The organism is Pseudoxanthomonas japonensis (assembly GCF_010093445.1).
GTDB lineage: Bacteria > Pseudomonadota > Gammaproteobacteria > Xanthomonadales > Xanthomonadaceae > Pseudoxanthomonas_A > Pseudoxanthomonas_A japonensis.
On sequence record NZ_PDWW01000012.1, the window covers coordinates 57,672 to 106,720 of the forward strand.

Sequence of the window (49,049 nt, forward strand, 5' to 3'; positions counted from 1 at the left end):
TCAAGAATGCCCCCCGCGGCGAGCGGCACCATGCCTCCATAGAGGCGATCCATCCGCACGTCCACAAACAAAAAGCGCCCGCTTTCCTTTCACAAGCAAAGAAGCGCTCATCAACAGCCGAATGGCTGGTCAAGCAAGGCCCCGCGGCGAGATCCATCCGCACGTCCAGAAACGAAAACGCCCGGACCAGGCCGGGCGTTTCCAGGAAGCCGAGAACGACGCGATTACTGCAACAGCGAGCGCAGCATCCACGCGTACTTCTCGTGCGTCTGCAGACGCTGCGTCAGCAGGTCCTCCGTCGGCGCATCGTCCGCATCATCCGCGATGTCCAGCACCTTGCGGGCCGTCCGGCAGACCGCCTCGTTGCCGATCACCAGCTGGCGTACCATTTCCCGCCAGTCGGCGCTGTCGGTCAGGCCCGGCTCCTCGGGGATCGAGGTCAGGCTGACGAACTCGCGGTACGAGCCGGGTGCATTGAAGCCCAGCGCGCGGATGCGCTCGGCGATCTCGTCCAGCGCCGTCCACTGCTCCGTGTACTGCGTCTCGAACATCGTATGCAGCGAATTGAACATCGCGCCGGTGATGTTCCAGTGGAAGTTGTGGGTCTTCAGGTAGAGCGTGTAGCTGTCGGCCAGGAAGCGCGACAGGCCGTCGGCGATCTTCTTGCGTTCGCCGCTGCTGATCCCGATATCGATGTTGGGTGCCGACGGGGCGGCCGCGAGCGGCGCGGCCACGGAGGCGGGCTTGGTCTTGGCGGGCTTGGTCTTCGGCTTGGCCATGCGGATGCTCCTGTAGGTGGGTTGAGACGGCACAATGGACACACTAGAACATGTGGCGTGAGCAAAAAGTTTCAAGCGCGTGCTGAAGATGAGTACTCCCCGTAACCCTTCCCCCCGTCCCGACCGCGCCGCCCTCGACCAGGGCCGGCAGTCGCTCGACCGCGCGCTAAGCCGCGACCGCGGCCGCCTGCACGGGCTGTGGTCGCGCTGGCAGGGCAAGCCGGCCGATGCCGGTGCGCGCCAGGCCTTCGAACAGGCATTGACCGCCTCTATCGCCACCCGCGAACGGCGTCTGGCGACCGTGCCGGTGGTGACGCTGGACGAGGCGCTGCCGATCGCCCGGGAGGGCGAGCGCATCGTCGAGCTGATCCGGAACCACCAGGTCGTCGTGATCGCCGGCGAGACCGGCTCCGGCAAGACCACCCAGCTGCCCAAGCTGTGCCTGGCCGCCGGCCGCGGCGTGGCCGGCATGATCGGCTGCACGCAGCCACGCCGCATCGCCGCGCGCGCGGTCGCACGCCGCGTGGCCGACGAACTGAAGACCGAACTCGGCCGCGGCGTCGGCTTCCAGGTGCGCTTCAACGACCAGGTCGGCGAAGACACCCACATCAAGTTCATGACCGACGGCATCCTGCTGGCGGAGATCGCCAGCGACCGCTGGCTGTCGGCCTACGACACGATCGTCGTCGACGAGGCGCACGAACGCAGCCTCAACATCGACTTCCTGCTCGGCTACCTGAAGCAGCTGCTGCGCAAGCGCCGCGACCTGAAGGTCATCGTCACTTCGGCCACCATCGACACCGCGCGTTTCGCCAGACACTTCGACGACGCGCCGGTGATCAGCGTGGAAGGCCGCACCTACCCGGTCGAGGTGCGCTACCGCGCGCCCGAAAGCGAGAGAGACGGCGAGGGCGAGCAGGAAGGCGACCGCACCGTCAACGACGCCATCGTGGCGGCGGTGGACGAGATCACCCGGCTGGACGCGCGCGGCGACGTGCTGATCTTCCTGCCCGGCGAGCGCGAGATCCGCGACGCGCACCAGTCGCTGGAGCGCCGCAAGTACCGCAACACCGAGGTATTGCCGCTGTATGCGCGGCTGTCCAACCAGGACCAGGACCGGGTGTTCAACCCCGGCCCGAACCGGCGCATCGTGCTGGCCACCAACGTGGCCGAGACCTCGCTGACGGTGCCGCGCATCCGCTACGTGGTCGATCCCGGGTTCGCGCGCGTCAAGCGCTACAGCCCGCGCAGCAAGCTCGACCGTCTGCACATCGAACCGGTGTCGCAGGCCAGCGCCAACCAGCGCAAGGGCCGCTGCGGACGCATCGCCGAAGGCATCTGCTACCGGCTGTACTCGGAAGCGGATTTCCAGGCGCGCGCGGAATTCACCGATCCCGAGATCCGCCGTTCCAGCCTGGCCGGCGTGATCCTGCGCATGCTGCAACTGGGCCTGGGCCGGATCGAAGACTTCCCGTTCCTGGAAGCGCCGGACGAGCGGGCCGTCGCCGACGGCTGGCAGCAGCTGACCGAGCTCGGCGCCATCGACGGCGAGCGCCGCATGACCGCGATCGGCCGGCAGATGGCACGCCTGCCGGTGGACGTGAAGCTGGCGCGGATGCTGGTGGCCGCGCAGGCGGCGGGCTGCCTGCGGCCGATGCTGGTGATCGCCTCGTTCCTCGGTATCCAGGATCCGCGCGAACGCCCGGCCGACGCGCGCGGCGCGGCGGACACCGCGCATGCGCAGTTCGCCGACGCCCGCTCCGAGTTCGTCGGCGTGCTGCGGCTGTGGGATGCCTACCGCCAGGCGCATGAGGACCTGACCCAGTCGAAGCTGCGCGACTGGTGCGGCCGCCATTTCCTTGGCTTCCTGCGCATGCGCGAATGGCGCGAGCTGCATCGCCAACTGCGCCTGCTGTGCGAGGAACTGGGCTGGAAGGAAGAAGCCAGCGAAGCGTCGCTGGCGCCGCTGCTCGCCGGCAGCAGCGCACCGCCGGCCGCGCGCGAGGACAGCGCCGCGGCGGTGAAGGCCACGCGTGGCCAGCTGCATCGCGCCGCACGCCTGGCGCGCGAAGGCAAGGCCGAGCCCGCGCCGGCACCGGTGGCCGTGCGTGCGCAGCAGGACCAGGCGCCTGCCGGTGGTGGCTTCAGTGAGCGCGTGCGCGCCAGCGCCTACCAGACGCTGCATCGCGCGCTGGTGGCCGGCCTGCCCACGCAGATCGGCCATCGCACCGACAAGGGCGACTACCAGGCGCCGCGCCAGCGCCGCTTCCTGCCATTCCCGGGGTCGCCGCTGTCCAAGCGGCCGCCGCCGTGGCTGCTGGCGGCCAACCTGCTGGACACGCAGAAGGTGTGGGGCATGACCCTGGCCACGATCGAGCCGGACTGGGTGATCGCCGAACTGCCGCACCTGCTGCTGCGCAAACATTTCGATCCGCACTGGTCGCGCGCGCAGGGCCAGGTGCTGGCGTCGGAGCAGATCAGCCTGTTCGGGCTGGTGCTGGCGCCGAAGAAGCCGGTGCACTACGGCCGCATCGCCCCGGGCGAAGCGCACGACCTGTTCGTGCGCCAGGGCCTGGTGACCGGCGAGATCAACACGCGCGCGTCCTTCGTCGCCGACAACCTGAAGACGCTGGAGCAGGCGCGCGAAGAAGAAGCCAAGCTGCGCCGCGCCGGCCTGGTCGCCGACGAGGACTGGCAGGCACGCTGGTACCTGGACCGCATCCCGTCCGAGATTCATTCCGCCGCCAGCCTGGATACGTGGTGGAAGGCGCTTCCGCCGGACAAGCGTCGTGCGCTGCACTGGTCGCTGGCCGACCTGTTGCCGGGCGAAGGCAGCGAGGAAGACCGCTATCCGAAGTACTTCGCGCTCGGCGATGCGCGGTTGCCGCTGCACTACCGGTTCGAGCCGGGTTCGGTTGACGATGGCGTGACGCTGGAGGTGCCGCTGCACCTGCTCAACGCGCTGGATCCCGCACGCCTGTCGTGGTTGGCGCCGGGGTTCGTCGCCGACAAGGCGGCCGGGCTGATCCGCAGCCTGCCCAAGGCGATGCGGCGCAACTATGTGCCGGCACCGGATTTCGGTCGCGCGTTCTTCGAAGCGTTCGCGAAACCGACCGCCGACGACATCCGGGGCGAACTGGCGCGGTTCCTGTCGCGTGCGACCGGCGTGGCGGTCAGCGCGCTCGACTTCGACGACGCGGCGCTGGAGCCGCACCTGCGCATGAACCTGCGGCTGCGCGAGGATCCGCGCGGTGGCGGCGAAGGAAAAGTGCTGGCCGAGTCACGCGATCTCGATGCACTGCGTGCGCGCTTCGGTGCGAAGGCGGGACAGGCGTTCGCGGCGCGTGCCGGTCGCGAGATGGCGGCGACGGGATTGCGCGAGTTCCCTGCGCAGCCGATCCCGCGCGAGGTGCCCGGCGAGGCCGGCGTGCCGGCCTATCCGGCGTTGCGCGACGAGGGCGAGACGGTGGCATTGCAGGTATTCGCCGACCGTGCCGAAGCCGATGCCGCGCATCCGCGCGGCGTGCGCCGCCTGCTGGAGATCGCGCTGGCCGACAAGGTGAAGCAAGCACGCAAGCAGCTGCCCGTGTCGCCGAAGACTGGCCTGCTGTATGCGGCGATCGAATCGCAGGAGCGCCTGCGGGGCGACATCGTCGATGCGGCGATGAATGCCGTGCTGGCGGGCGGGCTGGACGCGATCCGCGACCGTGCCGCATTCGAGCACCGGCGCGACGACGCCGGCAAGCGCCTGTTCGGCGAAGCGATGGAGCGGCTGAAACTCGCCGAGGCGATCCTGTCCGCGGTGGCGGAGCTGAAGCCGCAACTCGACGCACCGCTGATGGGCTGGGCGCGCGGCAACCTCGACGACCTTCGCGCGCAACTGGCGGCGCTGGTGCATCCCGGCTTCCTGCGCGACACGCCCGCCGACGCGCTGGCGCAGTTGCCGCGCTACCTGAAGGCGATGACGCTGCGCGCCGAGCGCGCCAAGCGCGATCCGGCGAAGGACCAGGCGCGCATGCTGGAACTCAAGCCGTTCGCCGACGCACTGGCGCAGGCGAACGAGGACGGCATCGCGCAGGCGGCGGACTGGCAGGCGCTGCGCTGGGACCTGGAGGAACTGCGGGTATCGGTGTTCGCGCAGGAACTGGGCGCGAAGAGCGGCGTGTCGCCGAAGAAACTCGCGCAGCGCCTGCAGGCGCTGCGCGGGTGAGGCGGCTTACTTGATGCGACGGACCTTGGCGGGCGTGTTGTAGCCGTCGATGCGCAGGAACCAGTTGTTGAACAAGCCCGGCTTGATGGTGACGGCAGGGTTCGTCTTGCGCACGCCGTTGAGGCTTGCAGCCTCGATCTGTTCCCAGACCTGGCCGTTGGCAAGCGTATAGCGGTTGCCCTTGGAGAAGCCCTTGAATTCGCCGGCCAGCGTGCTCTTGATGGGCTCATCCGAGCCGAAATCGAAGAACCCGCGGTTCTCCTGCTCGACCTGCTTTCGCGTGTCATCCTTGGCTTGCGTGATGGCGGTCTGCGTTTCCTGGCGCACTTGTTCCACTGCGCGCGCGGTCTCCGCGCCGACCTTGCGGGTGAGCCAGCCACTCAGAGCGGCGAGTTCAGCATCGCTGAGCTTGTCGAGGCCGGCGGCCTTGAACTCGTCGGCGGTCATCGACTCGCGCAGGTTGGCGAAGCGCGCGTCGTTGGCGTTGTCCTGTGCGAAGGCGAGCACCGGTGCGGTCGCCAATGCGATGGATAGAAACAAGCGGCTCATCTTCATGGGTGTTCCTATGGTCGGCTGGCCGGTAGTGTAGTCATTCCTGCGGCCCTTGGTCGCACGTCCACATTGCCATGAATCCCCCCGTTCACGACATCGCCACCCTGCTGCAGCGGCCCGCCCTTGGGGTGGTGCCGGACCCTGCGCGGCGAGCGCTGACCGAAGCCGCGACGGCAACGGACGCGCGGATCGGCATGCCCGATGCGGCCGAGGTGCTGGCCGATACGCTGGACACGCTGGTGACGCTGGGTGCGGACGCCGACGTCATCCTGGCCGCCCTCCTGCATGGGCTGCCGGCGCTTCAACCCGCCCTGGGACGCATCATGGCAGGCAAGCAGGTGCCCGGACTGGCGGATCTGCTGGAGGGCCAGGTCGCGGCCGCGCAGGTCTGGGCGCTGCACGCGGAGCAGGCGCGCAGCGGCAACACGGAAGGCCTGCGCCGGCTGCTGCTGGCGATCGTGCGCGACCTGCGCGTGGTCACCATCCTGCTGGCCCGACAGCTCGCGCGCATGCGCGCCGCGGGCGCCTTGCCGGAATCGGAGCGCCAGGCGTTGGCGCGCCTCACCCGCGACATCCATGCGCCGCTGGCCAACCGGCTGGGCATCTGGCAGCTGAAATGGGAACTGGAAGACCTCGCGTTCCGCTACCTGCAGCCGCAGGTGTACAAGCAGATCGCCACGCAACTCGATGAAAAGCGCCTCGGTCGCGAGCGCTACATCGGCGAGGTCATCGACGCGCTGCGGGCGGCACTGGCCGAGAACGGGATCCACGCGGACGTCAGTGGTCGGCCGAAGCACATCTACAGCATCTGGCGGAAGATGCAGCGCAAGCAGGTCGGCTTCGACGAGCTGTACGACCTGCGTGCGGTGCGTATCGCGGTGGACGACGTCGCCGCGTGCTATGCCGCGCTGGGCATCGTGCACGCACTGTGGGTGCCGATCCCCAGCGAGTTCGACGACTACATCGCTCGCCCGAAGGCCAACGACTACCGCTCGCTGCATACGGCCGTGGTCGGCCCGGAAGGTCGCACGGTGGAGGTGCAGATCCGCACGCACGAGATGCACGCGCAGGCCGAACTGGGCGTGGCGGCGCACTGGAAATACAAGGAAGGCAAGGGCGGCGGCGATGCCTTCGATCGCAAGATCGCGTGGATGCGCCGGCTGCTGGATGGCGCGGGCGACGGCTCCGTGGGCGAAGGCAGCCTGGCGGGTGAACTCGATGCGGAACTGGTCGAGGATCGCATCTATGCGCTGACGCCAAAGGGCGAGGTGGTCGACCTGCCGCGCGGCGGCACCGTGCTCGACTTCGCGTACCACGTGCACACGATGGTCGGGCACCGCACGCGCGGCGCCAAGGTCAACGGCCGCATCGTGCCGCTCAACCACGTGCTGCGCAGCGGCGACCGCGTCGAGATCATGACGTCGAAAGAGCCGGAGCCGCGTCGCGACTGGTTGCTGCAGGCCAACGGCTTCCTCGCCAGCGGGCGCTCGCGCGACAAGGTGCGGGCGTGGTTCCACAAGCTCGACCGCGCGCGCAACTTGCAGGCCGGGCGCGAGCTGCTGGACAAGGAACTGAAGCGGCTCGGACTGCACCACGCCGACCTGACGGGCGCGGCGAAGAAGTTCCATGCCGACAGCGTCGAGGAGCTGTACATCCAGGTCGCGCTGGGCGATGTCGGCCCGCACCAGGTCGGGCGTGCGCTGCACGAAGAGCAACGTGCGGCGGCCGAGCCGGATGCGGTGTCGCTGCCGGTACTGCGGCCACCGCGCAGGGTCGCCAAGCCTGGCAAGTCGAAGTTCACCGTGCAGGGCGTGGGCAACCTGCTGGTGCAGCTGGCCAAGTGCTGCCAGCCGGTGCCCGGCGAACCCATCGCCGGTTACCTGACGCGGGTGCGTGGCGTGACCGTGCATCGCGCGGACTGCGCGGCGTTCGCGCGCCTGGCGGCCACCAGCCCGCAACGCGTGCTGCCGGTGGAATGGGGGCAGGCCGGCGGCGGCTATGAAGTCGACGTGCAGGTCACCGCGCTCGACCGCAAGTGGCTGCTCAAGGACATCACCACGCTGATCGCGCAGGAAGAAGCCAACGTGCTGGACATCAACAGCCAGAGCAACCGCACCAGTGGCCGCGTGCACCTGCGCCTGCGGCTGAAGGTGGCCGACTTCGGCCAGCTCTCCACGCTGCTGGGCAAGCTCGATGCATTGCCCGGGGTCGAAGACGCGCGACGTTCAGGCTGAGTGGGTATGCTGCGGGCGTGACCCGCGAAGACCACCAGGGCGCCGGACGGGGCCGACGCATCGAACCGCGCATCGACTGGACGCGCGGCGCGGCGGGCGATCCCGCGGCGCCCCGCGTGGCGGCGGTCCCTGCCTGGCGCGATCGCCGGCATTGGCGCTGGGTCGCCGGTCTCGCCATCCTCTTCATCGTGCTCGTCATCGCGTTCCGCCAGCCGCTGGCAGACGTGCTGTGGCCGCAGACCCGTATCCAGTCGCTGCTCGACCAGGCGGACCAGGCGCTGCGTGCCGGCCATCTGGATGCGACCGATGGCAGCGGCGCGCGCCAGCTCTACGAAGCCGCGCAGGCGCTGGACAACGACCGCACCGAGGCTGCCGACGGCCTTGGCCGCGTCGCGCAGGCCGCGTTGCGTGCGGCGGACGTCGCGCTCGGACAGGGCCGTTTCGACGAGGCCCGCGCGCACCTCGCGCTCGCCCGCGACCTGCAGGTGCCGCGACCGCAGGCGGATGCGCTGGCGCTGCGTTTGCGCACGCGCGAAGCCGAGCATGCCGGTGTCGATGGCCTGCTCGCCGCCGCGGCGCGCGCGCAGGCGGACGAGCGCCTGTGGGGCGGCGACGACACGGCCCTGCCGCTGTACCAGCGCGTGCTGGCGCTGCAGCCGACGCGCATCGAGGCGCTGGAGGGCAGGGAAGACGCGCTGTCCGACCTGCTGCAGGAGGCCGGATCGCATCTCCGCCGCGGCGAGATCGGCGAAGCCGCCGCCAGGATCACCTCGGCGCGCACGTTCGACGCCGGCCATGTCGACCTGCCGCAGGCGGAAGCGGCGCTGGCCGCGGCCGTCGACGCGCGACGTCGCGCCGGTGCGCGCGATCTGGCGCGCGGCAGGCTGGCGTCCGCACGCGCGGCCTACGAAGCGGTCCTGTCTGCCGCGCCCGACGACGGCGGTGCGCGGCAGGGCCTGGAGCAGATCGGCATCGCACACGCGCGGCAGGCGGAGCGCGAGGCGGGCGATTTCGATTTCGTGCAGGCACGACACGAGTTGGGCCTCGCCCGCGAACTGGCGCCGCAGTCGGGTCGTCTGGCGCAGGCGGAGCAGGCCGTCGCGCGGGCACGCGAGGTACAGCAACGTCAGGGCGCGACCGCGTCCCTCGGTGCGCGTGAACGCGAGCGCCGCGTCGTCGCGCTGCTCGCGCGGATGGCGCAGGCCGAGGCGCAGGGCCAATGGCTGACGCCGCCCGGCGAAAGCGCCTACGACACCTTGCGCGCGGCGCAGGCGCTCTCGCCTGACAGCCCAGCGGTGAAGCAGGCCGCGACCCGCCTGCTGCCCGCCGTCCGCAACTGCTACGAGGAAGAACTGCGCGCCAATCGCATCCGTCGCGCGCAGGCCTGCCAGCAAGCCTGGCAGACCCTGCAGCCGCGCGATCCAGCGCTGGTGGACGCACGACGGAGGCTGGCGGAAAAATGGATCGCCGTCGGCACAGAGCGGCTCGGGGCGGGCGACTTGGCGTTCGCGACCGAGGCACGGGACCAGGCACATGCGCTCGATGCGCAGGCCGGCGGCTTCGCAGAGTTCGAGCAGCGCGTGCAATCCGCGACGACCGGTCGCAGCCCCTAGGCCTTCCGTACCAGAGACCGCGCCAGCGCATCGATCGTGGCGGCCGACGCGCGCCAGTGCCAGGGTGCGACCGACGCCGGCCCGAGATCCAGTCCGTCCGCGAAACGGCCGGCCCGCTTGTCCGCGATCAGGCTGCGCACGCGCTCCGCGATGGGGCCTTCGCGGTTCTCGCATGACCAGCCACGGCGGAGGCCGGCGACGAACGTCGCGATCGCATCGTCCGCGTCGCCCAGATGGAGGATCGGACGGCAGGCGCCGAGGTACTCGTAGATCTTGCCCGGTACCTGGCTGGGGTCGGCGTTGCCGATGTTGACCAGCACGTCCGCGCGCCGCTGCAGGTCTAGCGCCTGCGCATGCGGAAGAAAGCCGAGGACCCGCACCTGGTCCGGCAGCTCGCGGGCGAACTCGATCACGCTCGCCGGCAGGGCGACCGACGCGATGTTGAGCCGGGCTTCGGGCAGCTCACGCAGCGCTTCCAGCAACGCGTCCGGCCGGCGGAAGCGGTAGAAGCTGCCCGTGTACAGCAGCTCAAGCCGATACGGCGCGAACAGGCCATCATCGCCCGGCGGCACGGGATGATCGCCCGCATGGCCTTGGGTCACCACGGTGACGCCGGCATCACGGTGATGGCGTTCGGCCAGCAGGGCGGCGGCGGCCGGTGTCGTGACCAGGATGTGGTCCGCCGTCTCGGCCACCTTCCGTTCAAGCATCCACGCGCGCCTCCGCCAGCGGGCCGGAGTGTAGGGTGCGAGCACGGGATCGCCGAGATCGGCGATCCACGGCAGTCCGCGCCGCTTCGCACGCAGCCCCAACTGCAGCGATGTCGCCGGTTCGTGCGAGCTGATGACCAGGTCGGGAGGATCCGTCTCGAGCATCCGGTCGAGCCGGCGACGCGCCCAAGGCAGCCATTCCCCGCGTACGTCGGGGAAGATAACCCTTGCCGCCGCGCCCTGCAGCAGATCGGACAGGGCCTGCTTCCAGCCCTGCCGACTGGCCGAATTGGTTGGCGCGAGGGCGGGCACGCCGCCAATATCCGCAACGTCCGCGCGGTCGCGCCGAAGTCCGCGGCGATGGCGTCGTTCGCGGAGCGTCGCCAGGCAGCCGCGGACCGGTCCCGCGAACGTGCGGGTCACGACGATGTCCGCGGGCAGCGCCGGCAATCCCGTCGATGTGCCACCCAGGTTGATCGTGAGCACGCTGATGCGATGGCCGCGCTCTGCCAGGTAGCGGGCCAGGTAGGTCCAGCGCAGCGACTGCGGCGACGGGCTGGGCGGAAACTCGTAGGCGATCAGCAGGATGTGCATTCAGGTGTCGCGACCGTGGCAACGGATATCGAGCGAGGCTTCGATCCCCGGGATCGCTGAGGCGATCGAGAAATGGCGCCGCACGTTCTCGCGGCCTTGTTGCGACAGCGATACCCACAGCGCACCCTCGTCCAGCAATCGCTGCACGGCGTCCGCGAAGCCGTCGGCATCGCCGGCGACCAGTACGTCGTGGCCGTGCCGCAGATGCATGCCCTCGACGGCGCTCGGGGACGCGACGGTGGGGAGGCCAAAGGCCATGTAATGGTTGATCTTGCCTTTCACGCCAGCTCCGAACCTGAGCGGAGCAAGACCGACATGGCAAGTCTCGAAGAGTGCTTGGACGTCGTCGAGTTGGCCGTGGAAGACGACGTTGTGCGGAACGACCAAGTCGTGTGCAGCCGCCTCCAGGCCGCGTCCCACCAGGTGAAGTTCGCATTCCGGCCGGCGACGCAGGATCAGCGGAAGGATGTCGGTCAGCAGCCAGCGCACGCCGTCCAGGTTGGGCGGATGCTGGGCGCCTCCCACGAAGACCAGTCTTGCACCGGTTGGCCTGCTCGGTGCGGTCGCAGGAAGCAGGTGGATGTTGGAGACGATTTCGACGCGCGCATCCGGCGCGATGTCGCGGAGCAGGTCGCGCTCCGCCTCGCTGACCACCCAGGTTACGTCGGCGTCCCGGATGGCACGCAACTCATGGCGACGGGTAGCGCGTGCGGCGGACCGCAACAGGCGGCGCGAGCGGAGGTTCGCTTCACCGAGTTCCCTGACGTGATGGAGGTCGACGGTGTCGACGATCTTCAGCGCGCGCGGATGGGCGCGGCGCAGGAACGGAAGCCACGACCATGCCAGGTGGTAGCGGCTGACGATGACGGCGTCGTAATGCATGCCTTCGCGTGCGAACCATGATTCGGGCCGCTGCGCGCCGATGTCTGGGCAGTGCACGCCGATATCCTGCAAGCGTTGTTGTCCCGTGGTGTTGCCGATGCGGGACAGAGGCAGCACGTCGATGCGGTGCCCCATCGCCACCAGCAGCCGCAGCAGATTGAACATCCTCAGCGAACCCGAATCGCGCGAGGGCTCGGGCAGTTGCTCGTCCACCCATAGCACGGACAAGGGTCGATCCGTTTGCGGCACGTCGAGCATGTCGGCGTGCGCGACGGCCGCCGGTGGGATGGCCGCAGCGGGGACAGCGGCCGCGGCGCGTGAAAGAAGCGCCTTCCATCCCCTGGCGTGCAGCAGGACCCTGGCGCGATGCAGGCGGGACAACGCGTTGTCGAGCTGGTAACGGAGCAGGGGCGGCACGGGTCTCAGTCTGAATCGATGGATGTCGGCCGGCCGGCCATCCCTGGGGGACTGCGCTAGACTCGCCCGACTTCCCATTGTCGCATCCCCTGTGGCCCGCAACGACTACGACGACGAAGCACTGGACGAAGACGACATCGACGACGGCGACGGCCCCGGCTGGCGGCAGCGCCTGCTGACGTGGGGCCTGGCCGCGGTGGGCCTGGGCCTGGGGTTCCTGATCCCCTACACGATGTACCTGAACCATCAGGTCACCGAGCGTTTCGGCGAGTTGCGCTGGCAGATCCCAACCCGCGTCTATGCGCGGCCGTTGCAGGTCGCGCCGGGGCTGGCGATGGACGCGCAGACGCTGAAGACCGAACTCGATGCGGCGGCCTACCGCGACGATGGTGCCGGCGAGCGCCCCGGGACCTACGCGCGCGACGGCGGTCGCTTCACCATTTCCAGCCGCGGCTTCATCGACGTGGACGGGCGCGTGGCGCCGCGCCGGCTGCAGGTCAGCCTGTCCGACGGCCGCGTCGCCGCGGTGCGCGACCTTGGCCGCAAGCAGAACCTCAAGGCGGCGCGGCTGGATCCGGCGCGCATCGCCACGCTGTACGGGCAGAAGCAGGAAGAGCGCCGGCTGGTGCGGCTGGAGGAAGTGCCGGAACTGCTGGTGACCGGCCTGCAGGCGGTCGAGGACCGCGACTTCAAGGACCACCACGGCATCGACCTGTCGGGCATGGTGCGCGCGGCATGGCTGCTGGTGCGTTCCGGTGGCGATACGAAGCAGGGCGCCAGCACGCTGACCCAGCAGCTGGCGCGCAGCGGCCTGCTGGGGATCGGCAAGGAACAGACGCCGACACGCAAGTTCAACGAGATCCTTTATGCGCTGATCCTGGAAGCGCGCTACGACAAGCGCACCATCCTCGAGGCGTATTTCAACCAGGTCGATCTGGGCCAGCGTGGCAGCCAGGCGATCCATGGCGTCGCCGCCGGTGCGGAATTCTGGTTCGGCCGCGACCTGGACAGCCTGACCACCGAACAGGTCGCGCTGCTGATCGGACTGGTCAAGGGTCCGTCCTGGTACAACCCGCGACGCAATCCGGAGCGCGCCACCGAACGGCGCGACTATGTGCTCTCCAAGCTGCACGAAACAGGCCTCATCGATGATGCCGAATACGCGCGCGCGCGCGCCGCACCGCTGGGCGTGACCAAGACGCCGGGCATGGCCGCGGCCAATCGCTTCCCCGCCTACGTGGATCTGGTCCGCCGCCAGCTGGCGCGCGACTATCCCGAGAGCGCCCTGCAGGGCGCGGGCCTGAGCGTGCTGACCGGCATGTCGCCGTCGGCGCAGGCGTATGCGGAAGCGTCGGTGACGCGCACGATCAAGGCGCTGGAGAACAAGCGCCGTCCGCCGCTGCAGGCCGGCATGGTGGTGACCGACGTGCACGACGGCGACGTGCTGGCCGTGGTCGGTAGCCGCAACGTGGCGGAAGTCGGCTTCAACCGCGCCGTCGAGGCCCAGCGGCCGGTCGGTTCGCTGCTAAAGCCCTTCGTCTACCTGCTCGCACTGGCCCAGCCGGACCAGTATTCGCTCGCAACCTGGGTCGACGACTCCCCGGTGACCGTGCAGTTGGGCAAGAACCGGCGCTGGACGCCGGACAACGCCGACCGCCGCAGCCACGGCACCGTGCGGCTGGTCGATGCGCTGGCGCGTTCGTACAACCAGGCCACCGTGCGCGTGGGCATGAAGGTCGAACCGGACCGCCTGGCGCAGCTCATCCGCGTGCTGGCCGGCATCCAGGCCGAACCCAACCCGGCCTTGATCCTGGGTTCCACGGACCAGAGCCCGTACGCGATGGCGCAGCTGTACCAGTTCCTCGCCTCCGGCGGCGAGATCCAGCCGCTGCACGCGGTGCGCGGCGTGCTCGATCCCGACGGCAAGCTGCTCAAGCGCTACGACAAGACGCCGGCGCCCGCGCAGGAAGGCGATTCCATCGCCGCCAACCTCATCACGGTGGCCTTGCAGCAGGTCGTGTCGAACGGCACCGGCCGCCAGCTGATCGGCGATGGCCTGGGCAGGTTGCAGTCGGCCGGCAAGACCGGCACCAGCAACGACAGCCGCGACAGCTGGTATGCGGGCTATACCGGCGACCACCTCGCGGTGGTGTGGATGGGCAACGACCAGAACGAGCAGACCGGCCTGTACGGTGGCACCGGTGCCATGCGCGTGTGGTCGGGCCTGTTCGCGCGGTTGCCCAGTGCACCGCTGAAGGTGTCGGGCAAGGGCCTGGACTGGCAGTGGGTAGTCGGGTCCAACAGTACCGACGCCAGCTGTCCGGAAGCCCGGCAGCTGCCGTTCGTCTCCGGCTTCGCGCCGGCCTACGCGCCGTGCGTCATCGAGCAGGTGCCGGTCGAAGGCGAAGAGCAGGACGGTGGCGGCTGGCGCAGCTGGTTCGGCCTGGACCGCAAGAAGGAAGAACCCGCACCGCCTCCCCAGGACCCGCCCGCGCAACAACCATGAAGATGAAGTACGCCTTCCCCCTCCTGCTGATCCTGCTGGCCGGTTGCGTCTCCGCACCGGTGCCCGAGGCACCGGTCGTACGCGATCCGGTGACGCCGGACCAGCGTGTCGCCGCGATCCATGCCGCCGCGGGCGCCGACGACCGCGAGCTCGCCGTGCAGCCGTTGCGCGATCCACAGGTCGAGGACCTGCGTGAGACGGCGCAGCAGGCACGCGCGTCGCGCGATGTCGCCAGGGCGGCGGACGCATTGAACCAGGCCTTGCTGCTGGTGCCGGACGATCCTGCCGTGCTGCAGGAACGGGCCGAAGTGGCGATGCTGCAGGGCGACTACGCACGCGCCGACACGCTGGCGCAGCGCGCCTTCCAGCTGGGTTCGCAGGTGGGTCCGCTGTGCCGCCAGCACTGGGAAACCGTGCGCCAGGTGCGCCAGCACGAACTCGCGGTGCATCAACCGTTGCCCGCACGCCACACGCCGGAGGATGCCGCCGCCCATGCCGCGCGCGCTGCGGCCCTGCAAGCGGCGATCGCCGAGGCGGAGAGCAAGCGCGATGCGTGCACCGTGCCGGTGATCGAGCGGATGTGAGGCGCATGCCGCGTCCGTGACGCGGTACCCTTGCCGCTGCACGCCGCCCTCCGTTTTCCCGATGTCCCAGCTAGCCCAGGCCAGCCGCGACGCCCTCAGCGAGGGCGGTGCGCTGGCGGAACGACTCGATGCCTTCGCGCCCCGCGATGCACAGCAGCGCCTGACGGCGGCGATCGCCGACGCCTTCGATGCGCGCGACGTGCTGCTCGCCGAGGCCGGCACGGGCACCGGCAAGACCTTCGCCTATCTGGTGCCTGCGCTGCTGTCGGGGCTGAAGACCATCGTCTCCACCGGCACGCGCGCGCTGCAGGACCAGCTCTACCACCGCGACCTGCCGCGCGTGCGCGATGCGCTCGGCGTGGCCGGACTGAAGTCCGCGCTGCTGAAGGGGCGCAGCAATTACCTGTGCCGCTACCGCCTGAACCAGGCCAAGGGCGACCCGCAGGCGCTGCGCACCACGTTCACCAGTCGCGAGCAGGTCGACCAATTCCAGCGCATCGTCGCCTGGGGCGGACGCACCAAATTCGGCGACATGGCGGAGCTGGCCGCGTTGCCGGACGACTCGCCGCTGCTGCCGCTGGTCACGTCCACCATCGACAACTGCCTGGGCAGCGAGTGCCCGTTCTGGGAAGACTGCTTCGTGGTGCAGGCACGCCAGCGCGCGCAGTCCGCGGACATCGTGGTGGTCAACCACCACCTGCTCCTCGCCGACCTGGCGCTGAAGCAGGAAGGCTTCGGCGAGATCCTGCCGGGCGCGCAGGCGTTCGTCATCGACGAAGCGCACCAGCTGCCCGAACTGGCCGCGAACTTCTTCGGTGAAGGCTTCGGCATGCGCCCGTTGCAGGAACTGGCGCGCGACTGCCTGACCGAGTCGAAGGACGCGGCCGGCGCGCTGTCGGCGCTGCAGCCGCCCGTGCGCGCGCTGGAGCAGGCACTGCGCGAACTGCGCGCGGCGATGGAAGGGTTGCCCGCACGGGGCACGCGCGAGCGCCTGCTCGCCAAGCCCGGCGTCGCGGCCGGCTTCGATGCGCTCGCTGGTGCGCTGGATGAGCTCACCGCCGCGCTCGCGCCGCTGGTCGAGGCCTCGCTGGGACTGGAAGCGTGCGCGGCACGCGCGAAGGAGTTCGCCACCCGGCTGACGCGCTGGTACGCGGCGCCGACCACGGATGCCTTCGACGATGACGCCGCGCCAGCCGACGACGCCAGCGACGTCCTCTGGTACGAACTGACGCCGCGCGCGTTCCGCTGCCAGCGCACGCCGCTCGATGTTTCCGGCCCGTTGCGCCAGCACCGCGAGCAGTCGCGCGCGGCGTGGGTGTTCACCTCGGCCACGCTGGCGGTCGGTGGGCGCTTCGACCACCTCGCCGTGCGGCTGGGCCTGGACGATCCGCCGACGCTGTTGCAGCCGAGTCCGTTCGACTGGCCGCAGCAGGCGCTGTGCTACCTGCCGACCGGGTTGCCCGATCCGAATGCGCCGGGCTACGGCCAGGGGCTGATCGCGACCTTGCGGCCCGTGCTGGAGGCGTCGAAGGGGCGCGCGTTCCTGCTGTTCGCGTCGCACCGTGCGTTGCGCGAGGCCGCGGAGGCGCTGCGTGGCGGCCCGTGGCCGTTGTTCGTGCAGGGCGAGGCGCCACGCGGCACGTTGCTGGAGCGGTTCCGCGAATCCGGCAACGGCGTGCTGCTGGGCGCGGCGAGTTTCCGCGAAGGCGTCGACGTGGTCGGCGATGCGCTGAGCGTGGTGATGGTCGACAAGCTGCCGTTCGCCGCGCCGGACGATCCGGTGTTCGAGGCGCGGCTGGAGGCGGTGCGCCGTTCCGGCGGCAATCCGTTCCGTGACGAGCAACTGCCGCAGGCGGTGATCGCGCTGAAGCAGGCGGTCGGCCGGCTGATCCGCAGCGAGACCGACCGCGGCGTGCTGGTGCTGTGCGATCCGCGCCTGACCGGCAAGCCGTACGGGCGCGTGTTCCTCGACTCGCTGCCGCCGTTCCGCCGCACGCAGCGTGTGCAGGACGTGCAACGCTTCTTCGGCGCTGAGGTCGAGGAAGACATCGTGGCGCCGACCCGCGCCAGGGATTCGGACGACTGGTTCGCCGATGCGCGCTTCTGACCGCCGCCTTCGTGCCCAACGTTTAAGCTAGGCGCCTCACGACTTTCCCGCTGCCCATGAAGCTGCTCGCCTTCGAAACCGCCACCGAAGCCTGTTCCGTCGCCGTCCATGTCGATGGCGAGGTGCGCGAGCGCTTCGAGATCGCGCCGCGGCGGCATGCCGAACTCGCGCTGCCGTGGGCGGAGCAGTTGCTGGCCGATGCGGGCCTCGCGCGCAGCCAGCTCGACGCCATCGCGCTGAGCCGTGGTCCGGGTGCTTTCACCGGCGTGCGCCTGGCCATCGCGCTCGCGCAGGGCATCGCGCTGGCGCTGGACCGCCCGCTGGTGCCGGTGTCCACGCTCGCCGTGCTGGCCGCGCAGGTGCCGCCACCGCCGGTGACCGCAGGCGAGGGCGGCTGCGATGTCGGTATTCCGCATCCCATCCTGGCCGCCATCGATGCGCGCATGGGCGAGATCTACACCGGCACCTTCGTGCATCGCGGCGACCGCCTCGAGGCGACGTCGGGGGAAGCCGTGATCGCACCGGCCGACTACGCGCTGGCCGGCGACGATGGTGGCTGGATCGGCGTAGGCACCGGTTTTGCGGCTGGCGACGGTGCGCTCGCCACGCGCCTGCAGGCCCGTTTCGCCCGCGTCGATGCGCAGGCGTTGCCGCACGCGGCGGATCTCGCGCGGCTGGCGGCGGACGCTTTCCGCCGGGGCGAGGTGGTCGCGCCGGAACTTGTCGAACCGGCCTACCTGCGCAACAACGTCGCGCTGACCTTGGCAGAACAGAAAGCCCTGCGCGCCTCGCGCGCCTGACCGCGTCGCGCGCTACTCGTCGCGCACTTCACCGCCCGGCAGGAAGCGCCAGGTGCGGGTGACGTGCAGGATGTCGACGTTCTCGGCCGTCTCCGGCAGCGGTGGGAACGGCGAGGACAACTGCACGATGCGCTGCGCGGTGGAGTCCAGCAGCGGGATGCCGCTGGACTGGATGATGCGCGTCTGCTCGACGCTGCCGTCGCGGCGCACGGCCACGCTGATCACCAGCGTGCCGGCCAGGCGCCGGCGGCGCGCTTCGTCGGGATAGTTGAGGTTGCCGACGCGCTCGGCGCGGTCCACCCAGGCGCGCAGGTAATTCGCGTAGACGTATTCCTTGGTGCTGGCCGAGACGAACTTGCGCTTCGGCCGCTTGGCGTACAGCTCCGAGCGCAGGTGGTACTCCGCTGCCAGTCGCGCCATCTCGGCATCGCGCTGCACCTTCTGTTCGCCCTGCGGCAGCTCGGGCCGGTCCGGCTGCGGGCGCGCTTCCGCGGCCGGCGCGCGGGTGTCGCTGTCGCGCGTGGTCACCACGCGGCTTTCCGGCGGCGGCACCGGTGCGGTGGTCTGCGCACGCAGCGGTTGCGGCGCCAGGCCGGTGTCGGGTTGCGGAATCCAGCCGGCCTGGCTGTCGCGCGGACGCTTGGCCTGCTCGCTCTCGCCGCCGCCCTGCTGGCTGGCCGCAGCGAGGAAGTCGGCTTCCTTCGGTGTCAGCGGCGTGCTGGTCTGGCTGAGGATCACGTCCAGCGTCGGCATCACCGGCGCGGCGTCATCCAGGGCGAAGCCCACGCCGAGCACCAGCAGGCCGTGCACGATCAGCGACAGCGCCAGGGTGGCGCCGAGGCGTTCGTTCGCGCCGATCTTCGGCGGGCTTGCCGGTACGGCGGACATCTCAGGCCGCCAGCTTCTTCTCGATGGCGTCGAACAGCTGGCCGGCGATGTTCAGTCCGTACTGGCCGTCCAGCTCGCGCACGCAGGTGGGGCTGGTCACGTTGACCTCGGTCAGGTAGTCGCCGATCACGTCCAGGCCGACGAACAGCATGCCGCGCCGCTTCATCTCCGGCCCGACCTGCGCCGCGATCCAGCGGTCGCGCTCGCTCAGCGGACGGCCTTCGCCGCGGCCGCCGGCGGCCAGGTTGCCGCGGAACTCGTCACCCTGCGGGATGCGCGCCAGCGCGTAGTCCACCGGCTCGCCGTCGACCAGCAGCACGCGCTTGTCGCCGTCCTTGATGCCGGGGATGAAGCGCTGGGCCAGGGTCAGGCTGCCATCGCCGATCAAGGTTTCCAGGATGACGTTGGTGTTGGGGTCGCCGGCCTTCACGCGGAAGATCGAGCGGCCGCCCATGCCGTCCAGCGGTTTCAGCACCGCCTCGCCGTGCTCGGCCACGAAGGCCTTCAGCGCGGCCGGGTCGCGGCTCACCAGGGTCGGCGGGCAGCACTGCGGGAAGAGCAGCGCCGCCAGCTTCTCGTTGAAATCGCGCAGGCCCTGCGGGTCGTTGACGATCAGCGCGCCGGCCTGCTGCGCGATGCCCAGCACGTGGGTGTCGTAGAGGTACTGCTCGTCGACCGGCGGGTCCTTGCGCATCAGTACGACCTGGCCAGGGCCGAAGGTCAGCGTGCGCGTGTCGCCGAGGGTCGACCAGCCGGCCTTGTCGTCCTTCACCGTCAACGCCGCGACCTGGGCCTGGGCCACGCCCTCGCGCAGCGACAGCCGGCCGGGGATGACGTAATGGAGGCGGTGACCGCGCCGCTGGGCTTCCAGCAGCATGGCGAAGGTGGTGTCCTTGGCGATCTTGATGGACCCGATCGGGTCCATGACGACGATGACGTCCAGCGGCATGGGGAGCGGTTCTGCGGGAGACGCCGCATGGTATCAGGGCGGGCGTCGGCGCCGCCCCGGACGCCGGCGGAACACCGCGTTCGCGCGGCGGCGGAAAATTGAGACGTGGATCGCATGATGCCGTTCAGCGACGCGGACCGGAAAGGCGTGGCTTGACAGTGCGCGCCGGGATGGGGGATATAGGCAGCAACGCAGCGTGGCCGGTTCGTCAATGAAGCCACGCGCGCATGGGGAAATCAGGTAATGACGCAGAACGAAGGCCAGGCCGGTGGACTCCACGGCCTACGGGTCATGGTGATCGATGACTCGAAAACCATCCGCCGCACCGCAGAAACCCTGCTCAAGCGCGAGGGTTGCGAAGTCGTGACCGCGACGGACGGGTTCGAGGCCTTGGCCAAGATCGCCGACCAGCAGCCGCAGATCATCTTCGTGGACATCATGATGCCGCGCCTGGACGGTTACCAGACCTGTGCGCTGATCAAGAACAACCAGGTGTTCAAGTCCACGCCGGTCATCATGCTGTCGTCCAAGGACAGCCTGTTCGACAAGGCGCGCGGGCGCATCGTCGGCTCGGAGCAGTATTTGACCAAGCCGTTCACGCGCGAGGAGCTCCTCGACGCCATCCGCGCCCACGTCAGCACCTGAGGGGCTGGCGCCATGACGATCATTCGCACTGAAGGCACAGGGGGCGGGCGATGATCCGCACACCGTTCGATACGCTGGCCGAATACGAGCGCCGCAGCCTGGCGCACGCCGTGGTGCAGCCGGCGCGCGAGATCGCGCAGGACCAGTACCGCGGCGTCGGCTACCGCGTCGGCAAGCGCAGGCTGATTTCCAACTTCGGGGAAGTGGTGGAAATCGTGCAGATGCCGCCGGTCACACCGGTGCCGGGCGCGCAGCCTTGGCTGCTGGGGATCGGCAACCTGCGCGGCAACCTGTTTCCGGTCGTGGACCTGAAGCAGTTCCTCGAAGGCGAGCGCACCGTGCTGCACGAGGGCCAGCGCGTGCTGGTCATGCGCCAGGCCGGCGGCGACGTCGCGCTGACCATCGACGAGTTGTACGGCCAGCGCAGCTTCCACGAATCGCAGCAGGTCGAGCCGGGGGAACTGGCGGACGGCCGCTACGGGCATTTCATCGATCGTGCTTTCGCCAGCGACGATCAGCGGTGGGGCGTCTTCGCGCTGGGTTTGCTGGCGCGCACGCCCGAATTCCGCCAGACCGCGCTCTGAGCGCGGACGACAAGAACAATCAGGGGTTGAACGATGAGCACTGCGACGGATTCTCCTAGCGCCGGCAAGGTCGGCAGTTTCGGCAACAATTTCTGGCTGCTGCTGCTGGCGTTGTCGGTGCTGGTCTTCGGTGCCAACACCGGCGTGGCTACCTACCAGGGCAGTCGCCTGTCCGGCGCCAGCACCGGCGCTTCGGACATGCGCGTGCTGTCGCAGCAGCTGGCCAACCAGGGCAGGGAGGCGGTCGCCGGCAACGCCGAGGCGTTCAAGGCGTTCAAGGAAACCAAGCAGTCGGTCGAATCCACCGTGTCCGACCTGCAGGCGCGCTTCGGCAACGAAGGCGCCATCTCCGGCCCGCTGGCCAAGCTGAGCGCCACCTGGGCGCCGCTGGGCAAGAACGCCGACCAGATCGTCACGTCCGAGGCCGCGGTGCTGGCGCTCGCCGGCAACGCCGACCGTTTCGCCACGCAGGTGCCGCAGCTGCAGGCGCAGCTCAACGAAGTCGTGCGTGCCATGTCCGCCGGCGGCGCACCGTCGTCGCAGATCTACAGCGCGCTGCAGCAGGTCGTGCTGGCCGGCACCATGGCCCGCCGCGTGACCGAAATCCGCGCCGGTGGCGCGGGCGCCGCGACCGCCGGCGACGCGCTGGGCCGCGACGCCGTGCTGTTCGGCCAGGTGCTGGACGGCCTGCGCGACGGCAATCCGGACCTGGGCATCGCGCCGGTCCGCAACGCCGCGGCGCTGTCGGCGCTGCAGAACTCGCAGACCCTGTGGACGGCGATGAAGAAGGACCTGGACGCGATCCTGGCCAGCTCGCGCAACCTGTTCGCCGCGCAGTCGGCGGCGGCCGCGCTGACCAACGGCTCCGGCCAGATGCTCCAGGACAGCACCAACCTGTTCCAGGCGTTCTCGGCCTTCGGCTCGGTGCGCGACACGCGCCTGTTCCCGAACTTCTGGCTCGGCATCGCCTCGGGTATCGCGGCGCTGGTGTCCATCATCGGCCTGTTGTGGTCGCTGTACCGCACCCGCCAGCGCGAGCAGGAAATGCGCTACCAGACGCAGGTGGAATACAACAGCCGCAACCAGCAGGCGATCATGCGGCTGCTGGACGAAATCAGTTCGCTGGGTGAAGGCGACCTGACGGTGAAGGCGTCGGTGACCGAGGACATGACCGGCGCCATCGCGGACGCCATCAACTACGCCGTGGACGAACTGCGCAACCTGGTGACGACGATCAACGACACCTCGGTGCAGGTGGCGGCCTCGACCCAGGAAACCCAGGCCACCGCGCTGCAACTGGCGGAAGCCGCCGGCCACCAGGCCGACCAGATCACCACCGCGTCCGACCGCATCAGCGAGATCGCGACCAGCATCGACCAGGTGTCGAAGAACTCCACCGAGTCCGCCGAAGTGGCGCAACGCTCGGTGCAGATCGCGACCGAGGGTGCCGGCGTGGTGCGCGAGACGATCCGCGGCATGGACCAGATCCGCGACCAGATCCAGGAAACCTCCAAGCGCATCAAGCGACTGGGCGAGTCCTCGCAGGAAATCGGCTCGGTCGTGGAACTGATCAACGACATTTCCGAACAGACCAACATCCTGGCGCTCAACGCGGCCGTGCAGGCGGCCTCGGCCGGTGAGGCGGGCCGCGGTTTCGCGGTCGTGGCCGACGAAGTGCAGCGCCTCGCCGAACGCACCTCGGGCGCGACGCGCCGCATCGAATCGCTGGTGCAGACCATCCAGGCCGATACCAACGAAGCGGTCAGCTCGATGGAGCAGACCACCGCCGAAGTGGTGTCCGGTGCGCGACTGGCCGAGGACGCGGGTACCGCGCTGGGCGAGATCGAGCGCGTGTCGAACGACCTGAACAACCTCATCAAGGGCATCTCCAGCGCCGCGCAGCAGCAGTCGTCGGCCGCCCTCGACATCACCCAGACGATGGGCGTGATCCGCCAGATCACCTCGCAGACCTCGCTGGGCGCCGGGCAGACCGCCGAATCCATCGGACACTTGGCGCAGTTGGCCGCGGACCTGCGCCGTTCGGTCGCCGACTTCAAGCTGCCGGGCTGAGGACGGGACGCACTGCATGAACTTCCTACGCCTTCCCGCCTGCCAGCAGCGCGAGGCTGACGGTTCCGCCGTCGCCGCGGGAGCACGCCGATGAGTGCGCTCCGCGAAGCCATGAGCCACGCCGTGCTCGGCTGGGTGAAACCCGAGCTGGACGAAACCTTGCGCCTGGTCCGCCAGGAGATCGAAGCGTTCGTCGAAACGCCGTCGGACACCAGCCGCATGCGCTTCTGCGCCGGCTACCTGCACCAGGTGCAGGGCACCCTGCGCATGGTGGAACTGTATGCGCCGGCGATGGTGGCCGAAGAACTCGAACTGCTCGCCAAGGCGCTGCAGGACGGCGGCGTGGGCGACCGCGACGAAGCCTGCGCCACGCTGATGCGCGGTGCGGTGCTGCTGCCGGATTACCTGGAGCGCCTGCAGGAAGGCCACCGCGACATTCCGATCGTGCTGCTGCCGCTGCTCAACGAGATACGCGCCTCGCGTGGCGCGCCGGGCCTCAACGAGAGCATGCTGTTCCCGGCCGGCGCCCGCGATGAGGCGGCACCCAGCGAAGCCGAGATCGACCACGCGCGCAGCAGCCTCAGCGGCCGCAACCGCGAGCTGCTCGACACCGTCGGCAATGCGGTGAAGGAAGAACTGCTGCGGGTGAAGGACGCGCTGGATCTGCACCTGCGCACGGGCAGCGACGCGAACGAACTCGACTCGCAGGTCACCGAACTGGGCAACGTCGCCGATACGCTCGGCATGATGGGCCTGGGCGTGGCACGGGACGTGGTGCTGCAGCAGCGCGACACGCTGCGCGAGGTGGCCTCCGGGTCGCGTCCGGCCGACGAGGGCACGCTGCTCGATGTCGCCGGTGCGCTGCTGTACGTCGATGCGTCGCTGGACGACCAGGTCGCGCGTCTGGGCAGCGGCGATGCCGTGCAGGACCCGAGCGCCGCCGAATCGCAGCGCACGGTCGAGATCCTCGCGCAGGAAGCCATCATCAACTTCGCCGGCGCGCGCGAGCGCTTCGTCGCCTTCATCGAAACCAACTGGGACCACGCCGAACTGGCGGACGTCCCGCGCCTGCTGGACGAAGTGGCGGGCGCGCTGCGCATGCTCGAACTCGGCCAGGCCGGCGACTACGTGGTCGGCGTGAAGCGCTACGTCAGCGGTGAGCTGATCGGCAAGAAGCGCGTGCCCGGTGGCCAGCAGCTGGACACGCTGGCCGATGCGATGGCCAGCCTGGAGTACTACCTGGAAGCGCTGCGCGAGCGGCGCCCCAACCGCGAGGACATCCTCGAGATCACCCGCGGCAGCCTGGAAGCCCTGCGCTACTGGCCGCTGCCGGCGGACGCCGTCGCGCCCGTAGAGACGCCCGCTGTCGAAGCGCCGGCCGCCACGGCGGCACCGGTCGCCGATGCGCCCTCCGTGGCGCACGTCGAGCCCGTCGTCGAACCCGCGCCGGCATCGTTCGGTGCGCTCTCGCTTGAGCCCCTCGATGCCATGCCGCCGTCCAACGCCGGCGCGAACCCGTTCGATCCGGTCGGCTTCGAGGAAGACAGCGCACCATCGCCGTCGCCGGCCGAGGAGCAGACGCCTGCGTTCGACCTGCCGGTCGATGCGGGTGACATCGCCGTGGCCGATGCGCCAGCCGATGCCGACGACAGCGCCGCGCTCGACGTGCCGGTCGAAACCTCCGCCGCGGACGTGTCCGCGCCGGTGGTCGAATCCGATGCGCTGCCCGACCTGCGGCACGAGATCGCCGCCGCCGCGGCCGCCGTGCCGTCCGCCGTCGTCGGCGGCTTCGATGGCGACAGCACCGACATCGACGACGACATCCGCGAGGTCTTCCTCGAGGAGTTCGACGAAGAGATCGTCAACCTGCGGCAGCTGCTGCCGGCCTGGCGCAGCAATACCGAAGACCTGGAACGCCTGCGGCCGATCCGCCGCGTGTTCCACACGCTGAAGGGCAGTGGCCGCCTGGTCGGCGCCAAGACCCTCGGCGAGTTCAGCTGGAAAGTCGAGAACATGCTCAACCGCGTGCTCGACCGCACGCGCGCACCGAGCCATGCCGTCGAAGTGCTGCTGGAGCAGGCCTGCGACACGCTGCCGCAGCTCAACGCCGCGCTGCGCGGCCAGGGCAGCGTCACCGCCGACCTGGCCGGCCTGCAGGACGTGGCCGACCGCCTCGCCGCGGGCGAGGACGCGTACTACAGCGCCGAGCCGACCGTGCTGGAAGAGGACGTCGAACTGGATGTCGTGGAGCCGGCCGCCGTGGCGCCCGTTTCCTTCGTCGACGAGGCGCCGGCCGTGTTCGAGCCGGAAGCCGAAGGCACGCCGGCCTCGGTCGATGCCGTGCTGCGCGAGATCCTCGAGGCGGAAGTCGACAACCACCTCGACACCGTCGATCACTGGCTGCAGAAGGCGCAGGTCGAGCCTGTGCCGGTCAGCGAGGAACTGCTGCGCGCGATCCACACGATGAACGGTGCGCTGGCGATGGCCGACGTGCCGGAAATCATCCACGTCACCTCGGCGGCTGAGCAGTACACCAAGCGCCTGCTGGCGGCCGGCGAAACGCCGACGCCGGAGGGCGTGGCTGCCTTCGCGGACACCGCGCAGGCGATCCGTCGCAGCGTCGCGGCGCTGCAGGCACCGTCGCCGCGCATCCCGGCGTTCGCCGCACTGGCGGGCCAGCTGCGCGCACTCGCCGACCGCCTCCCCGACCTGCGCCAGGGTGCGCAGATCGTGGACGACACCCGGCAGGGCACCTACGTCGGCCAGACGCCGATCGCGCCGCCGGTCGGCCCCTCGGATGTCGAGCTGCTGGCGATGGACCTGTCGGCGTATCTCGATGCCGAAGCGGCCAGCGGGGCTGGCGGATTCGACGCCACCCGTTCCGTCGAGGGCGCCACCGTCGGCGACGTCGCGACCCCGTCGACCGACGAGATCGCCAGCGACGCCACCGAAGCCGTGTCGTCGATCGACGCATCCACGGTTCCGGAAACACCGGCGCCGGTGGACCAGAGCGTCACCTTCTACGACATCGACTACCGCATCCTGCCGCGCACGCACGCGCCGGATGCCGAGCCTGCGGTCCAGGCGGGCAGCGACGCCCACGAGGACGAAGCGTTCGCCGAGGTGGAGGAGATCGTCGTTGCCGAAGCCGAAGCAGATGCCGGCCAGGCCGATGTGGCCGGGGATGCGTCGACGCCGATCGAAGAGCCCGTAGTTGTCTCCGGCGAGGACGTCATCGAGCAGGCATCCGACGAAGCGGTCCCCAGCGTCGAAGACGATGCCCTGGTGGTCGATGGCGACCTGCCCGCCTTCCTCGTCGAGGCGGACGACGCATCGCCGGCCGAGGCTGGCGATGGCGACGTAGTGGCAGAAGCGGATCTGTCCGTCGCGGACGATGGCGTCGCTGCGCAGGACGAAGCCGTTCCCACCGAACTTTCCGACACCGCGACGACCGCCGACGCGGAGACTGCCGCCTGGACGGCAGACGTCACCGACGCGGTCGAAGGGATCACCGTCGCAGGCGATGCCGACGAAGGTCCTGATGCCGCGACGGTCGCGGTGGAAGACGACGCAGTGGCGGTGGAAGCGCTGTCCGTTGCCCAGCAAGACGACGCGTCCGCCATCGATACCGCGTCCACGGATGACGCCGACGCCGCGCTTTCCATCGAGGATGCCCTCGTCGAGGAAACCGCGCCGGCACCGGCCGTTGACGAAACCGTCGAGATCCAGGACGTCGTGGATGTCGCGGACGTCGAAGACGCACCCGATGCGGAAGCACCCGCATCGCAGGACATCGAAGTCGAAGCCGTTGCCTCCGTCGAAGTCGAGGAGTCTGCCGTGACTGCACCCGCCGACATGCCGGAGCCGGAAGACGCGCTCGACCTGACCGGGCTCGACCTGGACCTGGTCGAGATCTTCATCGAGGAAGGCAACGACCTGCTGGACCACTCCGACGACCTCATCGCCAAGCTGCGCGAGACGCCGGAAGACCGCACGCTGCTCACCGGCCTGCAGCGCGATCTGCACACGCTGAAGGGCGGCGCCCGCATGGCGGGTATCCACGCCGTCGGCGACCTGGGCCACGCGATCGAGTCGATGCTGGAATCGATCGCGGGCCAGCGCACCGAGCTGGACCGCCGTGGCATCCAGTTGCTGGAACGCGGTTTCGACACCCTGCACGCCCAGCTCGCCCGTGTCACCGCGCGGCGCGCCGTCTCCATCCCGGACGGCATGATCGCGGAGTTCACGGCCCGCGCCCGCGGCATCGAACTGCCGGATGCGCCGGTGTCGGCGGAAACGCCGGCCGCACCGGTCGAACTGGCGCCGCTGTCGGCACCGATCGATACCGACGCCGCCGCACCGGTCGAGGAAGAGTTCTTCCCGGTCGGGCAACAGGAGCAGGTCCGCGTCCGCGCCGATCTGCTGGACCGCCTGGTCAACAACGCCGGCGAAGTCGCGATCTACCGCGCGCGCCTGGAGCAGCAGCTGGGCGCGTTCCGCGGCGCGATGGCGGAACTCGACCGCACCAACATCCGCATGCACGACCAGCTGCGCCGCCTCGATCTGGAAACGGAGGCGCAGATCGTCGCCCGCTACCAGCGCGAGCACGACAAGCAGGATCCGACCTTCGATCCGCTGGAACTGGACCGCTTCTCCACGCTGCAGCAGCTGAGCCGCGCGCTGGCCGAATCGGCCGCCGACATCAGCGGCCTGCAGGGCGTGCTGGACGACCTCGCGCGCCAGTACGACAGCCTGCTGCAGCAGCAGTCGCGCGTCAGCTCGGAGCTGCAGGACGGCCTGATGCGTGCGCGCATGCTGCCGTTCGAAGGCATCGTGCCGCGCCTGCGCCGCGTGCTGCGCCAGGCCGCGACCGAAACGCACAAGCAGGTCAGCCTGCAGTTCTCCGGCACGCACGGCGAAATGGACCGCAACGTGCTGGACCGCATGACCGCGCCGCTGGAACACCTGCTGCGCAACTCGGTCGCGCACGGCCTGGAAACGCCGAAGGAACGCCGCAAGGCCGGCAAGCCGGAAGAGGGCACCGTGCACGTGGCGCTGCGCCGCGAAGGCTCGGAAATGGTGCTGGAGGTGTCCGACGACGGCGCCGGCCTGAACCGCGACGCCATCCGCAAGCGCGCCGAACAGCGCGGCCTGCTGCAGCCGGGCGCCGTGCTCCCCGACACCGCGCTGGACCGCCTGATCCTGGAGCCCGGCTTCAGCACCGCCGACAAGGTCAGCCAGCTGGCCGGCCGTGGCGTGGGCATGGACGTGGTCTACAACGAAGTCCGCCAGCTGGGCGGTTCGCTGGAAATCAGCTCGGTGCCGGGCAAGGGGGCGACCTTCACCCTGCGCCTGCCGCAGACGCTGGCGGTCAGCCAGGCCGTGTTCGTGCAGATCGGCGAAACCCAGTTCGCGGTGCCGGTGGCGGCGGTCAGCGGTATCGGCCGCATCAGCCACGCCCGCTTCAGCGCCGGCGCGGGCAGCTACCACTACGCCGGCGAAGACTATCCGCTGTACAACCTCGGCCATCTGGTCGGCCAGGGCGCGGCCAAGGCCGAAGGCCAGCCGCAGGTGCCGTTGCTGCTCGTCCGTTCGGGCGACCTGCGTGCCGCCGTGGCGGTCGACCAGGTGCTCGGCAACCGCGAGATCGTGGTCAAGCCGGTCGGCCCGCAGATCGCCTCGATCCCCGGCATCTACGGCGCCACGATCACCGGCGACGGCAGCGTGGTGGTGATCCTGGACGCCGCACCGCTGGTGCGCCGCCACCTGGCGCAGCCGCAGGAGCCCGCGCAGCAGGCGCCCGCGGTGGAACAGCGCCGCGTGCCGCTGGTGATGGTGGTCGACGACTCGCTGACCATGCGCAAGGTGACCAGCCGCGTGCTGGAGCGCCACAACTTCGAGGTCAACGCCGCGCGCGATGGCGTCGAGGCGCTGGAGAAGCTGGAAGAGCGCGTGCCCGACCTGATGCTGCTCGACATCGAAATGCCGCGCATGGACGGGTACGAGCTGGCCACCGCGATGAAGGCCGATCCACGCTTCAAGGACGTGCCCATCGTCATGATCACCTCGCGTACCGGCGACAAGCATCGCCAGCGCGCCTTCGACATCGGCGTGCAACGCTACCTGGGCAAGCCGTACCAGGAGCTCGACCTGATGCGCAACGTGTACGACCTGCTGGGAATCGCCCGTGTCCGTGAGTGAAGCCAAACGCGTCGCCCTGCTGGCGCGCCCGGGCGAGGCGCGTGAGCGCCTGCGCGTGGCGCTGCACGAGGCCGGTGCCGAGATCGTGCTGGAAGACGACCCCAATGCACTCGATGCCGAGGCACTGGGCAACAGCGCGCCGCAGGTGGTGCTGGTGGCGCTGGAACCGGCCATCGAGGACAGCCTGGAGCGCTTCGACAGCGTGCTGCACGATCCCGCGGTCGCGGTGATCTTCGACGAAGCCGAATTGGCCGCGCGCCGCCAGGGCTGGGATGCCCAGCGCTGGGCGCGCCACCTGGCCGCCAAGCTGCACGGCCACCGCGACGTGCTGCCGCCTGGCCGCGAGGAAGACGTCGGCCTGCAACTCGAGCCTGGCTTGCCCGTCACGCCTGCGCAGTTGCACGAAGGCGACAACGTGTCCGATTACCTGGCGTCGGTCGCCGGCATGGCGCTGGAGCTGCCCAGCGACGATTTCGCCTACACCGGCAGTTTCCAGGCGCGCGAAACGGACGAGCAGGTGATCGACGCGGATGCCTGGCTGCGGTCGGCCTCCGCGCCGGCGGAAACCCCGTCCGCGCCGCCGCTGCCGGAAACGCCATCGGCCGTACCGCCGCCCCTGCCCCCTGCAGCGCCCGCAGCCTCCGGCTTCGACCTGTCCCGACTCGAGCTGGAGCCGCTGGAAGGCGGTGGTCTGGCGTCCGCGCGCATCCAGGGCGCCGTGCTGGTGTTCGCCGGCATCGGTGGACCCGACGCCGTGCGCAAGCTGCTGGCCGACCTGCCCACGGGCTTTCCCAAGCCGGTGATGGTGCACCTGCGCCTGGATGGCGGCCGCTACGACAACCTGGTCCGGCAGATGGAGCGCGTGTCGCACATGCCGGTCCTGCTCGCCGAAGCCGGCAAGAACGCCGATGCCGGACACGTCTACGTGCTGCCGGGCGACGTGGTGCCGTTCGTCGACGCGGGCGCAGTGGGCTTCCGTCCCGGCGCGGTGATCCACACGGTGATCCCGCAACTGCCGCCGACCGACAGCGCCGTGCTGCTGCTGAGCGGCAGCGACACCGCGCTGGTCGATGCCGCCGCCGCGCTGGGCAGCGAGGGTGCGCTGGTCATGGGCCAGTCGCAGGAAGGCTGCTACGACCCCGCCGCGCCCAAGGCGCTCGCGGCGCTCGGCGCCGACCTGGGATCGCCCGCGCAGATCGCGCAGCGCCTGACCGACCGCTGGTTCTGAGGAACATACGATGGCCCATTCCAACGACGAAATCCGCGGCGTCCTGATCCAGGCCGGCGAGTACCGCCTGCTGCTGCCCAACGCCACCGTCGCCGAAGTACTGACGCGCGCACCGGTCGAGCCGGTCGCGGACATGCCCGACTGGCTGCCGGGGCGCATCGACTGGCACGGCTGGCCGGTGCCGCTGGTCGCCTTCGGCCGCCTGACCGGCAATGCCGGCGAACCGGTGGCGCTGAACAGCAAGATCGTCGTGCTGAAGGCGCTGAGCGGCGACAAGGATCGTCCTTACTTCGCCCTGCTGACGCCGTCGTTCCCGCGCCTGGTATCGGTGCCGCGCGACGGCCTGCTCGCCGACGCGACCGAGGAGGTCCTGCCGGTGGGCGTGAAGGTCCGCGTGCTGCTGGGCGACGAAGCCGCGGTACTGCCCGATCTGGAACTCGTCGAGACGATGATCGACGAGGCGCTGGCCAACGCGGCCTGACGTCCCGCAGGGTGGGCCTTGGCCCACCGTTTCGCAGTCTGTCACCGGGATGCTTCGGCACGTGGTCGGTACATCCGACGCCGTGCGATGGCGGGCTTGAGCCCGCCCTACAGCCCGCCCTACAGGTCGCCGAATCTCGATTGCAGGGCGGCGATGGCGGCCAGGCCGGCGGTTTCGGTGCGCAGAATGCGTGGGCCGAGACGGAGTCCGGTGAAGCCCGCCGCCGACAGCGTGTCGCGATCGCGCGGCGACCAGCCGCCTTCCGGTCCGATCGCGACCACCACCGCGCCTGATGCGATCTCGACGGTCGCCAGCGCTACGTCGCCGGTCGGGTCGAGCGTGAGTTTCGTCGCGCCGGTGCCGACATCACGCGCCGCATCGGCAAGCGACGCCGGCGCCGACAGGCTCGGCAGGCGTGCACGGCCGCTCTGCTCGCATGCAGAGGCGATCACGCTGCGCCAGTGCGCCACGCGCTTCTCGGTGCGTTCGGCATCGAGCTTCACCTCGGTGCGCTCCGCCATCACTGGAATGATCGCCGCGACGCCGAGTTCGGTCGCCTTCTGCAGGATCAGGTCCATCTTCTCGCCGCGGGCGATGCCCTGCAGCAGGATCACGCGCAGCGGCGATTCGTTGTCGATCGCGCGCGCACCGACGATGTCGGCCACCACGCCGCGCTTGCTGATCGCGGTGATACGCGCATCGAAGTCGCGCCCGTCGCCGTTGAACAGCACGCAGCCGTCGCCCTCGCGCAGCCGCAGCACGCGGGCCAAGTGGTTGGCGGCGGTTTCGGGAAGGGCAAGGGACGTGCCCACGCTCAGGGGGGCGTCGACATGGCAGCGGGTCAGGCGCATGACGTGGCCTCGTCGATGGCGTGGCGGGTGACGTCGGCGAGCAACTGCAGCGCGTCGTCGTCCACGCAGTAGGGGGGCATCCAGTACAGCACGTCGCCCAGCGGACGCAGCACCACGCCGCGCGCCAGTGCCGCGCGGTAGGCCTTCAGGCCGATGCGCGCCGTGGCGGGGAAGGGCGTGGCCTTGTCGCCGTCCTGCGTCAGTTCGAAGGCCAGCATCATGCCGGCCTGGCGCACGTCGGCCACGTGGCGATGCGCGGCCAGCGGTTCGGCGAGCGTCGCCATCGACCGTGCCGTGGCCCGGTTGCGCGCCAGCACGTCGTCGGCGCGGAAGATGTCCAGCGACGCCAGCGCCGCCGCGCAGGCCAGCGGATTGCCGGTGTAGCTGTGCGAATGCAGGAAGGCGCGCTCGCGCGAGTCGTCGAGGAAGCCATCGTAGATCGCCTGCGTGGCCAGCACCGCCGCCAGCGGCAGGAAGCCGCCGGTCAGGCCTTTCGACAGGCACAGCAGATCGGGCATCACACCGCTCTGTTCGCTGGCGAATAGCGTGCCGGTGCGGCCGAAACCCACCGCGATCTCGTCGGCGATCAGGAACGCGCCGCTGGCGTCGCACAGTTCGCGCACGCGGGCCAGGTAGTCGGGGTGGTGCATGCGCATGCCGCCGGCGCACTGCACGCGCGGCTCGACGATGACGGCGCAGACCTCACCCGCATGGTCCTCCAGCAGCGTCGCCAATGCATCGGCGGCGCGCCGCGCACAGTCGGCCGGCGACTCGCCGGGCTGCGCCAGGTAGGCATCGGGCGAGGGCGCGAACAGCGCCTCGGTCAGCAGCGGCGCATAGACCCGCCGGTACAGCGGGATGTCGCCCACCGCCAAGGCGCCCAGCGTTTCGCCGTGGTAGCCGTTCTCCAGCGCGATGAACTTCGTCCGCGTGTGTTCGCCACGGTTGTGGAACCAGTGGAAGGCCATCTTCAGCGCCACTTCCACGCCCGCCGAGCCGTTGTCGGCGTAGAACACCTTGGCCAGCGGTGCGCGGCCCATCTGGTGCGGCGCCACCGCCAGCAGCCGTTCGGCCAGCTCCACCGCCGGCGCGTGGGTGAAGCCGGCCAGCATCACCTGCTCCAGCGACTGCGCCTGTGCGGCAATGGCGGCACCGATGCGCGGTTCGGCATGGCCGAACAGGTTGGTCCACCAGCTGCTCACCGCATCCAGGTAGCGCGTGCCGTCGTGGCCGACCAGCCACGCACCCTCTCCATGGGCGATCGGGACGAGCGGCAAGGTGTGCGGGTGCTCACGCATCTGCGTGCAGGGATGCCACAGCACCGACAGATCACGGGCACGCCACGCGTCCGCCTCTGCTAGCATTCCCGTCTGATGATCCCGTTGTCGCATCCCCTCATGATATCGGGCACCGCCCCTTGCCGTCGCCACGCCCTGCGTGGTGCGCGCGGACGCCGCGCCGTCGCATGAGCCGCCTGCCGACCATCCACGGGATCACCCAGCGCACCGATGGGCCGGACCGCCATGTCGAGGAGCTGGACCTGGAATTCAGCAACGGCGAGCGCCGCCGGTATCACCGCCTGCGCTCGCAGGGGCATGGCGCGGTGGTCGTGGTGCCGATGCAGGACGACGAGACGGTACTGCTGGTGCGCGAGTACGCCGCCGGCATGCACCGCTACGAACTGGGCCTGGTGAAGGGCCGCATCGACGCCGGCGAGACGCCCGAGCAGGCCGCCGACCGCGAACTGAAGGAAGAAGCCGGCTTCGGCGCGCGCCGCCTCGACGTGCTGCGCGCCCTGACCCTGGCGCCCACCTACATGAGCCACCAGTCCTGGCTGGTGGTGGCAAGAGACCTGTACCCCGAGCGTCTGCCGGGGGATGAACCCGAGGAGTTGGAAGTAGTGCCCTGGAAGTTGCAAGACCTCGACCAGCTGATGCTGCGCGAGGATTTTTCGGAAGGTCGTTCGCTGGCGGCACTGTTCATCGCCCGCGAATGGTTGAACGCGCGGACATGACCAAGATGACCGCCGACCTGCACGAAGCCGTCATCGTCATCGCCCGCGAAGCGGGCCAGGCCATCATGGCCGTGTACGAGGGCGCCTTCGACGTGCAGCGCAAGAACGACGACAGCCCGCTCACCGCCGCCGACATGGCCGCCCACCAGGTGATCATCGATGGCCTGCGCCGGTTGACCCCCCAGTGGCCGGTGCTGTCCGAGGAAGCCGCCGACATCCCGTGGTCCGAGCGCAGCCAGTGGCCGACCTACTGGCTGGTGGATCCGCTGGACGGTACCCGCGAATTCATCAAGCGCAACGGCGAATTCACCGTCAACATCGCGCTGATCGAGCAGAACGAATCCGTCTTCGGCGTGGTCCACGCGCCGGTGACCGGCGAGACCTGGCACGCGCGCCAGGGCCGCAACGCCTACCGCCGCGTCGGCGACGTGGATGCGCAGATCCGTACGCGTGCGCCGGCCACCGGCACGCTGAAGGTTGCCGCCAGCCGTTCGCACCGCGACGCGCGCACGCAGGCCTTCCTCGACGGCATGGGCGACATCGAGGAGGTCTCGCTCGGCTCGTCGTTGAAGTTCTGCCGCATCGCCGAGGGCACGCTGGACGTCTATCCGCGCTTCGGTCCCACCAGCGAGTGGGACACCGCTGCCGCGCAGTGCGTGCTGGAAGCCGCTGGCGGCGCGCTGCTGGCGCCGGACGGCCGCGCGTTCCGCTACAACCGCCGCGAGACGCTGCTCAACGGCGATTTCGTGGCGCTGGGCGACATGACGTTGCCGTGGCGTACGTGGCTTGCGAATGCCGAGGACGGTGCGAATGGACATGCCCGCATCGCCTGACGGCGGCATCGCGCGGCTGCTGGCCATCATGGCCCGCCTGCGCGACCCCGACGGCGGTTGTCCGTGGGACCTGGAGCAGGATTTCTCGACCATCGCGCCGTACACGGTGGAAGAGGCCTACGAGGTCGCCGATGCGATCGACCGGCATGACCTGCCCGCGCTGAAGGACGAACTGGGCGATCTGCTGCTGCAGGTCGTCTTCCATGCGCAGATGGCGCAGGAGCAGGGCGCCTTCGCCTTCGGCGATGTCGTCGAGGCGATCTGCGACAAGATGGTGCGGCGCCATCCGCACGTGTTCGGTCGTTCTACGGGCTCAGGACAGGCTGCCTCGTTCGCGGATGCGGAAGCGCAGACGGTGAACTGGGAAGCGATCAAGGCCGCCGAGCGCAAGGCCGCGGGCGAAGAAGACACGTCCGCGCTGGCCGGCGTCTCGCGCGGCCTGCCCGAATGGCAGCGTGCGGTGAAGCTGCAGTCGCGCGCGGCGCGGGTCGGCTTCGACTGGCCAGACACCGCGCCGGTGATCGACAAGCTGCGCGAGGAGATCGACGAGGTGCGCGTCGAACTCGCCGCGGCGCCTTCGCCCGAACGCGACGCGCGACTCGAGGACGAGATCGGCGACCTGCTGTTCGTCGCCGCCAACCTCGCGCGCCATGCCAAGGTCGACGTGGGCGGCGCGCTGCGCCGCGCCAACCTGAAGTTCGAGCGCCGCTTCCGTGCGATGGAAGCGATCGCCGCCGCCGAGGGCACGACGATGTCTGCGCTGTCGCTGGAGCAGCAGGAAGCGCTGTGGGGACGCGTCAAGCAAGGCGAAGGCATGTAGCGTCAGCCTTCTCGGCCTCGCCGTCGCGGCGTTCCTGGCAGGGAGGGCACACGCAGCGGAGCAAGCTCCGCTCTACGGGGGGGGGGCGGTTGTCCTGCCCGACCACCGTTGGACCGTCATTCTCGCGAAGGCGGGAACCCAGCGACTTGCAACATCGCACCGAACCGGCGCGGTGATTCGCGTGCGAAGACGGCAGCGGTCGCATCGCCGGACGCGTTGCGTTGCCGGGATCCCTGGGCTGGCGGCGGGCCAGGGCCCGCCCTACGCTGTCGGCATGAAAACCCTGCTGCTGTTCCTCGTCACCGCGTTGGCCGAAATCGTCGGCTGCTATCTGCCGTACCTCTGGTTGCGCAAGGACGGCAGCGCGTGGCTGTTGCTGCCCGCGGCCGCCAGCCTGGCGCTGTTCGCGTGGCTGCTCACGCTGCATCCCACCGCGTCCGGACGCGTGTACGCCGCCTACGGCGGCGTCTACGTCACCATGGCGATCGGCTGGCTGTGGGCGGTGGACGCGGTGAAGCCGACGCGCTGGGACCTGCTGGGCGCCGGCTTGTGCCTGGCCGGCATGGCGGTGATCATGTTCGCGCCACGCGCCGCCTGACCCTGTGGGAGGGGACATGAGCCGCTTCGCCAGCTTCCGCGAGTTCTATCCGTTCTACCTCGACGAGCACAGCAACCGCACCTCGCGCCGCCTGCACTTCATCGGCAGCTGCGGCGTGCTCGCCCTGCTGGTGCTGGCCATCGTCGAACGCAACGCGTGGTGGCTGCTCGCCGCGCTGTTCTGCGGCTACGGCTTCGCCTGGGTAGGTCACTTCTTCTTCGAGAAGAACCGCCCCGCGACCTTCAAGCACCCGTTCTATTCGTTCGCCGGCGACTGGGTGATGTTCAAGGACATCCTCACCGGGAAGATCCGGTTCTGAGCGACGCATGAGCCGTGTCGTCCGGCACGCCGTCCGCGCGGTCGCGCTGCTGATCGGTGCACCGTTGACCGGGCTTTTCGCCTACGACCTGGTGGCGGTCAGGCCGCATGTGGCCGGCATGGAGGCGATCCTCGCGCAGGCTGATAGCCAGGATGCATCGCCGCCACTCCTGATCCGCCGTCTGATAGACGCGAGCGTGGGATCACCGGCGCCGTCGGTGGCCAGCATGGCAGTCCGCCAGTTCTATCATTCTCGGTCCGCCATGGACTGGCATGCGAGAACTGCGCTCTGGCAGATCCTGCTGCCCATGCATTTCAGCGATGAAGAAATGTATGGGCTCTACGCATCCCAGGCTTACAACGGTGTCGACAAGGGCCTGGATCGTCTTGCACGACGCGAGCACGGCAAGTCCCTTGATGCGCTGGCGCCCATCGAGGCGGCGCGCATCGTTGCGATCGTACAGGGACCGTCTTACATGCTGCGGGACAGGCAGCGGCTGGAGACACATGCCGAGCGGCTGATGGCTCGAGCCGGATATGCCCCATGAGCGGCCTCGCGACCCCTCACTCGTAGAACATCAGGAACGCCGCGCCCACGATCAGGGCGAACGCCGCGTAGTGGTTCCATTTCAGCGGCTGGCCCAGGTACCAGGTGCTGAAGCCGGCGAAGACCACCAGGGTGAGGATTTCCTGGATCGTCTTCAGTTGCACGACCGAGTACACCGCGCTGCCCATCCTGTTGGCCGGCACCATCAGGGTGTACTCGAAAAAGGCGATGCCCCAGCTGGCCAGGATGGCGACGAACAGGGGGGTGGCCTTGTACTTCAGGTGCCCGTACCAGGCGAACGTCATGAAGATGTTGGACGCCAGCAACAGGAACAGGGGCAGGATGCGGTCGATCATGGCGGGGCCGTCGGGGAAAGGACGCAAAGCGTAATCCCAACTGCCAGCTGAATGCAGAGGGCGTCTTCACGCGGTGTCTACCGGTCGACCGGTAGCTTCACAAACCTGAAGCCTCTCAAGGAGCCGGTATGCGACACAGTCAGGAAACCGCGGGTCTGGTGCTGGTCGTGGAAGACAACCGCAATATTTCCGAGATGATCGGCGAGTATCTCGAAGGGCGGGGATTCGAAGTCGACTACGCCACCGACGGCCTCGACGGCTACCGCCTGGCGGTGGAGAACAGCTACGACGTGCTGGTCCTGGACCTGATGCTGCCACGGCTGGACGGCATGGAAGTGTGCAAGCGCCTGAGGAACGAGGCCCGCAAGTCAACGCCCGTCCTGATGCTGACCGCGCGCGACACGCTGGACGACAAGCTGACCGGCCTCAGTTCCGGCGCCGACGACTACCTGACCAAGCCGTTCGCCATCCAGGAACTGGAAGCACGCCTGCGCGCCCTGATCCGCCGGGAACGCCGCCAGGTGGGTGCCGAGGTGCTCAAGGTCGCCGACCTGGTGCTGGATCCCGTCAGCATGCGCGCGACCCGCGGCGGTACCGAGCTGATGCTGTCGCCGATCGGCCTGCGCCTTCTGACCATCCTGATGCGCGAGTCGCCCCGCGTGGTGACCCGGCAGGAGATCGAGCGCGAGATCTGGGGCAATGGCCTGCCGGATTCCGACACGCTGCGCAGCCATCTCTACAACCTGCGCAAGGTGATCGACAAACCCTTCGACAAGCCGTTGCTGCACACCGTGCAGAGCGCGGGCTACCGTATCGCCGATATCGGCTGACCTGAGCGTCGGCGCGCGGCATCATGGCCACTCCGCCGGACGATACGCCGATGCGCCACCACGGCCTGCCCCGCAAACTCAGGATCGCCTTCATCCTGCAGGCCGTGATGGTAAGCCTGGCCATCGTGCTGGGCGTCTACCTGATCTCCGCCGTCATCAAGCACAGCCTGATGAACACGGCGCTGCAGGAGGAGGCCGCCCACTTCTGGCAGCTCTACAGCGCCAGCACCGCGCAGCCGCCACCGAACACGTACAACCTGCGCGGCTATCTGGTGCTCAAGGGGCATTCCAACCTGGTGCTGCCGGAGAACCTGCGCGACCTCCGTCCCGGGTTCCACGAACTGAAGAACGACGACCTGCTGGTGCTCGTCGACGAGCAGTCCGAGGGCCGACTCTACCTGGTGTTCCTGCGCTCGCAGGCCGAACGCCTGGCGTTCTATTTCGGCACCGTGCCGATCATCATGACCCTGGTCGCGATCTACCTAGTGTCCTGGCTGACCTACCGGGCGTCGAAGCGGCTGGTGTCGCCGGTCAGCTGGCTGGCGCGGCAGGTCGCGGAGTGGGATCCGCGCCGCCCCGACGTCAGTGCGCTGGCCGCCGATCGCCTGCCGAACGATGTGCAGGGCGAAGCCCGTCAACTGGCCGCGGCGCTGCACGGGCTGGCGCAGCGTGTGAGCGCGCACGTGGCGCGCGAGCGCGACTTCACCCGCGATGCCAGCCATGAACTGCGCACACCACTGACGGTCATCCGCGTGGCCACCGACATGGGCATGGCCGAGGATTCGCCGCCGCGCGTGGCGCGCGCATTGCAGCGCATCCAGCGCGCCGGCCGCGACATGGAAGCGGTGATCGATGCCTTCCTGATCCTGGCCCGCGAGGCCGAGGTCGAGCCGCAGAGCGAGGACTTCGACGTCGCCGACATCGTCATGGACGAAGCCGAGAACGCGCGCACGCTGCTGCTCAACAAGCCGGTCGACCTGGAAGTCACGCTGCACGCGCGCCCGCGCCTGCATGCACCGCCACGCGTGTTCCAGGTGGTCGTCAGCAACCTGTTGCGCAACGCCTGCGCCTATACCGACCGTGGCCGCATCGATGTGCTGCTGGAGCCGGACCGCGTGGTCGTGCGGGACACCGGCATCGGCATGTCCGTCGAATCGATGCAGCGCGTGTTCGAGCCGTTCTACCGCGCCGACCCCACGCGCCCGCATGGCAGTGGCCTGGGCCTGTCGATCGTCAGCCGGCTGTGCGACCGCTTCGGCTGGAAGATCGAGCTCGACAGCGAGCTCGGTCGCGGGACCACGGCGACGATCCGCTTCGTTCCGTAATCCATAATGGGAACTGACCGGTGCTCCGGGCTGTCAACGCGGCAGCCTCCGGCGCGTTCCCGTTCCCGACTCCCCACTTTCCGAGCCGACTCACTGCATGAGCCAGCCAGCACGCATTGCCCCCCGCAAGACATCTCCCCTGCCCAGGATCCTGCTCGGGGTCGCCGTCGTCGCCATCCTCGGTGCGGGCGCATGGTACTGGACCTCGCGCAAGGCCGACGGCGCCGAGAGCGCGTATCGCACCACGACCGTGGAGCGCGGCGACATCCGCGTGGCCATCTCGGCCACCGGCACGCTCAGCGCGATCTCCACCGTGACCGTCGGCAGCCAGATCTCCGGCCAGGTCACCGACGTGCTGGTGGACTACAATAGCGAGGTGAAGAAGGGTGAGGTGCTGGCGCGCATCGACCCGAGCACCTACGAAGCCCAGATCGAACAGGGCAATGCGCAGATCGCGAACGCACAGGCCAGCCTGAAGCAGGCGCAGGCCACGCTGGCGAACGCCGAACTGGACTACACCCGCAAGGCCGACCTCGGCACGCAGAAGCTGGTCGCGCAGAGCGACGTCGACCTGGCCCGCGCGGCGCGCGACCAGGCGCGTGCGCAGGTCAACGCCGCGCAGGCGTCGATCCGCCAGCAGACCGCGTCCACCCAGACCACCCGCGTCAACCTCGACCGTACCGTCATCCGCTCGCCGGTGGACGGCGTGGTGCTGACCCGCAGCATCGAACCCGGCCAGACCGTGGCGGCCAGCCTGCAGGCGCCGGAGCTGTTCACCATCGCCGAAGACCTGTCGAAGATGAAGATCGAACTGGCCGTCGACGAAGCCGACATCGGCCAGGTCAAGGTCGGGCAGGCGGTCTCGTTCACCGTCGATGCCTTCGCCGACCGCCAGTTCCGCGGCGAGGTGCAGCAGGTGCGCCTGTCCGCCACCACCACCAGCAACGTGGTGACCTATCCGGTGGTGGTCAGTGTGGACAACAGCGACGGCACGCTGCTGCCGGGACTGACAGTCAATGCCGAGATCGAGGTCAGCAAGCGGGACGACATTCTCAAGATTTCCAACGCCGCGCTGCGCTACAAGCCGACCGGCGAGGAGGCCAACGCCACGGCCGCCGCACAGGCGCCGCAGGGTGGCCAGAACCGCGGCAGCGGCGTCAGCGACGACTTGGTGCGCGTCGCCGGCACCCTGCAGCTGAAGCCGGAACAGCAGTCCGCATTCGACGCGGCACTGGCCGCGTTGCGTGAGCGCCAGGCCGCGCGTGCGGCGCAGGCGCAGCAGCGAGGCGGTGCGAGCATGTTCGGTGGGCCGGGCGGCGGCCCGCGTTCCGGCGGCAACAGCAGCAGTGGCGGAGGCGCAATGCAGGCGCAGATCCGCCAACGCATGGCCGAACGCATGCAGCAGGACTTTGCGCCGTTCCGCGCCACTCTGGACGAGCAGCAGAGACAGCGCTGGGATGGCGAACTGCGCACGTTGCTCGGCGCCAAGCGCGCGCCGGTCTACAAGCTGGTCAACGGCAAGCCGGACATGGTGCAGGTGCGCGTGGGCGCCAGCGACGGCACCAGCACCGAGGTGTCCGGTGCGGTGAAGGAAGGCGACGTGGTGGTCGTGGGCGAGCGCGCGAAGGAATGAGCACGCCGTCCGCGAACGCCGGCGACCGCGTGCCGGTCATCCAGACGCATGCGCTGGGCAAGGTCTATTCCGCCGGCACCGAGGCGGAAGTGGTCGCGCTGCGCGGTGTCGACATGCGCGTGGACCGCGGCGATTTCGTCGCCATCATGGGGCCGTCCGGCTCGGGCAAGTCCACGCTGATGAACCTGATCGGCTGCCTGGACACGCCGACCGACGGCAGCTACCTGTGCGACGGCATCGACGTGGCCACGCTGGACGCCGAGCAGCTGGCGATCCTGCGCCGCGAGAAGATCGGCTTCGTGTTCCAGGGCTTCCACCTGTTGCCGCGCATGACCGCACTGGACAACGTGGCGATGCCGCTGGGCTACGCGCAGGTGCCGCCGGGCGAGCGCGCCGAACGCGCGCGCCAGGCACTGGCCGCGGTCGGTCTGGCCGAGCGCGCCGGCCACCGGCCCAATGAACTGTCCGGTGGCCAGCAGCAGCGCGTGGCCATCGCGCGCGCGCTGATCAACCAGCCGCCGATCCTGCTGGCCGATGAACCGACCGGTGCGCTCGACAGCAAGACCGGTGAGGAGATCCTGGCGCTGTTCAAGCGCCTGCGCGACGACGGTCATACCGTCATCCTGATCACCCACGACGCCGAAGTCGCCGCGCATGCCGACCGCATCCTGGTGATGCGCGACGGCGAGCTGCATGAGGAGGAGGTGATTCGTGATTCGTGATTGGAAGGGAGGCGCCATGAGGCCGATTCCCCAACGAGCTTGCGATATTTCGGTGCAGCGTGGCTGCGGTTGCTTTGCTCTTGCGAATTCCCTATCACCAATCACCAATCACGGCTTCCAACCATGAAGTTCTCCGACATCCTGCGCACCGCGCTGCACGCGCTGCGTGGCAACTGGATGCGCAGCGCGCTGACCTCGCTGGGCGTGATCATCGGCATCGCCGCCGTCATCGTCATGGTGTCGGTGGGCCAGGGCACGCAGGCCGAGATCGACAAGCTGGTATCCGGGCTGGGCTCGCAGCGGCTGGACATCAGCCCGGGCGCCGGCCGTGGTCCCGGCGGTGGCGGCGTGCGGATGAGTTCCAGCAGTTTCTACACGCTCAAGGAAGGCGACGTCGACGCGATCCGCAACGAGATCCCGGAAGTGCAGTACGTGGCCGGTGCGTTGCGCGGCAATACCCAGATCGTGTTCGCCGAGAACAATGCATCGACCAGCTGGCAGGGCGTGCAGGCCGATTTCTTCGACATCAACAGCTGGGTCATCGCCAACGGCGAGGGCTTCGACGCACAGGACTACTCCAGTGCCGACAAGGTGGTGATCCTCGGCGAGACCGTGCGCCGCACGCTGTTCGGCGAGGACAGCGGCGTCGGCCAGACCGTGCGCCTGGGTCGCGTGCCGTTCACGGTGGTCGGCACGCTGGCGTCGAAGGGGCAGGGCGGCTTCGGGCAGGACCAGGACGACGTGATGATGGTGCCGCTGGAGACCGCGCGCCGTCGCCTGATGGGGTCGATGGGGTTGCCGCCGGGCGCCGTGCAGCAGATCGCGCTGACCGTGGCCGACGCCAAGGACCTGGGCTACGTGCAGGGCGAGGTGGAAGCGCTGCTGCGCCAGCGGCACAAGATCGGCCCGGGTGAGGACGACGACTTCAACGTCCGCAACATCTCCGAGATCGTCGCCACCCGTACCGCCACCACCCGGCTGATGTCGCTGCTGCTGGGCGCGGTGGCCACCATTTCGCTGATCGTCGGGGGCATCGGCATCATGAACATCATGCTGGTGTCGGTGACCGAACGCATCCGCGAGATCGGACTGCGCATGGCGGTGGGCGCCGGACCGGGCGACGTGCGCCGGCAGTTCCTCGCCGAGGCCATGCTGCTGTCGCTGGGCGGTGGCGTGCTGGGCATCGTCATCGGCGTGGCCGGGGCGCTGCTGGTCGGCAAGTTCAGTGACCTGCCGGTGGCGTTGAACGGGCAGGTCATCGGCCTGGCGGCGGGCTTCTCGATCGCCACCGGCCTGTTCTTCGGCTACTACCCGGCACGCAAAGCCTCGCAGCTCGACCCCATCGAGGCGCTGCGCTCCCAGTAATGCGCCAGGACTGGCGTGGCGCAGCGGCGGGAGTATGCTGAACGCCCGTTGTGCCCACCGGTCCTGCGCCATGAGCCCGCATTCGTCCCGCCGGCCGCTTGCACTCGCCATCCATGGAGGCGCTGGCGTGATCGAGCCGGGCAGCCTGGGGGCCGACGTGGAAACCGCGATCCACGCCGAACTCGCGCGTGCCCTCGATGTCGGCCACGCCATCCTCGCCACGGGCGGCACTGCGCTGGACGCGGTCGAAGCCGCGGTGACGATGCTCGAGGATTCGCCGCACTTCAACGCCGGGCGCGGCTCGGTGTTCACCGCCGAAGGGCGGCACGAACTGGATGCGTCGATCATGGACGGAAGGCATCGCCGTGCCGGTTCGGTCGCCGGCCTGATGACGGTGCGCCATCCCGTGCGGTTGGCGCGACGCGTGCTGGAGGATTCGCCGCATGTGTTCCTGATCGGCGACGGCGCGGAGCAGTTCGCCGATACGCAGCCGGGCATCGAGCGCGTGCCGAACGGCTGGTTCTCGACCGAGGCGCGGCGCGTGCAGCTGCGCGATGCGCAACAGCGCGAGCAGCAGGCCTGGCAGGGCAGTGACGATCTGCGGGGCAAGTATTTCGGTACGGTCGGTGCGGTGGCGCTGGACAGCCGCGGGCACCTGGCGGCCGCCACGTCCACCGGCGGCATGACCAACAAGCGCTGGGGGCGTGTCGGCGATTCGCCGGTGATCGGTGCCGGCACCTGGGCCGACGCGCGTTGCGCGGTCTCGTGCAGCGGCTGGGGCGAGTTCTACATCCGCAACGCGGCGGCGCACGACATCGCCGCGCGTATCGCGTACCGGGGCGATCGCCTTCGCGATGCGGTGGAGGACGTGATCCTCGGCGAAGTGCCGCAGCATGGGGGCGATGGCGGTGCGATCGCGGTGGACCGCGACGGCAACCTGGCGCTGGTCCTCAATACGCGCGGCATGTACCGCGGCTGGGTGCGGCCCGACGGCACGCGAGGCACGGCCATATATCAGGACACCTGAGTGACGGTGCCGTCGGAGCGCAGCGCGGATGCGTTGACGCTGGCGATCTATCGCACTCTCCGCGCCCAGGCGCTGCGGTTGTGCCGTCGTACGGACGAAGCGGAAGACCTGGTGCAGGAGGCGCTGCTTGCCGGCATGGTCGCCGGACGCCATGACCTGCCCTGGCTCTCCGGCGTACTCCGTCGCCAGGCGGCGATGGTGGTACGCACGGCGGTCCGGCGGCGTCGTCGCGAAGCGCTGGCCGAACTCCATCAAGACGACGTCGTCGCCGAGGCATCGCACCCGGCATCCGGACCCGCCGCGACGCACCTCCCCTGGCTGGCGACGCTCCCGCCCTCGGCGCGTCGGCTGGCGGTCCTCGCGCTGCACGGCCTGTCCGCGGACGAGATCCGCTGGATCCTGCGCATCGAGCCGACCGCATTCCGCCAGCGCCTGACCCGCATCCGCCAGACGCTTGCTGCGCAGTCCCCGACGGTGCGCGCCGAAAGCATCGCGTTGTCGCAACTGCGCGACCCTGCACGCAGCGTCGATCTGGCCTTCGGCCTGGCCCGGCGTGCGCTGAAGGCCGCCATGCAGGCCGGCGAGGGCCTGGGAACGCACGATCCGGATGGGCACCTGCTCCTGATCGATGCCGGTGCTCACACATCGCCTTCCCGCGGCAACCAACAGAAGGGAATCACACAGGAGGACATCCCATGCTCACGCACTGCAAGGTAGGCGCCATCGTGTTCTTCGTCTCCGACCTGGCCCGGTCGGTGGCGTTCTATCGCGACACCCTGGGCCTGCCCATTGACGCCATGGACGGACATGACGGTCCGTTCGCGATGGGTGAGGTCGGTGAACTCGCGCTCGTCTTCATTCCACGGCCGGCGCGCGCGGGCGAATCGCCGGTCGTCGTCTTCAGTCTCGAGGGCGGCATCGACGACCATGCCGAAGCGCTGGCCGCGAAGGGCGTGGAGATCGTGGTGCCGGTCAGCGAGTCGCCCGACGGCGGACTGTCGCTGGATTTCCTCGATCCGGACGGCAACGTGCTGAGCCTGCACCAGAACGAGGGCGCGCCGCGCCGGCACTGAGCGCGGCGCGGCGACGGGATCACTTCACGTACGGGGCAATCACGCGCTGCCAGATGTCGTAGCCCGCGGCATTCATGTGCAGCCGGTCTTCGATGAACAGGGCTTCATTGGGCTGGCCACCTGCATCCAGCATGGGCGTGAAGATGTCGATGTAATCCACGCCCAGGCGCGTGGCTTCTGCCTGCACCAGCGCATTCGCCTCGCGCTGGGCGGGCAGGAGTTGCGCGCGCGACGGGCTGGGCTTGGTGCTGATGTAGGCGATCTTCGCCTTCGGCAGGTCGCGGCGCACGCGGTCGACGAAGGCGATGAAGTCCGCGCGCACCTGCTGCGGCGTGCGGCCCGAGTGTAGATCGTTGTCGCCGGCGTAGATCAGGATCTGCCGCGGGGCGTAGGGAACAATGGTGCGGTCCGCGTACCACGTGCTGTCCCGCAGTTCGGACCCGCCGAAGCCGCGGTTGATCACCGGCACGCCGGGGAAATCCTGCGCCAGCGTGTCCCACAGGCGGATCGACGAGCTGCCGGTGAACACCACGCCTCCGCTCGGTGGCGGCGACTGCGCGTCTTCCGCCGCAAAACGCTGCATGTCGTTCTCCCACTCCGCGTTGGAGACCTGCTCCGGAATGCGCGGCGCGGTCTTCGCCGTTGTCGTGGCGGCAGGCGTGGCGGACGTCGCGGGCGGGCCGCCCGCGCAGGCGGCGAGCACGGCGGCAAGCGCGAGGGCGCACAGGGGCAGGCGCAGGGAGTTCGGGAACGTCACGGGGGAAGGGCTCCTCGGGGGCGGTCAGCCCCCAGTGGACCAGCCCGGGACCGGTGATGCAAACCGGCCGCGGGCTGCCTTGTGGCAAAATCGCGTCTTGGCGCGCTACCTGCGCCGGTTCCACCCGATCCGACCTCCCGCTGGTCCAGGCACCGCCTGGCCGGCCGGGGACGATGCGGGACCTCCTTCGCATCGACCTGCCCATGGCTGACGAAACCGGACATCTCCCCCGCGGCCCGGGCCGCATCCTCAAGGCGACCGTGTGGTCCATGCAGGGGCTGCGGGCGGCGTGGATCCACGAATCCTCGTTCCGCCTGGAGGTCTACCTGCTGGTCGTGCTGGCGCCACTGGCACTGTGGCTGGGAGAGGGTGGGCTGGAGCGCGCGATGATGATCGGCAGCTGCCTGCTGGTGCTGGCGGCCGAGCTGCTGAACTCCGCGGTGGAAGCCGTCATCGAGCGCTACGGCCCCGAACACCACGAGCTCGCCGGTCGTGCGAAGGACATGGGTTCCGCCGCCGTCTTCGTGCTGATGATGAACGTGCTGCTGTGCTGGGGCCTGATCCTTGTGCCCCGCTATCTCTGACTTTTGATCTGAACCAAGGTACTCCCCCATGATGGAACTGCTTACCGATCCGCAGGTGTGGATCACGCTGATCACGTTGAGCGCGATCGAGATCGTGCTGGGCATCGACAACCTGGTCTTCATCTCCATCGCGGTGAGCAAACTGCCGGCGCACCAGCGCGAAGTCGCGCGCAAATTCGGCATCGCGGTGGCATGCATCACCCGCATCATGCTGCTGCTGACGCTGGCCTGGCTGGCCGGCCTGACCACCGACCTGTTCACCCTGTTCGGCCAGGGCATCTCGGTGCGCGACCTGGTGCTGATCGTCGGCGGCCTGTTCCTGCTGGTGAAGGGCACCAAGGAGATCCTGGAACTGGTGAAGGGCGAACCGGATTCGGAGGACGTGCATACGCGTCCAGCCGTGTCGTTCGCCGGCGTCATCGCGCAGATCGCGGTGATCGACATCGTGTTCTCGCTGGACTCGGTGATCGCCGCGGTCGGCATGGCCAACCACACCCCGGTGATGGTGGCGGCGATCCTGCTGGCGGTGGCGGTGATGCTGCTGGCGGCCAAGCCGCTGGGCCAGTTCATCGACAACAACCCGACCATCAAGATGCTGGCGCTGGCCTTCATCGTGGCCGTCGGTGCCTACCTGCTGCTGGACGGCTTCGAGATGCATATCCCGAAGGGCTATCTGTACGGCGCGATGGGCTTCTCGGCGGTGGTCGAGTGCCTCAACCTGTGGGCGAAGAAGCGCGCCAGCCAGCGCATGCTGCGCGAGTAAGCGCACGCCGACGTCGCATCGCGAAGGGCTCCCTCGGGAGCCCTTCTTTTTCACGGACAGGTAACAAGTCCGTGGGCGTTGCCTCGCGCGCCGCATGACGCTTGCGCCGTCACGGGCGAGGTGCTGCAATCGGCGCGTCCTTCAACGGAGTGTCGTGCCATGCGCCAGGTGTCGCGTCTGTGGTTGATCGTCCTGCTCGTCGCGCTGCTGCCCGGCTGCGGCTACAACGCCATCCAGCAGAAGGACGAAGCGGTGAAGGCGGGCTGGTCCGAGGTGCTCAACCAGTACAAGCGGCGCGCCGACCTGATTCCCAACCTGGTCAAGACCGTGCAGGGCTACGCCCAGCAGGAGCGGCAGGTGCTGACTGACGTGACCAACGCGCGTGCGCGCGTCGGGCAGATCCAGGTCAATGCCGACGACGCCGCCTCGCTGCAGCAGTTCCAGCAGGCGCAGGGCGAACTCTCCAGCGCGTTGTCGCGGCTGCTGGTGGTGACCGAGAACTACCCGAACCTGAAGTCCGACCAGTCGTTCCGCGACCTGCAGGCGCAGCTGGAAGGCACCGAGAACCGCATCACCGTCGCGCGCGGCCGCTACATCCAGACCGTGCAGGACTACAACACGTATATCCGCCAGTTCCCGCAGGTGATCACCGCCAAGATCACCGGGGCGAAGGAGAAGCCCAACTTCACCGTCGAGAACGAAGCTGCGATCTCGGAAGCGCCGGCGGTGGATTTCGGTACGCCTCCGCCCGCACCGGCCACGCCGCAAGCACCCACACCGCCGCCGGCACCGTCCCCGGACAACTGAGCGGCGACGCACCCCTGCCATGCTCCGCGCGCTGGCGCTCTGTCTACTGCTGATGGCTGCGCCCGCCTGGGCGCAGTCGCTGGCGCCCATCCCCGCGCTCGATTCGCCGGTGGTGGACACCACCGGCACGCTGGATGCGACGCAGAAGCAGCAGCTTGAAGCGCAGTCCCTGGCATTGCAGCAGCGCAAGGGCAGCCAGTTGCAGGTGCTGATGGTGTCGACCACGCAGCCGGAAACCATCGAGCAATACACGCAGCGCGTCTTCGACCAGTGGAAGCTGGGCCGGCAGGGCGTGGACGACGGCGTGCTGCTGCTGGTCGCGAAGGACGACCGTCGCGTGCGCATCCAGCCGGGCTATGGACTGGAAGGCGCCATTCCCGATGCCATCGCCAACCGCGTCATCCAGGAATACCTCGCGCCCAAGTTCCGCGCCGGCGATTTCGGCGGCGGCATCGTCGACGCCACCGCGACGCTGATGAAGCTGATCGACGGCGAAGCGCTGCCGGCGCCCGTCAGCACGCATCGCGAGCCTGCCCGGCGCGGGGGCGGCGACTGGTTCTTCGCGCTGTTCGCGGCCTTCATCGTGGCGACGGTCGTGCGCGGCGTGTTCGGACGTGCGCCGGCTGGGCTGCGCGGCGTGTTCACCGGCGGCGCGGCGGCGGGGGTCGCGCTGCTGCTGTCGTCGCTGATCCCGGCGGGGATCGCCGGCGTGTTCGGATTGCTTTACGGGCTTGCTTCGGTCTCCACGGGTGGTGGCTACGCGCGTCACCGCGATTGGGGTGGGTGGGGCGG

Annotated in this window: 40 protein-coding genes and 2 pseudogenes; 32 read left to right on the forward strand and 10 right to left on the reverse strand. The window is 69.3% G+C overall.

Annotated elements, in window-relative coordinates; genetic code table 11:
* Window positions 1–224 precede the first annotated feature (224 nt).
* Window positions 225–779: a Dps family protein gene (locus tag CSC78_RS10045; RefSeq protein WP_162337773.1), complete on the reverse strand. Its 555-nt coding sequence runs from the start codon at window positions 777–779 to the stop codon at window positions 225–227.
* 88 nt (window positions 780–867) lie between these two features.
* On the opposite strand from CSC78_RS10045, the gene hrpA reads away from it, so the two are divergent.
* Entirely contained in the window at window positions 868–4,989 is a 4,122-nt protein-coding gene (gene hrpA, locus CSC78_RS10050; RefSeq protein ID WP_162337774.1) for an ATP-dependent RNA helicase HrpA, read from the forward strand.
* 6 nt (window positions 4,990–4,995) lie between these two features.
* Here hrpA and CSC78_RS10055 read toward each other — a convergent pair whose 3' ends face one another.
* Window positions 4,996–5,544 (reverse strand): hypothetical protein, encoded by a 549-nt coding sequence (locus CSC78_RS10055; RefSeq protein ID WP_162337775.1) that lies wholly within the window; start codon window positions 5,542–5,544, stop codon window positions 4,996–4,998.
* Window positions 5,545–5,615: 71 nt separating this feature from the next.
* Between CSC78_RS10055 and CSC78_RS10060 the strand changes: the two genes are divergently transcribed.
* Window positions 5,616–7,775, forward strand: a complete 2,160-nt coding sequence (locus CSC78_RS10060; protein ID WP_162337776.1) for a RelA/SpoT family protein — start codon at window positions 5,616–5,618, stop codon at window positions 7,773–7,775.
* A 116-nt stretch (window positions 7,776–7,891) separates the two neighbouring features.
* Window positions 7,892–9,388 carry a hypothetical protein gene (locus CSC78_RS10065; RefSeq protein ID WP_379608816.1) on the forward strand — a complete coding sequence of 499 codons (1,497 nt, stop codon included), beginning with the start codon at window positions 7,892–7,894 and terminating at the stop codon, window positions 9,386–9,388.
* Here CSC78_RS10065 and CSC78_RS10070 read toward each other — a convergent pair.
* Window positions 9,385–10,692 (reverse strand): glycosyltransferase, encoded by a 1,308-nt coding sequence (locus CSC78_RS10070; RefSeq protein WP_162337777.1) that lies wholly within the window; start codon window positions 10,690–10,692, stop codon window positions 9,385–9,387. The genes CSC78_RS10065 and CSC78_RS10070 overlap by 4 nt on opposite strands.
* Entirely contained in the window at window positions 10,693–11,832 is a 1,140-nt protein-coding gene (locus tag CSC78_RS10075; protein ID WP_162337778.1) for a glycosyltransferase family 4 protein, read from the reverse strand.
* A gap of 280 nt (window positions 11,833–12,112) precedes the next feature.
* Between CSC78_RS10075 and mrcB the strand changes: the two genes are divergently transcribed.
* The 4 genes from mrcB to tsaB all read left to right on the forward strand — a co-directional run bounded on the left by mrcB (window position 12,113) and on the right by tsaB (window position 17,988).
* Window positions 12,113–14,497, forward strand: coding sequence for a penicillin-binding protein 1B (gene mrcB, locus CSC78_RS10080; RefSeq protein WP_379608814.1), 2,385 nt, complete (start codon window positions 12,113–12,115; stop codon window positions 14,495–14,497).
* Complete coding sequence (locus CSC78_RS10085; RefSeq protein WP_162337780.1) at window positions 14,494–15,081, forward strand: tetratricopeptide repeat protein; 588 nt, start codon at window positions 14,494–14,496, stop codon at window positions 15,079–15,081. Before mrcB ends, CSC78_RS10085 begins: the two co-directional genes overlap by 4 nt.
* A gap of 61 nt (window positions 15,082–15,142) precedes the next feature.
* On the forward strand, window positions 15,143–17,188 hold the full coding sequence (locus CSC78_RS10090; RefSeq protein ID WP_162337781.1) for an ATP-dependent DNA helicase: 2,046 nt from the start codon (window positions 15,143–15,145) through the stop codon (window positions 17,186–17,188).
* Between the two features lie 56 nt (window positions 17,189–17,244).
* The gene (gene tsaB, locus CSC78_RS10095) at window positions 17,245–17,988 is read left to right on the forward strand and encodes a tRNA (adenosine(37)-N6)-threonylcarbamoyltransferase complex dimerization subunit type 1 TsaB (RefSeq protein ID WP_162337782.1); all 744 of its coding nucleotides are present in this window, start codon (window positions 17,245–17,247) and stop codon (window positions 17,986–17,988) included.
* A gap of 12 nt (window positions 17,989–18,000) precedes the next feature.
* Here the strand turns inward: tsaB and CSC78_RS10100 are convergent, their stop codons facing one another.
* Entirely contained in the window at window positions 18,001–18,876 is an 876-nt protein-coding gene (locus tag CSC78_RS10100) for an energy transducer TonB (RefSeq protein ID WP_162337783.1), read from the reverse strand.
* A gap of 1 nt (window position 18,877) precedes the next feature.
* Window positions 18,878–19,825 (reverse strand): glutathione synthase, encoded by a 948-nt coding sequence (gene gshB, locus CSC78_RS10105; protein WP_162337784.1) that lies wholly within the window; start codon window positions 19,823–19,825, stop codon window positions 18,878–18,880.
* Between the two features lie 243 nt (window positions 19,826–20,068).
* Between gshB and CSC78_RS10110 the strand changes: the two genes are divergently transcribed.
* The 7 genes and pseudogenes from CSC78_RS10110 (at window position 20,069) to CSC78_RS10135 (ending at window position 31,034) form a co-directional block, all read left to right on the forward strand.
* Entirely contained in the window at window positions 20,069–20,470 is a 402-nt protein-coding gene (locus CSC78_RS10110; protein ID WP_055940451.1) for a response regulator, read from the forward strand.
* 53 nt (window positions 20,471–20,523) lie between these two features.
* On the forward strand, window positions 20,524–21,054 hold the full coding sequence (locus CSC78_RS10115) for a chemotaxis protein CheW (RefSeq protein WP_162337811.1): 531 nt from the start codon (window positions 20,524–20,526) through the stop codon (window positions 21,052–21,054).
* A gap of 33 nt (window positions 21,055–21,087) precedes the next feature.
* The gene (locus tag CSC78_RS10120) at window positions 21,088–23,124 is read left to right on the forward strand and encodes a methyl-accepting chemotaxis protein (RefSeq protein WP_162337785.1); all 2,037 of its coding nucleotides are present in this window, start codon (window positions 21,088–21,090) and stop codon (window positions 23,122–23,124) included.
* Between the two features lie 111 nt (window positions 23,125–23,235).
* A pseudogene (locus CSC78_RS19325) lies at window positions 23,236–23,487 on the forward strand (Hpt domain-containing protein); the annotation flags it as partial.
* 168 nt (window positions 23,488–23,655) lie between these two features.
* Window positions 23,656–29,325: pseudogene (locus CSC78_RS10125) on the forward strand (Hpt domain-containing protein); the annotation flags it as partial.
* On the forward strand, window positions 29,312–30,553 hold the full coding sequence (locus CSC78_RS10130; RefSeq protein WP_162337787.1) for a chemotaxis protein CheB: 1,242 nt from the start codon (window positions 29,312–29,314) through the stop codon (window positions 30,551–30,553). The pseudogene CSC78_RS10125 and the gene CSC78_RS10130, both read left to right, overlap by 14 nt.
* Before the next feature lie 10 nt (window positions 30,554–30,563).
* The gene (locus CSC78_RS10135) at window positions 30,564–31,034 is read left to right on the forward strand and encodes a chemotaxis protein CheW (RefSeq protein ID WP_162337788.1); all 471 of its coding nucleotides are present in this window, start codon (window positions 30,564–30,566) and stop codon (window positions 31,032–31,034) included.
* Between the two features lie 119 nt (window positions 31,035–31,153).
* Here the strand turns inward: CSC78_RS10135 and CSC78_RS10140 are convergent, their stop codons facing one another.
* Both CSC78_RS10140 and bioA read right to left on the reverse strand, forming a co-directional pair.
* Window positions 31,154–31,885, reverse strand: a complete 732-nt coding sequence (locus CSC78_RS10140) for a 16S rRNA (uracil(1498)-N(3))-methyltransferase (RefSeq protein WP_162337789.1) — start codon at window positions 31,883–31,885, stop codon at window positions 31,154–31,156.
* Window positions 31,876–33,249 (reverse strand): adenosylmethionine--8-amino-7-oxononanoate transaminase, encoded by a 1,374-nt coding sequence (bioA, locus tag CSC78_RS10145; protein ID WP_407072269.1) that lies wholly within the window; start codon window positions 33,247–33,249, stop codon window positions 31,876–31,878. Before bioA ends, CSC78_RS10140 begins: the two co-directional genes overlap by 10 nt.
* A 101-nt stretch (window positions 33,250–33,350) precedes the next feature.
* On the opposite strand from bioA, the gene nudE reads away from it, so the two are divergent.
* From nudE to CSC78_RS10175, 6 genes are all read left to right on the forward strand, one after another.
* A complete protein-coding gene (nudE, locus tag CSC78_RS10150; RefSeq protein WP_162337791.1) occupies window positions 33,351–33,899 on the forward strand; it encodes an ADP compounds hydrolase NudE in 549 nt (182 codons plus the stop codon).
* Window positions 33,896–34,732, forward strand: a complete 837-nt coding sequence (gene cysQ / locus CSC78_RS10155; protein ID WP_162337792.1) for a 3'(2'),5'-bisphosphate nucleotidase CysQ — start codon at window positions 33,896–33,898, stop codon at window positions 34,730–34,732. The genes nudE and cysQ overlap by 4 nt, the downstream gene beginning before the upstream one ends.
* Entirely contained in the window at window positions 34,710–35,552 is an 843-nt protein-coding gene (mazG, locus tag CSC78_RS10160; RefSeq protein ID WP_379608694.1) for a nucleoside triphosphate pyrophosphohydrolase, read from the forward strand. Before cysQ ends, mazG begins: the two co-directional genes overlap by 23 nt.
* Window positions 35,553–35,826: 274 nt before the next feature.
* A complete protein-coding gene (locus tag CSC78_RS10165) occupies window positions 35,827–36,150 on the forward strand; it encodes a YnfA family protein (protein ID WP_162337793.1) in 324 nt (107 codons plus the stop codon).
* A gap of 16 nt (window positions 36,151–36,166) precedes the next feature.
* Window positions 36,167–36,469, forward strand: a complete 303-nt coding sequence (locus CSC78_RS10170; protein WP_162337794.1) for a DUF962 domain-containing protein — start codon at window positions 36,167–36,169, stop codon at window positions 36,467–36,469.
* Between the two features lie 7 nt (window positions 36,470–36,476).
* Entirely contained in the window at window positions 36,477–37,016 is a 540-nt protein-coding gene (locus CSC78_RS10175) for a hypothetical protein (RefSeq protein ID WP_162337795.1), read from the forward strand.
* A 16-nt stretch (window positions 37,017–37,032) separates the two neighbouring features.
* On the opposite strand, the gene CSC78_RS10180 is transcribed toward CSC78_RS10175, so the two are convergent.
* Window positions 37,033–37,371 carry a DMT family protein gene (locus tag CSC78_RS10180; protein ID WP_162337796.1) on the reverse strand — a complete coding sequence of 113 codons (339 nt, stop codon included), beginning with the start codon at window positions 37,369–37,371 and terminating at the stop codon, window positions 37,033–37,035.
* Between the two features lie 128 nt (window positions 37,372–37,499).
* Here CSC78_RS10180 and CSC78_RS10185 point away from each other — a divergent pair, with 128 nt between their 5' ends.
* The 8 genes from CSC78_RS10185 (at window position 37,500) to CSC78_RS10220 (ending at window position 45,346) form a co-directional block, all read left to right on the forward strand.
* Window positions 37,500–38,201, forward strand: a complete 702-nt coding sequence (locus CSC78_RS10185; RefSeq protein ID WP_056879702.1) for a response regulator transcription factor — start codon at window positions 37,500–37,502, stop codon at window positions 38,199–38,201.
* Between the two features lie 23 nt (window positions 38,202–38,224).
* Window positions 38,225–39,526, forward strand: a complete 1,302-nt coding sequence (locus CSC78_RS10190; RefSeq protein WP_238391234.1) for a sensor histidine kinase — start codon at window positions 38,225–38,227, stop codon at window positions 39,524–39,526.
* A 97-nt stretch (window positions 39,527–39,623) separates the two neighbouring features.
* Window positions 39,624–41,159 (forward strand): efflux RND transporter periplasmic adaptor subunit, encoded by a 1,536-nt coding sequence (locus tag CSC78_RS10195; RefSeq protein WP_238391235.1) that lies wholly within the window; start codon window positions 39,624–39,626, stop codon window positions 41,157–41,159.
* The gene (locus tag CSC78_RS10200; protein ID WP_162337797.1) at window positions 41,156–41,881 is read left to right on the forward strand and encodes an ABC transporter ATP-binding protein; all 726 of its coding nucleotides are present in this window, start codon (window positions 41,156–41,158) and stop codon (window positions 41,879–41,881) included. The genes CSC78_RS10195 and CSC78_RS10200 overlap by 4 nt, the downstream gene beginning before the upstream one ends.
* Window positions 41,882–42,004: 123 nt before the next feature.
* The gene (locus CSC78_RS10205; protein WP_162337798.1) at window positions 42,005–43,246 is read left to right on the forward strand and encodes an ABC transporter permease; all 1,242 of its coding nucleotides are present in this window, start codon (window positions 42,005–42,007) and stop codon (window positions 43,244–43,246) included.
* 70 nt (window positions 43,247–43,316) lie between these two features.
* A complete protein-coding gene (locus CSC78_RS10210; RefSeq protein WP_162337799.1) occupies window positions 43,317–44,273 on the forward strand; it encodes an isoaspartyl peptidase/L-asparaginase family protein in 957 nt (318 codons plus the stop codon).
* Window positions 44,274–44,990, forward strand: a complete 717-nt coding sequence (locus tag CSC78_RS10215; protein WP_162337800.1) for an RNA polymerase sigma factor — start codon at window positions 44,274–44,276, stop codon at window positions 44,988–44,990.
* Window positions 44,969–45,346: a VOC family protein gene (locus tag CSC78_RS10220; protein WP_162337801.1), complete on the forward strand. Its 378-nt coding sequence runs from the start codon at window positions 44,969–44,971 to the stop codon at window positions 45,344–45,346. The genes CSC78_RS10215 and CSC78_RS10220 overlap by 22 nt, the downstream gene beginning before the upstream one ends.
* Before the next feature lie 19 nt (window positions 45,347–45,365).
* Here CSC78_RS10220 and CSC78_RS10225 read toward each other — a convergent pair whose 3' ends face one another.
* Window positions 45,366–46,103, reverse strand: a complete 738-nt coding sequence (locus CSC78_RS10225; protein ID WP_238391236.1) for an SGNH/GDSL hydrolase family protein — start codon at window positions 46,101–46,103, stop codon at window positions 45,366–45,368.
* A gap of 203 nt (window positions 46,104–46,306) precedes the next feature.
* On the opposite strand from CSC78_RS10225, the gene CSC78_RS10230 reads away from it, so the two are divergent.
* The 4 genes from CSC78_RS10230 to CSC78_RS10245 all read left to right on the forward strand — a co-directional run.
* Window positions 46,307–46,687: a diacylglycerol kinase gene (locus tag CSC78_RS10230; RefSeq protein ID WP_162337802.1), complete on the forward strand. Its 381-nt coding sequence runs from the start codon at window positions 46,307–46,309 to the stop codon at window positions 46,685–46,687.
* A 28-nt stretch (window positions 46,688–46,715) separates the two neighbouring features.
* Window positions 46,716–47,450, forward strand: a complete 735-nt coding sequence (locus CSC78_RS10235; RefSeq protein ID WP_162337803.1) for a TerC family protein — start codon at window positions 46,716–46,718, stop codon at window positions 47,448–47,450.
* 159 nt (window positions 47,451–47,609) lie between these two features.
* Window positions 47,610–48,257, forward strand: a complete 648-nt coding sequence (locus CSC78_RS10240; protein ID WP_162337804.1) for a LemA family protein — start codon at window positions 47,610–47,612, stop codon at window positions 48,255–48,257.
* 19 nt (window positions 48,258–48,276) lie between these two features.
* The coding region (locus tag CSC78_RS10245) for a TPM domain-containing protein (protein WP_162337805.1) at window positions 48,277–49,049 on the forward strand (773 nt) is incomplete at its 3' end.

Excerpts from the sequence above, each read along its gene's own strand:
- CSC78_RS10180 (WP_162337796.1), bottom strand. The coding sequence starts at position 37,371 with ATGATCGACCGCATCCTGCCCCTGTTCCTGTTGCTGGCGTCCAACATC.
- CSC78_RS10135 (WP_162337788.1), top strand. The coding sequence starts at position 30,564 with ATGGCCCATTCCAACGACGAAATCCGCGGCGTCCTGATCCAGGCCGGC.
- mazG (WP_379608694.1), top strand. The coding sequence starts at position 34,710 with ATGGACATGCCCGCATCGCCTGACGGCGGCATCGCGCGGCTGCTGGCC.
- CSC78_RS10055 (WP_162337775.1), bottom strand. The coding sequence starts at position 5,544 with ATGAAGATGAGCCGCTTGTTTCTATCCATCGCATTGGCGACCGCACCG.
- CSC78_RS10085 (WP_162337780.1), top strand. The coding sequence starts at position 14,494 with ATGAAGATGAAGTACGCCTTCCCCCTCCTGCTGATCCTGCTGGCCGGT.
- CSC78_RS10185 (WP_056879702.1), top strand. The coding sequence starts at position 37,500 with ATGCGACACAGTCAGGAAACCGCGGGTCTGGTGCTGGTCGTGGAAGAC.
- cysQ (WP_162337792.1), top strand. The coding sequence starts at position 33,896 with ATGACCAAGATGACCGCCGACCTGCACGAAGCCGTCATCGTCATCGCC.
- CSC78_RS10175 (WP_162337795.1), top strand. The coding sequence starts at position 36,477 with ATGAGCCGTGTCGTCCGGCACGCCGTCCGCGCGGTCGCGCTGCTGATC.
- CSC78_RS10195 (WP_238391235.1), top strand. The coding sequence starts at position 39,624 with ATGAGCCAGCCAGCACGCATTGCCCCCCGCAAGACATCTCCCCTGCCC.
- gshB (WP_162337784.1), bottom strand. The coding sequence starts at position 19,825 with ATGCCGCTGGACGTCATCGTCGTCATGGACCCGATCGGGTCCATCAAG.
- tsaB (WP_162337782.1), top strand. The coding sequence starts at position 17,245 with ATGAAGCTGCTCGCCTTCGAAACCGCCACCGAAGCCTGTTCCGTCGCC.
- CSC78_RS10210 (WP_162337799.1), top strand. The coding sequence starts at position 43,317 with ATGAGCCCGCATTCGTCCCGCCGGCCGCTTGCACTCGCCATCCATGGA.
- CSC78_RS10205 (WP_162337798.1), top strand. The coding sequence starts at position 42,005 with ATGAAGTTCTCCGACATCCTGCGCACCGCGCTGCACGCGCTGCGTGGC.
- CSC78_RS10045 (WP_162337773.1), bottom strand. The coding sequence starts at position 779 with ATGGCCAAGCCGAAGACCAAGCCCGCCAAGACCAAGCCCGCCTCCGTG.
- CSC78_RS10170 (WP_162337794.1), top strand. The coding sequence starts at position 36,167 with ATGAGCCGCTTCGCCAGCTTCCGCGAGTTCTATCCGTTCTACCTCGAC.
- nudE (WP_162337791.1), top strand. The coding sequence starts at position 33,351 with ATGAGCCGCCTGCCGACCATCCACGGGATCACCCAGCGCACCGATGGG.
- hrpA (WP_162337774.1), top strand. The coding sequence starts at position 868 with ATGAGTACTCCCCGTAACCCTTCCCCCCGTCCCGACCGCGCCGCCCTC.
- CSC78_RS10070 (WP_162337777.1), bottom strand. The coding sequence starts at position 10,692 with ATGCACATCCTGCTGATCGCCTACGAGTTTCCGCCCAGCCCGTCGCCG.
- CSC78_RS10075 (WP_162337778.1), bottom strand. The coding sequence starts at position 11,832 with ATGCTCGACGTGCCGCAAACGGATCGACCCTTGTCCGTGCTATGGGTG.
- CSC78_RS10110 (WP_055940451.1), top strand. The coding sequence starts at position 20,069 with ATGACGCAGAACGAAGGCCAGGCCGGTGGACTCCACGGCCTACGGGTC.
- CSC78_RS10120 (WP_162337785.1), top strand. The coding sequence starts at position 21,088 with ATGAGCACTGCGACGGATTCTCCTAGCGCCGGCAAGGTCGGCAGTTTC.
- CSC78_RS10240 (WP_162337804.1), top strand. The coding sequence starts at position 47,610 with ATGCGCCAGGTGTCGCGTCTGTGGTTGATCGTCCTGCTCGTCGCGCTG.
- bioA (WP_407072269.1), bottom strand. The coding sequence starts at position 33,249 with ATGCTAGCAGAGGCGGACGCGTGGCGTGCCCGTGATCTGTCGGTGCTG.
- CSC78_RS10200 (WP_162337797.1), top strand. The coding sequence starts at position 41,156 with ATGAGCACGCCGTCCGCGAACGCCGGCGACCGCGTGCCGGTCATCCAG.
- CSC78_RS10060 (WP_162337776.1), top strand. The coding sequence starts at position 5,616 with ATGAATCCCCCCGTTCACGACATCGCCACCCTGCTGCAGCGGCCCGCC.
- CSC78_RS10165 (WP_162337793.1), top strand. The coding sequence starts at position 35,827 with ATGAAAACCCTGCTGCTGTTCCTCGTCACCGCGTTGGCCGAAATCGTC.
- CSC78_RS10190 (WP_238391234.1), top strand. The coding sequence starts at position 38,225 with ATGGCCACTCCGCCGGACGATACGCCGATGCGCCACCACGGCCTGCCC.
- CSC78_RS10100 (WP_162337783.1), bottom strand. The coding sequence starts at position 18,876 with ATGTCCGCCGTACCGGCAAGCCCGCCGAAGATCGGCGCGAACGAACGC.
- CSC78_RS10230 (WP_162337802.1), top strand. The coding sequence starts at position 46,307 with ATGGCTGACGAAACCGGACATCTCCCCCGCGGCCCGGGCCGCATCCTC.
- CSC78_RS10220 (WP_162337801.1), top strand. The coding sequence starts at position 44,969 with ATGCTCACGCACTGCAAGGTAGGCGCCATCGTGTTCTTCGTCTCCGAC.
- CSC78_RS10235 (WP_162337803.1), top strand. The coding sequence starts at position 46,716 with ATGATGGAACTGCTTACCGATCCGCAGGTGTGGATCACGCTGATCACG.
- CSC78_RS10140 (WP_162337789.1), bottom strand. The coding sequence starts at position 31,885 with ATGCGCCTGACCCGCTGCCATGTCGACGCCCCCCTGAGCGTGGGCACG.
- CSC78_RS10090 (WP_162337781.1), top strand. The coding sequence starts at position 15,143 with ATGTCCCAGCTAGCCCAGGCCAGCCGCGACGCCCTCAGCGAGGGCGGT.